This is a genomic window from Micromonospora sp. NBC_00389, from assembly GCF_036059255.1.
Classification (GTDB): Bacteria; Actinomycetota; Actinomycetes; order Mycobacteriales; family Micromonosporaceae; genus Micromonospora.
In genome coordinates, this window is the sequence record NZ_CP107947.1 from 1 (window position 1) to 57092 (window position 57092).

51 protein-coding genes, 2 tRNA genes and 3 rRNA genes (1 of these 56 running past the window's edge) are annotated in these 57092 nt (G+C 70.6%); 17 read left to right on the top strand and 39 right to left on the bottom strand.

The features are described from left to right. Positions 1 to 4: 4 nt before the first annotated feature. From rrf to OG470_RS00015, 3 genes are all read right to left on the bottom strand, one after another. A 5S ribosomal RNA gene (gene rrf / locus OG470_RS00005) occupies positions 5 to 121 on the bottom strand. Positions 122 to 205: 84 nt separating this feature from the next. After that, positions 206 to 3316: ribosomal RNA gene (locus OG470_RS00010) — 23S ribosomal RNA — on the bottom strand. Positions 3317 to 3696: 380 nt separating this feature from the next. Then, positions 3697 to 5213 (bottom strand): 16S ribosomal RNA (locus OG470_RS00015). Together the 16S, 23S and 5S rRNA genes form the textbook arrangement of a ribosomal RNA operon. 632 nt (positions 5214 to 5845) lie before the next feature. Here OG470_RS00015 and OG470_RS00020 point away from each other — a divergent pair. Beyond that, positions 5846 to 6070: a hypothetical protein gene (locus tag OG470_RS00020; protein ID WP_328419478.1), complete on the top strand. Its 225-nt coding sequence runs from the start codon at positions 5846 to 5848 to the stop codon at positions 6068 to 6070. Positions 6071 to 6074: 4 nt separating this feature from the next. On the opposite strand, the gene OG470_RS00025 is transcribed toward OG470_RS00020, so the two are convergent. After that, on the bottom strand, positions 6075 to 6872 hold the full coding sequence (locus OG470_RS00025; RefSeq protein ID WP_328419480.1) for a carbon-nitrogen hydrolase family protein: 798 nt from the start codon (positions 6870 to 6872) through the stop codon (positions 6075 to 6077). Positions 6873 to 6911: 39 nt separating this feature from the next. Next, the gene (locus tag OG470_RS00030; protein WP_328419482.1) at positions 6912 to 7745 is read right to left on the bottom strand and encodes a DMT family transporter; all 834 of its coding nucleotides are present in this window, start codon (positions 7743 to 7745) and stop codon (positions 6912 to 6914) included. Positions 7746 to 7786: 41 nt separating this feature from the next. Here OG470_RS00030 and OG470_RS00035 point away from each other — a divergent pair, with 41 nt between their 5' ends. After that, complete coding sequence (locus OG470_RS00035; protein WP_328419484.1) at positions 7787 to 8413, top strand: helix-turn-helix domain-containing protein; 627 nt, start codon at positions 7787 to 7789, stop codon at positions 8411 to 8413. 25 nt (positions 8414 to 8438) lie between these two features. Here the strand turns inward: OG470_RS00035 and clpX are convergent, their stop codons facing one another. The 5 genes from clpX to OG470_RS00060 all read right to left on the bottom strand — a co-directional run bounded on the left by clpX (position 8439) and on the right by OG470_RS00060 (position 13022). Further along, on the bottom strand, positions 8439 to 9734 hold the full coding sequence (clpX, locus tag OG470_RS00040) for an ATP-dependent Clp protease ATP-binding subunit ClpX (RefSeq protein ID WP_139588132.1): 1296 nt from the start codon (positions 9732 to 9734) through the stop codon (positions 8439 to 8441). 211 nt (positions 9735 to 9945) lie between these two features. Further along, positions 9946 to 10608, bottom strand: a complete 663-nt coding sequence (locus OG470_RS00045) for an ATP-dependent Clp protease proteolytic subunit (protein ID WP_130339200.1) — start codon at positions 10606 to 10608, stop codon at positions 9946 to 9948. 10 nt (positions 10609 to 10618) lie between these two features. After that, entirely contained in the window at positions 10619 to 11260 is a 642-nt protein-coding gene (locus OG470_RS00050) for an ATP-dependent Clp protease proteolytic subunit (protein ID WP_328419489.1), read from the bottom strand. 194 nt (positions 11261 to 11454) lie between these two features. Then, complete coding sequence (tig, locus tag OG470_RS00055; protein ID WP_328419491.1) at positions 11455 to 12801, bottom strand: trigger factor; 1347 nt, start codon at positions 12799 to 12801, stop codon at positions 11455 to 11457. A gap of 147 nt (positions 12802 to 12948) precedes the next feature. Further along, positions 12949 to 13022, bottom strand: a tRNA-Pro gene (locus tag OG470_RS00060). Positions 13023 to 13308: 286 nt separating this feature from the next. On the opposite strand from OG470_RS00060, the gene OG470_RS00065 reads away from it, so the two are divergent. Beyond that, positions 13309 to 13382, top strand: a tRNA-Gly gene (locus OG470_RS00065). Between the two features lie 91 nt (positions 13383 to 13473). On the opposite strand, the gene OG470_RS00070 is transcribed toward OG470_RS00065, so the two are convergent. Then, positions 13474 to 13644 carry a hypothetical protein gene (locus OG470_RS00070; RefSeq protein WP_328419493.1) on the bottom strand — a complete coding sequence of 57 codons (171 nt, stop codon included), beginning with the start codon at positions 13642 to 13644 and terminating at the stop codon, positions 13474 to 13476. A gap of 104 nt (positions 13645 to 13748) precedes the next feature. Between OG470_RS00070 and OG470_RS00075 the strand changes: the two genes are divergently transcribed. Then, on the top strand, positions 13749 to 14966 hold the full coding sequence (locus OG470_RS00075; protein WP_328419494.1) for a low temperature requirement protein A: 1218 nt from the start codon (positions 13749 to 13751) through the stop codon (positions 14964 to 14966). A 229-nt stretch (positions 14967 to 15195) separates the two neighbouring features. Here the strand turns inward: OG470_RS00075 and OG470_RS00080 are convergent, their stop codons facing one another. Beyond that, positions 15196 to 15564 (bottom strand): hypothetical protein, encoded by a 369-nt coding sequence (locus tag OG470_RS00080; RefSeq protein ID WP_328419496.1) that lies wholly within the window; start codon positions 15562 to 15564, stop codon positions 15196 to 15198. Positions 15565 to 15744: 180 nt separating this feature from the next. Here OG470_RS00080 and OG470_RS00085 point away from each other — a divergent pair, with 180 nt between their 5' ends. Then, entirely contained in the window at positions 15745 to 17895 is a 2151-nt protein-coding gene (locus tag OG470_RS00085) for a M14 family zinc carboxypeptidase (RefSeq protein WP_328419498.1), read from the top strand. Positions 17896 to 18127: 232 nt separating this feature from the next. Here the strand turns inward: OG470_RS00085 and OG470_RS00090 are convergent, their stop codons facing one another. After that, positions 18128 to 18673: a hypothetical protein gene (locus OG470_RS00090; protein ID WP_328419500.1), complete on the bottom strand. Its 546-nt coding sequence runs from the start codon at positions 18671 to 18673 to the stop codon at positions 18128 to 18130. Positions 18674 to 18808: 135 nt separating this feature from the next. Between OG470_RS00090 and OG470_RS00095 the strand changes: the two genes are divergently transcribed. Beyond that, a complete protein-coding gene (locus OG470_RS00095; RefSeq protein ID WP_328419502.1) occupies positions 18809 to 19150 on the top strand; it encodes a hypothetical protein in 342 nt (113 codons plus the stop codon). Positions 19151 to 19166: 16 nt separating this feature from the next. Here the strand turns inward: OG470_RS00095 and OG470_RS00100 are convergent, their stop codons facing one another. The 4 genes from OG470_RS00100 to OG470_RS00115 form a co-directional block, all read right to left on the bottom strand. Continuing rightward, positions 19167 to 19634, bottom strand: coding sequence for a ribose-5-phosphate isomerase (locus OG470_RS00100; protein ID WP_328419504.1), 468 nt, complete (start codon positions 19632 to 19634; stop codon positions 19167 to 19169). Between the two features lie 88 nt (positions 19635 to 19722). Further along, on the bottom strand, positions 19723 to 20922 hold the full coding sequence (locus tag OG470_RS00105; protein ID WP_328419506.1) for a DUF1015 family protein: 1200 nt from the start codon (positions 20920 to 20922) through the stop codon (positions 19723 to 19725). A 91-nt stretch (positions 20923 to 21013) separates the two neighbouring features. Continuing rightward, on the bottom strand, positions 21014 to 21703 hold the full coding sequence (locus tag OG470_RS00110) for a hypothetical protein (protein WP_328419508.1): 690 nt from the start codon (positions 21701 to 21703) through the stop codon (positions 21014 to 21016). A 191-nt stretch (positions 21704 to 21894) separates the two neighbouring features. Beyond that, the gene (locus OG470_RS00115) at positions 21895 to 22521 is read right to left on the bottom strand and encodes a mycothiol-dependent nitroreductase Rv2466c family protein (RefSeq protein ID WP_328419510.1); all 627 of its coding nucleotides are present in this window, start codon (positions 22519 to 22521) and stop codon (positions 21895 to 21897) included. 221 nt (positions 22522 to 22742) lie between these two features. On the opposite strand from OG470_RS00115, the gene pepN reads away from it, so the two are divergent. Together pepN and OG470_RS00125 are read left to right on the top strand one after the other, a co-directional pair. After that, positions 22743 to 25292: an aminopeptidase N gene (pepN, locus tag OG470_RS00120; RefSeq protein WP_328419512.1), complete on the top strand. Its 2550-nt coding sequence runs from the start codon at positions 22743 to 22745 to the stop codon at positions 25290 to 25292. An 80-nt stretch (positions 25293 to 25372) separates the two neighbouring features. Further along, entirely contained in the window at positions 25373 to 25939 is a 567-nt protein-coding gene (locus tag OG470_RS00125) for a Uma2 family endonuclease (protein ID WP_328419514.1), read from the top strand. Between the two features lie 66 nt (positions 25940 to 26005). On the opposite strand, the gene OG470_RS00130 is transcribed toward OG470_RS00125, so the two are convergent. The 14 genes from OG470_RS00130 to OG470_RS00195 all read right to left on the bottom strand — a co-directional run bounded on the left by OG470_RS00130 (position 26006) and on the right by OG470_RS00195 (position 39108). Beyond that, on the bottom strand, positions 26006 to 26413 hold the full coding sequence (locus tag OG470_RS00130) for a DUF5130 family protein (protein ID WP_328419516.1): 408 nt from the start codon (positions 26411 to 26413) through the stop codon (positions 26006 to 26008). After that, positions 26400 to 26720, bottom strand: a complete 321-nt coding sequence (gene ctaJ, locus OG470_RS00135; RefSeq protein WP_442931025.1) for an aa3-type cytochrome oxidase subunit CtaJ — start codon at positions 26718 to 26720, stop codon at positions 26400 to 26402. The genes OG470_RS00130 and ctaJ overlap by 14 nt, the downstream gene beginning before the upstream one ends. Positions 26721 to 26768: 48 nt before the next feature. Beyond that, positions 26769 to 28232, bottom strand: coding sequence for an amidase (locus tag OG470_RS00140; RefSeq protein WP_328419518.1), 1464 nt, complete (start codon positions 28230 to 28232; stop codon positions 26769 to 26771). Positions 28233 to 28304: 72 nt separating this feature from the next. Next, positions 28305 to 29306, bottom strand: coding sequence for an amidohydrolase family protein (locus OG470_RS00145; RefSeq protein WP_328419520.1), 1002 nt, complete (start codon positions 29304 to 29306; stop codon positions 28305 to 28307). After that, a complete protein-coding gene (locus OG470_RS00150) occupies positions 29306 to 29830 on the bottom strand; it encodes a 3-hydroxyanthranilate 3,4-dioxygenase (protein ID WP_328419522.1) in 525 nt (174 codons plus the stop codon). Before OG470_RS00150 ends, OG470_RS00145 begins: the two co-directional genes overlap by 1 nt. Then, positions 29827 to 30255 (bottom strand): RidA family protein, encoded by a 429-nt coding sequence (locus OG470_RS00155; protein ID WP_328419525.1) that lies wholly within the window; start codon positions 30253 to 30255, stop codon positions 29827 to 29829. Before OG470_RS00155 ends, OG470_RS00150 begins: the two co-directional genes overlap by 4 nt. Continuing rightward, positions 30252 to 31025: a 2-keto-4-pentenoate hydratase gene (locus OG470_RS00160; RefSeq protein ID WP_328419527.1), complete on the bottom strand. Its 774-nt coding sequence runs from the start codon at positions 31023 to 31025 to the stop codon at positions 30252 to 30254. Before OG470_RS00160 ends, OG470_RS00155 begins: the two co-directional genes overlap by 4 nt. A gap of 114 nt (positions 31026 to 31139) precedes the next feature. Then, complete coding sequence (dmpG, locus tag OG470_RS00165; protein WP_328419529.1) at positions 31140 to 32213, bottom strand: 4-hydroxy-2-oxovalerate aldolase; 1074 nt, start codon at positions 32211 to 32213, stop codon at positions 31140 to 31142. Continuing rightward, positions 32210 to 33139 (bottom strand): acetaldehyde dehydrogenase (acetylating), encoded by a 930-nt coding sequence (locus OG470_RS00170; protein ID WP_328419531.1) that lies wholly within the window; start codon positions 33137 to 33139, stop codon positions 32210 to 32212. Before OG470_RS00170 ends, dmpG begins: the two co-directional genes overlap by 4 nt. Before the next feature lie 76 nt (positions 33140 to 33215). After that, the gene (locus OG470_RS00175; protein ID WP_328419533.1) at positions 33216 to 34013 is read right to left on the bottom strand and encodes a 2-keto-4-pentenoate hydratase; all 798 of its coding nucleotides are present in this window, start codon (positions 34011 to 34013) and stop codon (positions 33216 to 33218) included. A gap of 22 nt (positions 34014 to 34035) precedes the next feature. Then, positions 34036 to 35517, bottom strand: coding sequence for a 2-hydroxymuconic semialdehyde dehydrogenase (locus OG470_RS00180; protein ID WP_328426031.1), 1482 nt, complete (start codon positions 35515 to 35517; stop codon positions 34036 to 34038). 23 nt (positions 35518 to 35540) lie between these two features. Further along, a complete protein-coding gene (locus OG470_RS00185) occupies positions 35541 to 36878 on the bottom strand; it encodes an FAD-dependent oxidoreductase (protein ID WP_328419535.1) in 1338 nt (445 codons plus the stop codon). Further along, entirely contained in the window at positions 36875 to 38185 is a 1311-nt protein-coding gene (gene kynU / locus OG470_RS00190) for a kynureninase (RefSeq protein WP_328419537.1), read from the bottom strand. Before kynU ends, OG470_RS00185 begins: the two co-directional genes overlap by 4 nt. A 20-nt stretch (positions 38186 to 38205) precedes the next feature. Then, entirely contained in the window at positions 38206 to 39108 is a 903-nt protein-coding gene (locus tag OG470_RS00195; RefSeq protein WP_328426033.1) for a tryptophan 2,3-dioxygenase, read from the bottom strand. A 146-nt stretch (positions 39109 to 39254) separates the two neighbouring features. Between OG470_RS00195 and OG470_RS00200 the strand changes: the two genes are divergently transcribed. The 3 genes from OG470_RS00200 (at position 39255) to OG470_RS00210 (ending at position 41194) form a co-directional block, all read left to right on the top strand. Then, complete coding sequence (locus OG470_RS00200; protein ID WP_328419539.1) at positions 39255 to 39719, top strand: Lrp/AsnC family transcriptional regulator; 465 nt, start codon at positions 39255 to 39257, stop codon at positions 39717 to 39719. Between the two features lie 104 nt (positions 39720 to 39823). Beyond that, positions 39824 to 40345 carry a hypothetical protein gene (locus OG470_RS00205; RefSeq protein ID WP_328419541.1) on the top strand — a complete coding sequence of 174 codons (522 nt, stop codon included), beginning with the start codon at positions 39824 to 39826 and terminating at the stop codon, positions 40343 to 40345. A gap of 12 nt (positions 40346 to 40357) precedes the next feature. Next, a complete protein-coding gene (locus OG470_RS00210; protein ID WP_328419543.1) occupies positions 40358 to 41194 on the top strand; it encodes a class F sortase in 837 nt (278 codons plus the stop codon). 23 nt (positions 41195 to 41217) lie between these two features. On the opposite strand, the gene OG470_RS00215 is transcribed toward OG470_RS00210, so the two are convergent. Beyond that, complete coding sequence (locus OG470_RS00215) at positions 41218 to 41754, bottom strand: HNH endonuclease (RefSeq protein ID WP_074313833.1); 537 nt, start codon at positions 41752 to 41754, stop codon at positions 41218 to 41220. Between the two features lie 303 nt (positions 41755 to 42057). Here OG470_RS00215 and OG470_RS00220 point away from each other — a divergent pair, with 303 nt between their 5' ends. The 3 genes from OG470_RS00220 (at position 42058) to OG470_RS00230 (ending at position 45211) form a co-directional block, all read left to right on the top strand. Further along, positions 42058 to 43080: a mechanosensitive ion channel family protein gene (locus OG470_RS00220; protein WP_328426035.1), complete on the top strand. Its 1023-nt coding sequence runs from the start codon at positions 42058 to 42060 to the stop codon at positions 43078 to 43080. 236 nt (positions 43081 to 43316) lie between these two features. Further along, positions 43317 to 44690 carry an MFS transporter gene (locus OG470_RS00225; RefSeq protein WP_328419545.1) on the top strand — a complete coding sequence of 458 codons (1374 nt, stop codon included), beginning with the start codon at positions 43317 to 43319 and terminating at the stop codon, positions 44688 to 44690. Between the two features lie 104 nt (positions 44691 to 44794). Then, a complete protein-coding gene (locus OG470_RS00230) occupies positions 44795 to 45211 on the top strand; it encodes a globin (protein ID WP_328419547.1) in 417 nt (138 codons plus the stop codon). A gap of 43 nt (positions 45212 to 45254) precedes the next feature. Here OG470_RS00230 and OG470_RS00235 read toward each other — a convergent pair whose 3' ends face one another. From OG470_RS00235 to ettA, 4 genes are all read right to left on the bottom strand, one after another. Then, on the bottom strand, positions 45255 to 45839 hold the full coding sequence (locus OG470_RS00235) for a YbjN domain-containing protein (RefSeq protein WP_109817147.1): 585 nt from the start codon (positions 45837 to 45839) through the stop codon (positions 45255 to 45257). Between the two features lie 131 nt (positions 45840 to 45970). Then, positions 45971 to 46690 carry a hypothetical protein gene (locus OG470_RS00240; protein WP_328419551.1) on the bottom strand — a complete coding sequence of 240 codons (720 nt, stop codon included), beginning with the start codon at positions 46688 to 46690 and terminating at the stop codon, positions 45971 to 45973. 10 nt (positions 46691 to 46700) lie between these two features. Beyond that, the gene (locus tag OG470_RS00245; protein ID WP_328419553.1) at positions 46701 to 47147 is read right to left on the bottom strand and encodes an acyl-CoA thioesterase; all 447 of its coding nucleotides are present in this window, start codon (positions 47145 to 47147) and stop codon (positions 46701 to 46703) included. 13 nt (positions 47148 to 47160) lie between these two features. Beyond that, entirely contained in the window at positions 47161 to 48837 is a 1677-nt protein-coding gene (gene ettA, locus OG470_RS00250; RefSeq protein WP_328419555.1) for an energy-dependent translational throttle protein EttA, read from the bottom strand. A gap of 317 nt (positions 48838 to 49154) precedes the next feature. Here ettA and OG470_RS00255 point away from each other — a divergent pair, with 317 nt between their 5' ends. Together OG470_RS00255 and otsB are read left to right on the top strand one after the other, a co-directional pair. After that, a complete protein-coding gene (locus OG470_RS00255) occupies positions 49155 to 50555 on the top strand; it encodes an alpha,alpha-trehalose-phosphate synthase (UDP-forming) (RefSeq protein ID WP_328419557.1) in 1401 nt (466 codons plus the stop codon). A gap of 41 nt (positions 50556 to 50596) precedes the next feature. After that, positions 50597 to 53158 carry a trehalose-phosphatase gene (gene otsB / locus OG470_RS00260; RefSeq protein WP_328426037.1) on the top strand — a complete coding sequence of 854 codons (2562 nt, stop codon included), beginning with the start codon at positions 50597 to 50599 and terminating at the stop codon, positions 53156 to 53158. 47 nt (positions 53159 to 53205) lie between these two features. Here otsB and cobA read toward each other — a convergent pair whose 3' ends face one another. Genes cobA through cobC form a run of 3 tightly spaced genes read right to left on the bottom strand, consistent with a single transcriptional unit; the run spans position 53206 to position 56682 of the window. Then, positions 53206 to 54438 (bottom strand): uroporphyrinogen-III C-methyltransferase, encoded by a 1233-nt coding sequence (gene cobA / locus OG470_RS00265; protein WP_328419559.1) that lies wholly within the window; start codon positions 54436 to 54438, stop codon positions 53206 to 53208. Between the two features lie 46 nt (positions 54439 to 54484). Beyond that, the gene (gene cobT / locus OG470_RS00270; RefSeq protein WP_328426039.1) at positions 54485 to 55579 is read right to left on the bottom strand and encodes a nicotinate-nucleotide--dimethylbenzimidazole phosphoribosyltransferase; all 1095 of its coding nucleotides are present in this window, start codon (positions 55577 to 55579) and stop codon (positions 54485 to 54487) included. After that, positions 55579 to 56682, bottom strand: coding sequence for an Rv2231c family pyridoxal phosphate-dependent protein CobC (gene cobC, locus OG470_RS00275; protein ID WP_328419561.1), 1104 nt, complete (start codon positions 56680 to 56682; stop codon positions 55579 to 55581). Before cobC ends, cobT begins: the two co-directional genes overlap by 1 nt. 121 nt (positions 56683 to 56803) lie before the next feature. On the opposite strand from cobC, the gene OG470_RS00280 reads away from it, so the two are divergent. Further along, positions 56804 to 57092: the 5' end (the start) of a transglycosylase domain-containing protein gene (locus OG470_RS00280; protein ID WP_328419563.1), read on the top strand. 1844 nt of this gene lie beyond the right edge of the window; only the first 289 of its 2133 coding nucleotides appear in the window; the start codon lies at positions 56804 to 56806; its stop codon lies off the right edge, out of view.

Below are 57092 nucleotides of genomic sequence, written 5' to 3' on the forward strand. Positions count from 1 at the left end.
GATTGTCCGGCGGTGTCCTACTCTCCCACACCCTCACGAGTGCAGTACCATCGGCGCTGGAGGGCTTAGCTTCCGGGTTCGGAATGTGACCGGGCGTTTCCCCTCCGCCATGACCGCCGTAACTCTATCGACATGTCAAACAACACCACACATGTGGTCTGTTGTTCGTTTATCGAGAGTTGCACAGTGGACGCGTAGCAGCTTAGTAGTCAAGTCCTCGGCCTATTAGTACCGGTCAACTGAACCCGTTACCGGGCTTACATTTCCGGCCTATCAACCCAGTCGTCTAGCTGGGGGCCTTACCCCCACAAAGTGGGGTGGGATACCTCATCTTGAAGCAGGCTTCCCGCTTAGATGCTTTCAGCGGTTATCCCTTCCGAACGTAGCTAACCAGCCGTGCCCTTGGCAGGACAACTGGCACACCAGAGGTTCGTCCGTCCCGGTCCTCTCGTACTAGGGACAGCCCTTCTCAAGTATCCTACGCGCACGGCGGATAGGGACCGAACTGTCTCACGACGTTCTAAACCCAGCTCGCGTACCGCTTTAATGGGCGAACAGCCCAACCCTTGGGACCTGCTACAGCCCCAGGATGCGACGAGCCGACATCGAGGTGCCAAACCATCCCGTCGATATGGACTCTTGGGGAAGATCAGCCTGTTATCCCCGGGGTACCTTTTATCCGTTGAGCGACACCGCTTCCACTCGCAAGTGCCGGATCACTAGTCCCGACTTTCGTCCCTGCTCGACCTGTCAGTCTCACAGTCAAGCTCCCTTGTGTACTTGCACTCAACACCTGATTGCCAACCAGGATGAGGGAACCTTTGGGCGCCTCCGTTACCTTTTAGGAGGCAACCGCCCCAGTTAAACTACCCACCAGACACTGTCCCTGAACCGGATAACGGTCCGAAGTTAGATACCCAAATCAACCAGAGTGGTATTTCAAGATTGCCTCCACCCATACTGGCGTATAGGTTTCACCGGCTCCCACCTATCCTACACAAGCTAATTCGAGTACCAATGTCAAGCTATAGTAAAGGTCCCGGGGTCTTTCCGTCCTGCCGCGCGTAACGAGCATCTTTACTCGTACTGCAATTTCGCCGGGCCTGTGGTTGAGACAGTGGGGAAGTCGTTACGCCATTCGTGCAGGTCGGAACTTACCCGACAAGGAATTTCGCTACCTTAGGATGGTTATAGTTACCACCGCCGTTTACTGGCGCTTAAGTTCTCCGCTTCGCCCCGAAGAGCTAACAGGTCCCCTTAACGTTCCAGCACCGGGCAGGCGTCAGTCCATATACATCGAATTACTTCTTCGCATGGACCTGTGTTTTTAGTAAACAGTCGCTTCCCCCTGCTCTCTGCGGCCATACAACGCTCCACCCGCGTGGGGCTTCACGTCTCCGGCCCCCCTTCTCCCTAAGTTACGGGGGCAATTTGCCGAGTTCCTTAACCACAGTTCGCCCGATCGCCTCGGTATTCTCTACCTGACCACCTGTGTCGGTTTGGGGTACGGGCCGCTAAGAACTCGCTAGAGGCTTTTCTCGGCAGCATAGGATCACTGACTTCACCTGAATCGGCTCGGCATCACGTCTCAGCCCTAATGTGTTGCGGATTTGCCTACAACACGGCCTACACGCTTACCCCGGCACAACCACCGGCCGGGCTCAGCTACCTTCCTGCGTCACCCCATCGCTTGACTACTACCCGTCAGGTTCCCACGCTCACCAACCTTGACCCGAAGGTCGCAGCCGGTTTGGGTGGTTAGCACAACGAGGTTCATCAGGGACGCTCTTTCGCGGGTACGGGAATATCAACCCGTTGTCCATCGACTACGCCTCTCGGCCTCGCCTTAGGTCCCGACTCACCCAGGGCGGATTAGCCTGGCCCTGGAACCCTTGGTCATCCGGCGGAAGGGTTTCTCACCCTTCTTTCGCTACTCATGCCTGCATTCTCACTCGTGCCGCGTCCACAACTGGGTCACCCCGCTGCTTCACTCGCGGCACGACGCTCCCCTACCCATCCACACACCTGCACAAGGAATCAAGTCCAAGCGAGGTTAAAATGTGAATGCCACAGCTTCGGCGGTGTGCTTGAGCCCCGCTACATTGTCGGCGCGGAACCACTTGACCAGTGAGCTATTACGCACTCTTTAAAGGGTGGCTGCTTCTAAGCCAACCTCCTGGTTGTCTATGCGACCCCACATCCTTTTCCACTTAGCACACGCTTAGGGGCCTTAGCTGGTGATCTGGGCTGTTTCCCTCTCGACTACGAAGCTTATCCCCCGCAGTCTCACTGCCGCGCTCTCACTTACCGGCATTCGGAGTTTGGCTGATTTCGGTAAGCTTGTGGGCCCCCTAGACCATCCAGTGCTCTACCTCCGGCAAGAAACACGCGACGCTGCACCTAAATGCATTTCGGGGAGAACCAGCTATCACGGAGTTTGATTGGCCTTTCACCCCTAACCACAGGTCATCCCCCAACTTTTCAACGTTGGTGGGTTCGGCCCTCCACGCGGTCTTACCCGCGCTTCAGCCTGCCCATGGCTAGATCACTCCGCTTCGGGTCTAGGACACGCGACTGAATCGCCCTATTCAGACTCGCTTTCGCTACGGCTCCCCCTCACGGGTTAACCTCGCCACATGCCACTAACTCGCAGGCTCATTCTTCAAAAGGCACGCCGTCACCCCGCAAGGCTCCGACGGATTGTAGGCGAACGGTTTCAGGTACTATTTCACTCCCCTCCCGGGGTACTTTTCACCATTCCCTCACGGTACTTGTCCGCTATCGGTCACCAGGAAGTATTTAGGCTTACCAGGTGGTCCTGGCAGATTCACGGCAGATTTCAGGGGTCCGCCGCTACTCGGGAACACCCACAGAAGGTCAGCAACTTTCACCTACCGGACTTTCACCGTCTACGGTCAGCCATTCCAGACTGTTCGACTAGCCACTGACTTTGTAACTTCTCGAACAAGTGTCAGCTTGTTCAGCAGGGTCCCACAACCCCAACCACGCAACCCCTGACAGGTATCACACGCAGCCGGTTTAGCCTCGATCCGCTTTCGCTCGCCACTACTCACGGAATCACTAAATTGTTTTCTCTTCCTACGGGTACTGAGATGTTTCACTTCCCCGCGTTCCCTCCACACACCCTATGTGTTCAGGTGTGGGTGACTGGACATGACTCCAGCCAGGTTTCCCCATTCGGACACCCTGGGATCACAGCTTGGTTGACAGCTCCCCCAGGCCTATCGCGGCCTCCCACGTCCTTCATCGGCTCCTGGTGCCAAGGCATTCACCGTTCGCCCTTGACAACTTGACCACAAAGATGCTCGCGTCCACTGTGCAATTCTCAACAAACGACCAACCCACAACCCTTTAGCCCCACACCAAACCCGGCGATCCGCCGACGGTATATGGAGCCAGGCCATGCCTGGCAGACTCCCGAAGCACACAGCTCCGGACCAGTCTCTGAAACAACAACCAATGGTTGTTCTTTCAGGACCCAACAGGGTGCTCTGCATTCTTCTCCAGCCGCACCAGCACAATCCGTTCCCACCACCCCCGAAAAGGTGGCTGTACTAGGTTGTTCCGGCCGTTGCCAGAGGAAAACTCGCCAGTGTCTCCGCCATCTGAGCACCCCGACCCGACATACGCGGGCCGCGGGCTCCTTGCACCCTTTCAGGTGAAGGTGCTCCTTAGAAAGGAGGTGATCCAGCCGCACCTTCCGGTACGGCTACCTTGTTACGACTTCGTCCCAATCGCCAGCCCCACCTTCGACAGCTCCCTCCCACAAGGGGTTGGGCCACCGGCTTCGGGTGTTGCCGACTTTCGTGACGTGACGGGCGGTGTGTACAAGGCCCGGGAACGTATTCACCGCAGCGTTGCTGATCTGCGATTACTAGCGACTCCGACTTCACGGGGTCGAGTTGCAGACCCCGATCCGAACTGAGACCGGCTTTTTGGGATTCGCTCCACCTCACGGTATCGCAGCCCATTGTACCGGCCATTGTAGCATGCGTGAAGCCCTGGACATAAGGGGCATGATGACTTGACGTCATCCCCACCTTCCTCCGAGTTGACCCCGGCAGTCTTCGATGAGTCCCCGCCATAACGCGCTGGCAACATCGAACGAGGGTTGCGCTCGTTGCGGGACTTAACCCAACATCTCACGACACGAGCTGACGACAGCCATGCACCACCTGTGACCGCCCCCGAAGGACCTCACATCTCTGCGAGTTTTGCGGCCATGTCAAACCCAGGTAAGGTTCTTCGCGTTGCATCGAATTAATCCGCATGCTCCGCCGCTTGTGCGGGCCCCCGTCAATTCCTTTGAGTTTTAGCCTTGCGGCCGTACTCCCCAGGCGGGGCGCTTAATGCGTTAGCTGCGGCACAGGGAACCGGAGAGGCCCCCCACACCTAGCGCCCAACGTTTACAGCGTGGACTACCAGGGTATCTAATCCTGTTCGCTCCCCACGCTTTCGCTCCTCAGCGTCAGTATCGGCCCAGAGACCCGCCTTCGCCACCGGTGTTCCTCCTGATATCTGCGCATTTCACCGCTACACCAGGAATTCCAGTCTCCCCTACCGAACTCTAGCCTGCCCGTATCGACCGCAGGCTTGGGGTTGAGCCCCAAGTTTTCACGGTCGACGCGACAAGCCGCCTACGAGCTCTTTACGCCCAATAAATCCGGACAACGCTCGCACCCTACGTCTTACCGCGGCTGCTGGCACGTAGTTGGCCGGTGCTTCTTCTGCAGGTACCGTCACTCTCGCTTCGTCCCTGCTGAAAGAGGTTTACAACCCGAAGGCCGTCATCCCTCACGCGGCGTCGCTGCATCAGGCTTCCGCCCATTGTGCAATATTCCCCACTGCTGCCTCCCGTAGGAGTCTGGGCCGTGTCTCAGTCCCAGTGTGGCCGGTCGCCCTCTCAGGCCGGCTACCCGTCGTCGCCTTGGTAGGCCATTACCCCACCAACAAGCTGATAGGCCGCGAGCCCATCCCAAGCCGAAAAACTTTCCACCCAACCTCATGCGAGGCCAAGTCATATTCGGTATTAGCCCCCGTTTCCGAGGGTTATCCCAAAGCCTGGGGCAGGTTGCTCACGTGTTACTCACCCGTTCGCCGCTCGAGTACCCCGAAGGGCCTTTCCGCTCGACTTGCATGTGTTAAGCACGCCGCCAGCGTTCGTCCTGAGCCAGGATCAAACTCTCCAACAAAAACTTGTCGAACAGCATCCTGACAACAAACAATGTTGCCAAAGGAATCCCAACCAGCAATCCAAAAGGATCACCAGTCCGGGGTATAAATCATAATTGGCACTGGCTTTTCAAGCACCCTGTTGAGTTCTCAAAGAACAACCACACACCGACCAGAAGCCCCACTCAGTGGAACCCCGTTTCGGGGCAACCGCTCAAACCTACTTGGTCGAATTTTCATTGTCAACCTCATGTTCGAGGCGATCAATGTGATTCGTCCGGACCCACGATGACGCACGCCGTACCCGGCGGTCGTTACTGTCGTGGGAAGCCGCAGACCGGCCGATCGCCACTTCATGGCTCTCCGCCCGGCTCCTGCCGGCTTCAGTACTCTACCCGGTCGGCTTCGCGTTCGCAACCCCGTTTCCGGAGTGTTCCGCACCGCCCGATCCTCAGTCTCGCTCGGCGTTCCCGCCACGAGCCTGGTGCCTGGTCTCGGCCGGTTTGTCCGGCCTCCCCCGTGCAGAGAGAAAGTTACGCGGACGGCCCCGAGAAGGCAAATCAGGATTCATCACTGGTTCGGGTCACGAGGGCGCTGCGATGTCCCACGCAGCCGGGGACGCGGGGCGCGTCGGCGTGCCAGAGTGTCAGGCATGGATGAGTCCGGGCTCGGCGCCACGGTGTTCGCCGAGGAGGCGCTGCTGGGCCTCCTCCTGCCGTTCTGGCAGTTGGTGATCGGCGCGGTAGTGCTGGTCGTGCTGGTGCTCTCGGTGGGGCGGTTGGCGCGGCGGGGTCGGTCCCGGATGAGCACCGCCCTGCTGGTCACCGCCGCGGCCATCGCCGGTTTGGCGACGATCGGCGTCCTGCTGGAGGGCTGAAGGCTCAGAGCCGGCGGTTGGCCAGGCTGGGCAGCTCGGCACGAATCGCGGCGAGCCGGTCGAGGTCCAGGTCGACGACAGACACCCCCGGGCCGTCCGGCAACTGGGTGAGGACCGTCCCCCACGGGTCGACCACCATGCTGCGCCCGAAGCAGGTGCGGCCGGGCTCGTGGTCGCCGGTCTGGCCAGCGGCCGCCACAAAGCACTGGTTCTCGATCGCCCGAGCCCGCAGCAGGACCTCCCAGTGGTCCAGCCCGGTGTGGAGCATGAACGCCGCCGGGACCACCAACAACTGGGCGCCCCCCTCGGTGGCGAGTCGCCGGTACAGCTCCGGGAAGCGCAGGTCGTAACAGATCGACAGGCCGACCCGGAGGCCCTCGACGTCGACCACCACGGGCTGGACACCAGCAGCGACGCTCGCCGACTCCAGGTATGAGACCCGGCCGGGAATCTCCACGTCGTACAGGTGGATCTTGCGATAGCTCGCGGCGAGACTGCCGGACCGGTCGAAGACCAGCGAGGTGTTCCAGGTGTGCTCCGGGTCCGGGCCGGCCTCGTGGAACGACCCGGCCACCAGCCAGATGCCGAGTCGCCGGGCGATCCCGGCGAAGAAGCTGCCCACCTCGCCGTCCACCGGCTCCGGCTCGGGCAACCCGGCGGCGGGGCCGAGGTAGTCGACGTACTCCGGCAGGACGGCGAGGTCCGCGCCGCCGGCGGCGGCGCGTTCCAGCAGGGCCTCCGCGGCGGCCAGGTTGGCCTTGCGGTCTTCCCGGGCGTTCAGCTGGCAGACGGCGACGCGCATGGGCCCAGAGTACGGCCGGAAGAGCCGGCGCCGACAGCTTCAGATGCTGGCCAGCACCAGAGCCCCGGCGGCGAAGCCGAGGCCGGCGACCTGGATCGGGCGCAACCGCTCTCGGTCGACGGCGAGCGCGAGCAGCACGGTACTGGCCGGGTAGAGTGCGGTGATCGCCGCGACGATGCTCAGGTGGCCACGGGCGGCGGCGGCGAGGAAGAGCGCGTTGGCAGCGCTGTCGAGCAGGCCGGCGACTGCCGCCCAGCCCAGCACCCGCCGTCCGAGCCGGAGCCGCACGCCGGTCCCGACGGCGAGCGCGAGACCGAACGCGATCGAGCTGGCCCGCACCGCCGCCACCGGCCACATGCCGGCGCCCTCATCGGCCTGGCCGAGCAGCGTGAAGAAGACGCCGAAGAGTGCGCCGGCGGCGAGGGACAACCCCACCAGCCGCGCCGGGACGGACCGCCGGCTACCACCGTCTCCCAGGCTCACCAGTGCGATCGCCAGCACGGCAAGGCCCGCCCCGGTGAGTGCCGCTGCGCCGGGGAAGGTCGCGGTGAACAGGCCGGCGATGATCGGCACCACGGCGGCGGTGATCGCGGTGACCGGCGCCACCACGGCCATCATCCCGCCGGCGAGCGCCCGGTAGAGCAGGATGACCCCGGCCGCGCCGGCCACCCCGGCGAGCAGCCCCCAGGCGATGTCCCCGACGGTCGGGGTGCCGGGCACCACCAGCACCAGGACGACCAGCAGCGGGACGCTCAGCAGCTGGGAGATCACGGTCACGGCGATCGGGTCCGCGCGGCGGGACGCCTTCCCACCGGAGAAGTCGGCGGTGCCGAACGCGACTGCGGACACTGCGGCAAGGACAATGGGGAGCATAGAGTGTTCGTATCACAATAGTGACCGTGAGGGATAGTTTAATGACCGAGACCGGAACCGGCCGGGTGGGCGCGGTCACCGCCGCGGTGGCCCAGCAGGTACGCGAGCTACGCGCCGCCCGGGGCTGGTCCTTCGACGAGTTGGCCGGCCGGTCCGGGGTGAGCAAGGGCATGCTCGTGCAGATCGAGAGCGCACGCACGAACCCGAGCGTCGGCACACTGTGCCGGGTCGCCGACGCGTTCGGCGTCAACATCGCCCGACTGCTGGAGCCCGCCGAGGAACGGACCGTGAAGATCACCTCGGCCGCCGAGGCGCCGGTGCTCTGGCAGGGCGAGCACGGCGGCACGGGCCACCTGCTGAGCGGGCTGGGCGAGCCGGATCTGGTCGAGCTCTGGGACTGGCGGATGGAGGCTGGGGAGGCGCACCGCTCCCCCGACCACCCGCGCGGCACCCGGGAGGTGCTGCACGTGCTGACCGGCGCGGTGGTCGTCCGGGTCGACGGGCAGGACCACCCCGTCCGGGCCGGCGAGACCATCGAGTTTCACGCCGACCGGGAGCACGGCTACCGCAACGACGCCAACGTACCGGCACGGCTGATGATGGTGACGGTCACCCCGTCGGGCGAATGGGATCGACGAACCCGTTCGCGCCGGCCGCGTCAGGACTGAACGGGCCGGCGCGACGCGAGAACGATCAGGCCGACTTCTCCTCGCGGTCCCGCCGGGCCCGACGGCCGGTGAACTCGCGCGGCACGATGGTCGGGTTGACGTTCTCCAGGACCACCTCGCGGGTGATCAGCACCCGAGCGGCGTCGGGGTTGCTCGGCACCTCGAACATCGCAGAGAGCAGAACCTCCTCGATGATGGCCCGGAGGCCACGGGCACCGGTGCCCCGCAACATGGCCTGGTCGGCGATGGCCTCCAGCGCCGGCTCGTCGAACTCCAGCTCGACGCCGTCCAACTCGAAGAGGCGCTGGTACTGCCGGACCAGGGCGTTGCGCGGCTCGGTGAGGATCCGTACGAGAGCGCTGCGATCCAGGCTGCGCACGTTGGTGATCACCGGCAGCCGGCCGACGAACTCGGGGATCAGCCCGAACTTGAGCATGTCCTCCGGCATGACCTGGCTGAAGATGTCATCGGTCGACCGGTCGGAGACCGACCGGAGCCGGGCACCGAAGCCGGTGCCGCCCTGCCCGGTGCGGGACTCGATGATCTGATCCAGCCCCGCGAAGGCACCACCGCAGATGAACAGCACGTTGGTGGTGTCGATCTGGATGAACTCCTGGTGCGGGTGCTTGCGACCGCCCTGCGGCGGCACGTTGGCCACCGTGCCTTCGAGCATCTTGAGCAGGGCCTGCTGCACGCCCTCGCCGGAGACGTCCCGCGTGATCGACGGATTCTCCGACTTGCGGGCGATCTTGTCGACCTCGTCGATGTAGATGATGCCGGTCTCGGCGCGCTTGATGTCGTAGTCGGCGGCCTGGATCAGCTTGAGGAGGATGTTCTCCACATCCTCGCCGACGTAACCCGCCTCGGTCAGCGCGGTGGCATCGGCGATGGCGAACGGGACGTTCAACATCCGGGCCAGCGTCTGCGCCAGGTGGGTCTTGCCACACCCGGTCGGGCCGAGCAGCAGGATGTTGGACTTGGCCAGCTCGACGGCGTCGCTGCCGGAGCCCGGCGCGCCGGCCGCCTCGGCCTGGATCCGCTTGTAGTGGTTGTAGACCGCGACGGCGAGCGCCTTCTTGGCCTGATCCTGCCCGACGACGTAGTTGTCGAGGAACTGGCAGATCTCCATCGGCTTGGGAAGCTCTTCCCACTTCACCTCGCCGGACTCGGCCAACTCCTCTTCGATGATCTCGTTGCAGAGATCGATGCACTCGTCGCAGATGTAGACCCCAGGGCCCGCGATGAGCTTCTTCACCTGCTTCTGCGACTTGCCGCAGAAGGAGCATTTCAGTAGGTCGCCGCCGTCACCGATCCGTGCCACCTACGTTCTCCCTGCACTCATCGGCCGGAGACCCGGCCCTGACCTGCGGACGCTGCGCGCCGTCCCGCTCCGTTCACCCCCGCCGGCCCAACCGGCGAAGCGGTACGGACCCGACGTTACCCGCTGGCGGGGCATTCTCCGACCCCCAAAACGGGTGTGTCAGAGGTCGGCCGGGAACCGATGCCCCGGCCAACCTCTGACCCGGTGCTGCTCAGCTGGCGGCGTTGGCTGCCAGCAGGCCCTTCTTGCGGCTGGTCAGGATCGTGTCGACCAACCCGTACTCCTTGGACTCCTCGGCCGTCATGATCTTGTCACGGTCGATGTCCTTGCGAACCTGCTCGATCGGCCGGTTGCAGTGCCGAGAGAGCATGTCCTCCAGCTGCGTACGCATCCGGAGGATCTCCCGAGCCTGGATCTCGATGTCCGAGCCCTGCCCGTAGCCGCCCTCGGTGGCCGGCTGGTGGATGATGATCCGCGAGTTCGGAAGAGCCATCCGCTTACCCGGCGTGCCGGCCGACAGCAGCACCGCTGCCGCGCTGGCGGCCTGCCCGAGGCAGACCGTCTGGATGTCCGGGCGGACGTACTGCATGGTGTCGTAGATCGCCGTCATCGCGGTGAACGAGCCACCCGGCGAGTTGATGTACATGATGATGTCGCGGTCCGGGTCGGTGCCCTCGAGCGTCAGCAGCTGGGCCATCACGTCGTTGGCCGACGCGTCGTCCACCTGGACGCCGAGGAAGATGATCCGGTCCTCGAAGAGCTTGTTGTACGGGTTCGACTCCTTGACCCCGTACGACGTGCGCTCGACGAACGACGGCAGCACGTAACGGTTGTGCACGGCCGCGAACTGGGGCGGCAAGCTCAGATCGGTCATCGTCAGCTCCTCAGCTCAGGGTCCCGGCGCCATCCGGAACCTGAGCGGCCCCGATGATCACCTTGTCGATGAAGCCGTAGTCCATGGCCTCCTGGGCGGTGAACCAACGGTCCCGGTCCGAGTCCGCCTCGATCTGCCCCTGGCTCTGGCCGGTGTGGTGTGCGACCCGCTCCTGGAACATCCGCTTCGTGTAGAGCATCTGCTCCGCCTGGATGGCGATGTCGGACGCCGTGCCGCCCAGACCACCGGACGGCTGGTGCATCATGATCCGGGCGTGCGGCAGGGCGTACCGCTTGCCCTTGGTGCCCGCGCAGAGCAGCAGCTGGCCCATCGAGGCCGCCATGCCCATCGCCACGGTCGACACGTCGTTGTCGATGAACTGCATGGTGTCGTAGATCGCCATGCCGGAGTAGACCGAGCCACCCGGCGAGTTGATCCACAGATTGATGTCGCGGTCCGGGTCCTCCGCGGCGAGCAGCAGCAGCTGCGCGCAGATGCGGTTGGCGACCTGGTCGGTCACCTCGCTGCCCAGGAAGATGATGCGCTCCTTGAGCAACCGGTTGTAGACCGAGTCGTCGAGGTTGCCAATGGTGTCGCCACCTCGGGCATCAATCGCCCGGAGCGGCTTCGCTGGGATGTGCATGTCGGTCATGGCAGCCCTTCGCTCTCCGTACCGTCTTTCCCGACACTAACCGCTGTGCGGGGCGGCAGAGTCCCGGTCGGGGCACTGTTCGCTCTCAGCGCAGCTGTGTCGGGCGTACCCGCGGCGCGGGCTTCCGGGCGTACCCGGAAAAGGATTTGGCCGCCGTCCACCGCACAGCGGCGGACGGCGGCCGCACCCGACGATCAGTGCTCGTGGTTGTGCTCCGCCTCGTTGGCCGCACGCAGCGCGTCAAGGGTGACCTCGTTGCCGGCCGAGTCCTTGATCTTGATCCGCTCCATGACTGCCGCGAGCGCCTTGCCCCGCCGCACGTCACCGAAGACCGCGGCAGCCGCCCCGGAGCGCATGAGCTGGTCGTAGTACTGCTGCGGGGCCATCCCGGCGCGCTGCGCCCGGTGCACGATCTCGTGGCCGAACTCGTCGTCGGAGACCTGCACGTCCTCGGCGTCGGCCAGGGTGTCCAGCAGAAGCTGCACCTTGACGCCCTCGGTCGCCGCCTCGGTCAGCTCGGCGTCGATCTGCTCCTCGGTCTTCTCCTCGGCGGCGAGGTACTCCTCCATCGAGGCGCCGATCCGCTCCAGCTGATCGATCATGGCCTGCTTGCGGCTGGCCACCTCCTCGCGGATGACACCCTCCGGCGCCGGCACCTCGGCGGCCTCGACCAGCTCCGCCAGGGCCTTGTCCCGAGCCGCGTAGATCTGCTCGACCTGCTTGCCCTGGGTGACCCGCGCCCGCAGGTCGCCGCGCAGCTCCTCGATCGTGTCGAACTCGCTCGCCATCTGGGCGAACTCGTCGTTCAGCTCCGGCAGCTCCTTCTCCTTGACCGTGCGCACGGTCACCGCCACCTCGGCGTCCCGGCCGGCGAAGTCGCCGCCGACCAGCTGCGTGGTGAAGGTGGTGCTGTCACCGGCGGCGAGACCGACCGCGGCCTCGTCGAGGCCCGGCAGGAGCTGCTTGCTGCCCACCTCGTGGGAGATGTTGCTCGCCTGGCCGCCCGGCACGTCCTCGCCGTCGACGGTGGCGTTCAGGTCGATCTGGACGAAGTCGCCCTCGGCGGCGGCGCGCTCGACGGTCTTGAGGGTGGCGAACCGCTCACGCAGGTTCTTCACCTGCTCGTCGATCTCGCTCTCGTCGATCTGCAGCTCGTCGACGGTCACCTCGATGGTCGTGGCGTCGGGGAGGGTGATCTCCGGTCGGACGTCCACCTCGGCGGTGAAGTTCAGCGAGTCACCGTCGTTGAACTCGGTGATCTCGACCTCGGGACGCCCCAGCGTCTTGAGGTCGTGCTCGCGTACCGCGGCGAGGATGTTCTCCGGGATGGCGTCCTGGACCGCCTCGTTGAGGACGGTGCCCCGGCCCACCCGCTGGTCGATCACCGCGGTCGGCACCTTGCCCCGGCGGAAGCCCGGGACCTGGACCTGCGAACCGATCTCCCGGTACGCCTTCTTGAGGCTCGGCTCGAGCTCGACGAACGGCACCTCGATGGCGAGCCGCACGCGCGTCGGGCTCAGAGTCTCGACGGTGCTCTTCACAGGCGTACTCCTTGACGGATCTCAGTTGAGTGTGGGCGTGGATTCAGCCCATCGAGTGTAGGTGAGCCGGCCTGACGCTCCGGCATCGCCCGGGGACCGCACGGAAAACTCGGGCGGCACCCGGGGCTGCCCGGCCGCGGACGACAGTCGGGGTGGCGGGATTTGAACCCACGGCCCCTCGCTCCCAAAGCGAGTGCGCTACCAAGCTGCGCCACACCCCGTGGCGACGTGCAGTCTATGCCGTCGCCGCTCCCGGGACGTGCCGGGGCCGCCCCCACCCGGACACAATCCCCCGAAAGCCGCGGGCGGCGGGCAAGATCCACACAACTTCGGGGAAAGTGTGGCCTCCCGGCGCGCGGAGACCACTACATCCCTGAAGTTGTGTGGATCTTGGGCGCATCGCGACGCGGCACAGGGCGACGCGGTGGCGCAGGGCGGTGGCGTGGCTGCGCGGTCGGCAGGGGCATTGGGTACGCTGTCGGCGCATCCCGTTCCGGTGGGATGCACGCGGGCGTAGCTCAATGGCAGAGCTTCAGTCTTCCAAACTGACGGTGCGGGTTCGATTCCCGTCGCCCGCTCCATCGACAAAGGCCCAGGTCGACCGCATGATCGCGGCACCTGGGCCTTTCGCTTCTCCCCCACTCTGGATCCTGCGTGCCATCCGCGTTCCATTCACGGTCGGCGTCGGCCATTTCCGGTGGTGCGGCGGTCCATCGCCTGGACGATCTCGCGACCACGCTCGCTGGTGGCGTGCTGGCTGCGGCGAGGGTGTCCGGTGTGGCGCAGGTCGTGGAAGTGGAAGCCGGCCAGGCCCAGCGAGGCGACTGTTCTGGTCCACTTCACCGCCCGAGCGAAGGTGCCGGAACGCCGCGGCGCCCCCCTTCGCCGCCGATCGATGAAACAGCGAAACCGGTGCGCGCAACGCGACGTCCCGCAACCATGGGCGGATGGGGCGTCCATCGGAGCCGGCGCAGACCGGGGACATCCTGCGCGGCGAGGAGGACGCCCAGCAGGCCAGCTTCCTGGAGCTGTTCTTCGACCTGGTGTTGGTCTTCGCCCTGGTCGGGGTCGTAGGCCGGATGGTGCCGGAACTTCTCTCCGACAGCGCTGGCATGCGCTGGCTGGCGCTGTTGGACCTCGTCGTTCTGGGCCTGCCGCTGCTCTGGCTGTGGACGACCACCGCGTACGTCACGAGCCGGTTCGACTACCGCAACCGCTGGATTCAACTGCTGGTCCTGGTCAGCGCGTTCGGCCTGCTGATCATGGCGACGTCCCTGTACGAGTTCGAGCAACGCGGCGCCGCCTTCGCCGTTGTGTACGTGTTGCTGCACATCGGACGCCCCTTGCTGCTCCGGCCGTTGTTGCGGGAGCACAAGGAGGTACGGGCGCTCTACACCCGTCTGGCCATCTGGGCCAGCGTCTCCGGCGTGATCTGGCTCGCCGGGGCGGCGATGCGCGGAAACCACCGGATCGCCCTGTGGTTGATCGCCATCACCGTGGACATGGTCGTGGCGCGGTTCAGATGGCCGGTGCCCGGCATGGGCCGACCACCGAGCAGCGCGTGGGCGATGGCCAGCAGCCGATACCTCCCCGAGCGCTACCAGCAACTGTTGCTGATCGCGCTCGGCGAGACGGTGCTGGCCATAGGCCTCGCCTACGCCAATCACCCCACCACGCTCGCCGCAAAGGCGGCCCTGGTGATCACGTTCCTGTCGTCCGTGCTGATGTGGCGGATCTACTTCTATCGCGCTGGCCAGGTGCTGGCCGAGGCCGTCGAGATGTCGTCGAACCGAGCAGTTGCCGGCGGTATCGTCGGCGTGGCCCATGTGCTCATGGTGCTCGGCATCACCGCCACTGCGGCTGGCTCGGAAATCGTGCTGGCGCACCCCCAGGGGCCCTCCGCGCCGGCCTGGCTCGCGGTCATCCTCGGCGGGCCGGCGCTCTTCCTGTTCGGCCGCAGTCGGCTGGAACGGGTCGTCTTCAACCGGCTCGCCGTGCGCCGGCTCGTCGGCATCGCCGCTCTGGCTCTGCTGGCGCCGCCGCTGTTCTTCGGCCCGCCGCTGCTGGCCGCCATCGCCGCTGCCGTCGTGCTGCTCGGGGTCGCCGTCGCGGACGCTCGACGCGCCGCCGGCAGTCCACCGGAGGCCCCGTCCCCGTCCGCCTAGTGGCGACGGCCGTATCCAGTCCGCAAGAGGTCCACAGACGATGGGGAAGCGTTGGGGGATGTCGGAAGGATTTCCGCTGCTAAACCCCCATGCGCCCAGGTCGGCGGCATGGGCAGTTTGATCTCATGATTCTCCGGTCACCGTGCCATCCACGTACCAGTGGCCGGTACCTGGGCCGGTCGGCTGCTCCCCGCTTCGGTCCTGCGTGCGCCGCTGCCGGTGCGGTCAGTCATGACGGCAGGACGATCGCCGCGAGGATGCCGGCCACGACCAGTGCGGGGACGGCGGACAGGCTGCCTGTCAGCAACGCGGAGCGCCTCCGGCTACGGGTGACCAGGAGCCAGAGCGCCACCAGACTGATCAGCAGGGCGAGGAACAGCGCTGGCGTGGCCGTGTAGAGCCCGAACATCAGCATCCCCGACCGGTCGGAGTCGCAGCCCTCGTGACAGTCCGCCGGGACGTCCCCGGACAGCAGGCTCAGATACACGCCGAACGACACGACGAGTGCGCCGTACCAGCCGAGCATCACCAGGAGCGAAGCCCTCGGGTCGGTCCGGGGTGGACCAGCAACGTCCGGACGTGCCGCCGACAGGGTCATGCGGCGAATTGTTCACCACTCGCAGCGATCGGGTCGGCCTGGACAGGGCGGCACAGCCCGGCCCGCTCCGAGAGCACTCGCGTCCGCCCGATCTCGGCCACCCGACTGAGGTGTCTTGACAGGTGTCGATCTATGCACTGGTGTAAGGACCAGTGACATCGACGTCCGTCAGGAGGGCACATGATCGTCCGACGACGGTGGACAGCTGCCGCCACCACAGCGATCCTGATCAGCGCGGTACTGTCCCACCCCGGTCCGGGCACCGCGGCACCCGCCGCCTCACCCGCACCGGTCACCCTGACCAGCACCGAGACCGCCCTGGTCCGGGTGCAACTGCGCGATCAGGCGCAGCTCGACCGGCTGGTCGCCGCCGGTGCCGACCTGGCCAACCGGCCTCGGGCCCGGGACGGGCGGATCCTCGCCGACCTGGTGCTCAACGGCGCCCAACTCGCCGACCTGACCGCGCAGGGCGCGACGGCCGTGCAGATCGTGCAGCGCGCCGGGGACGGCAGCCGGCACCACGCCGACAGCGTCCGCGCGGCACAGGCCCGCACCGCCGCAGGGCTGAGCGCTGCGGCACCCGGCCAGCGGACCACCGCCGCCGCGACGGCTGTCGACACCCTCCAGGTGCAGCAGGCGTACTGGTGGACCACGGGTGGGCAGACGTTCCTGCAGGCCCAGGTGGCCACCACCGCCACCGACGACCCGGACGTGGAGATCACCGTCAGCTGGCGGACGGCCGATGGCGCCACCGGAACGTTCCCGCTGTTCCGGTTCGAGGACTCCGGCGAGTACCAGTACCACTACGCGCTCCCCCAACCGGTGCCGAACCGGCCGGTCCAGCTCAGCGCCACCTCCAGCCTCGGCGGGGTCAGCCGGGTGGTCACCCCGGCGCTCTGGCCGAACGCCACCCCGCCGCCGCTGCCGGCCGGCTACCAGAAGGACTTCATCGACGCGTACCTGACGCCGGTGGACATCCAGGCGCGGATCAAGCGGTTAGCCCGCCAGTACCGGGACCTGGTGGACGTGATCGACCTGCCGAACCGGACCCAGGGGTACGGGCGCAACGCCGTCGCGTACCTGGGCGACCCGGCGGTGGCCGCCGTGGTGGTCGAGTCGGTCCGCTTCGGCGACCAGAGCATGAACGGCGTGCAGGTGCGGACGGTCGACCCGGGCCGGCGCAACCGCCCGCTGACCGTCGGCTACCGCGACCGGGTTCTCACGGTCTCGCTGGCCACCGACACCGCCGGCAAGACGGTGAGCACCACCGACGAGGTCGCGGCGGCGATCAACGCCCGCCAACCGAACCGTTTCCGGGCCTCCGTCGAGGACGGCTCGGCCGGGCTGCCGATGCCGGTCGCCGGCCTCGCCCGGCTCGACGACGGCCTCCAGGGCACCGAGGTGCCGGCGCGGCCGTGGACGGTGCAGGCGCTGCGCCTCGGCGTGCACCGGGACGGTTCCCGGGTCGGGGTGCTGGCGTACTCCCAGGAACACGCCCGGGAGTGGGCCACGCCGCTGGTGACGCTGGAGTTTGCCGAACGGATGCTGGCCAACGCCCGCACCGACCCGGCCACCCGTGAGCTGCTGGAGCAGGTCGACGTCTTCGTCATCCCGACGGTCAACCCGGACGGCGCGAACTACTCGTTCAACGACTTCAACTTCCAGCGCAAGAACCTGGTCAACCACTGCGCCGGGGCGGCCCGCGACCCGAAGAACCGCAACTCGTGGGGCGTCGACATCAACCGCAACTACACCGTCGGGTCGTACTTCGACGGCTACGTGGGTGCCAGCGCCAACTGCCTCTCCGGCAACTACGCGGGCACCGCCGAGCTGTCCGAACCGGAGAGCCGCAACGTGGTCGCGCTCGCCCAGGCCCACCCGAACATCAAGTTCGCGATGAACGTGCACTCGTACGGCGGGTACTTCATGTGGCCGCCGGGGGCGTACCGGGCGGACGGACGGATCACCCTGCCCCGGCCGTCGATCGACGAGTCGACGCTGTTCCTGAACAGCGCCCGGCGGATCGTCGGCGCCATCGCCCAGGAGCGCGGCACCGTCACCTGGCCGTCGCAGACCGGCCCGGTCGCCGACGTGCTCTACTCCGCCGCCGGGAACTCCGCCGACCAGCTCTACTACGAGCTGGGCATCTTCGCCTGGGACTTCGAGGTCGGCAACGACCGGTGGAACCCGGCCACCGGCGAGTGGGAGGGCGTCGGCTTCCAGCCGCCGTTCGACGAGGCGCACGGCGAGTCCCAGGAGTACGCGGGCGGGCTGGTGGAGCTGGTCCGGGTGGCCCGCGACTACGCCGCCGCCCAGGCTGCCGAGGGCTGATCTGCCGGCGGTGCCGCGTCCGGCCCTCGGACGCGGCACTGCCGGACCGGCCGTACGCAGCAGCAGCAGCAGCCCGAACGGGGTACCAGTCGGACCGGCCGGCCACGGATGAACCGTGGCCGGCCGGGTAAGCAGCGGCCCTGCCTGGTGGGGAGACGACCGGTGTCGCGGCGTGCTGCGACCGGGCGCACGGGCGGGCGGCGCTGGCCGGCCCGCCCGGGCGTACCCCGGGTCAGTTCGAGGAGATCCAGTTCCAGGCCGAGACGACCCACTCGGTCTGCTGGAGCCAGGCCACCCCGAGGCCGACGAGGAAGACCGCGGTCGCCAGGTGCGCGCCCCGCGCGCTGCGCCGGACCCGTCCCATCTGCCGCTCCAGCACCATCCGGCCGACCAGCCGGGACAGCGCGAACAGGCCGACCGCCACCAGCAGGCTCAGCACCAGCACCAGCAGCGGACCGCTCAGGTCGCCCTGACCGGAGAGCGCCCAAATCCCCCAGCACACGAACGCGAAGAGCCCCGCCGCCGCGCTCCACTCGCCGCCGCGACGCAACTGCGCCAGGCGCCAGCTCAGCGGCCGGCGGGGCGCCGGTTCGCCTGGCCAGCCGGTGCCGGTCGGCTCCTGCTCGACCACCGGGAACGGCTCGGTCCGCGGGCTGCGCGGCTGACCGACCGGGGCCACGCCCCGGCGGAACCCGTCTCGCTGCGTCGGCACCCCGACGCCGGCCTGCGGCGGCACCTCCACGGTCCGTTCCGCCCACGGCTGCGTCTGGTCTGCCATCTCGTCTCCCCCTGACCGGCGGCACACCACCGCCCGGTTCCGAGGGTAGCCAGCCGGCAAATCGGTCGCCGAGCCCGTCCGCGCACGCCCGGCACGACCGTGCCGAATCCCACCCCAAGCGAGTACGGTCGGCTGATGGGTGATCCGGACCGACGACGACGGCGCCTGCGCCACCACCCCGACTCTGAACCGGCCGGACGGGGCACCGACGGCCCGACGGTCAGCACGGCTGGGGTGCACGACGGCGCGGAGCCACCGACCCGCCGCCGGGGCCCGGCCGGCGACGAACGCGACGGCGAGCGAGGGCTGCGCGGGCTGGTCGGATCCGGCTCGTCGCAGGTGGGGCTGAGCGCCGCGCTGCGGGCCCGGGACGCGGCCCGGCCCACCGATGACGACCTGGCCGAGGCGGAGGCCCGGGTGGTGGTCGTCCGACGCAACTGGGTGCCCCGCGAGGAGCTACCCCGCCCGCCGCGCTGAGCGCCCGCTGGCCGGGTCAGGGCAGGTCGGGCAGCTGCCGGGTCAGCTCGTACTCGGCCACCTGGGCGATCCGGCGGGCGTGCCGCTCGTTGCCGGAGAACGGGGTGCTCAGGAACGCCTCGACGATGGCGGTCGCCTCGTCCAGGGTGTGCTGGCGGGCGCCGACCGCGACCACGTTCGCGTCGTTGTGCTGGCGGGCCAACTGGGCGGTCTCGACGCTCCAGGCCAGTGCGGCGCGGACCCCGGCGACCTTGTTCGCGGCGATCTGCTCACCGTTGCCGGACCCACCGATGACCACTCCGAGGCCGGTCTCGTCGGCCACCACCCGGTCGCCGGTGTGCAGGCAGAACGCGGGGTAGTCGTCGTCCGGGTCGTAGCCGTGCGGGCCGACGTCGACCACGTCGTACCCCTGCTTGGCCAGGTAGTTGGCCAGGTGCACCTTCAACTCGAAGCCGGCGTGATCGGAGCCCAGGTAGACGCGCATACCGGGCAGTCTGTCAGGCCGCCGTCGGGGACGCCGCAGGGGCGGCGTCCCCTGGCCGGGTTCGTCACACGGTCGTGCGGACGGTCACTCAGCGGGGCAGCTCGGCGACCACCAGGCCGCCGCGCGCCTTCGGGGTGAACCAGGTGCTCTTGCGCGGCATCTTCTCCCGCGCCAGATTCACCGCGACGAAGTCCGCCACGGTCACCGGCGCGATCAGAATGGCCAGCTCGGCCCGGCCGGCGTCGACCTCCCCGGTGAGCCAGCTCGCCGGGTAGTCACCGCCGACATAGGTGATCCGCTTGTCGCCCGGGTCCAGCCCCAGCGCGTCGCGCAGCAGCAGCCGCTCGACCAGGGCGTGGTCCAGGTTCTCCAGGCGGTCGCCGACGGTGGCGGGCAGGCGCACCGCGTACCCCTGGCCGGGGAGCTGGAGGTGGACGGTGCCGCCGGCCGCCGGAACCTCGACCCGGCCGTCGATCGGCTCGACCTCGGCGCCCGCCGCGCGCAGCCGGTCCAGCAGTTCCTCCGGCGTGGTGGTCAACTCGCTGACCAGCCGGTTGTACGGCTGGATGGCCACCGACGCGGGGGTGGTGACCACGGACAGGAAGCGCGGTAGCCCACCGGTCTGGGCGGCCAGGCTGCGGTGGTTGCCGTCGGCGACGACCAGCTCCCCGCCGCCGGCGAGGGCGGTGAGCGCGTCCTGCTCCGGGCCGGGGCCGAGCAGCCAGATGGCGTGCGTGCGCCCCGCCTGGTCGGTGTCCGTGGCGGCAGGCGCGCCGGACGCGTCGGTCGCCGCCGCGAGCGCGGCGTGCAGTTGGTCGCCGCACCCGGTCTGCAGCAGGAGTACGGGCGAGAGCAGGTGGCCCAGCGCGTCGGCCAGCGCCACCCGCTCACGCACCTTGGCGATGAAGACGTCCTCGTTGCGGATGACCAGGCCCGGCTCGTCGGCCCGGGTGGAGATCTGGTCGGTGTCCACCATCGCGAACAGCCCGTACGCGGGATCCTCGCCTGGTGCGCTGATCCGGTAGAGCACCACCACCTGCTCGGCGGGGGTGTAGCTGCCGTCGGCCTTGGCCTCGGCGAAGCGGGCCACCGCGTCCGGCAGCGCGTCGAGGAAGGACTTCCCCTGGCTCTCCGGCGCCCGGTGCGGCATCTCGATGCTGAGGGCACTGTGCGGGTTCGCCTCGATGATCGCGGTGATCTCCGCGTCGTCGGCGAACTCGTCGTAGTTCTGCGCGCCGGTGCCGCCAGTGGTGATCCAGGCCCGGGCGATCGGGTGTACGACCGTCATGCCCGCTGACGCTACCGGCGACGGCGTCGCCTCCGGACGGGGACCCGCACGGCGTCCACCAGATGAAAGTGCCGCAGCCTGGGCGGAGCGGTCAGCCGGCGCGGCCCGAGGTGCCGTTGTGCCGGCGGTGTCGACCGGCTGCGGCGGGTCCGCCGTTGCCCCGCCGGCCGGTCCCGGCAGGACCGGTGGTGGCGTTGCGGCGGGGCGCTGCGGGCGGCCCGGGCACGGGACGGGGCTCGGGCGGCGGCGCCGGGACGGGCCGTGGGCTCAGCGGCGGCGTCGGCACCGGCCGCGGGTTGGCGGGCGCCGGCGGGGGCGGCGCGGGCTCGGCGGGTGCGGCCGCCGACGGCACGGCCGGAGCCGGAGCGGTCGCCGACGGTACGGCCGGAGCCGGAGCAGACGGTACGGCCGGCACGGACGCCGGGAGCGACGCCGGAAGGTCGGCCGGGGCGCTGCCCGGGGGCGGCGCCGGACGGTGGGTCGGCGCGAGGCCGGCGGGTGGCGTCGGCAGTTCGGCCGGCACGGGGCCGCCGGTCGACGTCAGCGGCGTGGCCGGACCGGCGGTGGCCGGCGGCCCGGGCGGCGTCAGGCGGGACGTGACCGGGACCCGCGCCACGCCGACCACGATGGGAGGCGCGAGCAGATCCACCAGGTGGGCGGGCAGGTCGGGGCGGACCGACGGCCAGCGGGAGTCGTCGACCGACCAGTAGGCCGCGCCGGGAGTCTCGATCACCCCCTGCCGGGTCAGCTGATCGTCACCGGACGCACGGTGCTTGGCCATCGGGATTGCCTCCACGAACTGCGGGTGCGGCCCGGTGGGCCGCTGCGGCGGACACCGAGGGAAACGATGCCGCCCGCCCACCGGTGACGCAGCGACCGCCACCGACCCGAGACACACCCGGACGCCGAACGCGACGTGCCCCCGCCCGGGCAGCCGACGGTGACCGGAACGGGGGCGCGTGGTGTCGTGGATCAGTCGAAGATCGGGCCCTGCTCGCGGGTGCGCTTGAGCTCGTAGAAGCCCGGGGTGCCGGAGACCAGCAGCACGCCGTCCCAGAGCCGGCCGGCCGCCTCGCCCTTCGGCGCTGGCGTGATCACCGGACCGAAGAACGCGACCTGACCGCCGTCCGGGCCGGGCGCGTGGACGACCGGGGTGCCGACGTCCTGACCGACCGGGCGCATGCCGGCCTCGTGGCTGGCCCGCAGCGCCTCGTCGTACTCGGTGCTGTCGGCGGCCTCGGCCAGCGCCGGGTCCAGGCCGGCGTCCGTCAACGCGGCGACGTAGAGCTCCGGGCCGCGCTCCTCCTTGCCGAGGTGGATCCGGGTGCCGAGCGCCGTGTAGAGCGCGCGCAGGACATCGGTGCCGTACCGCTGCTCGGCGGCGATGCAGACCCGCACCGGGCCCCAGGCGGTGCTCAGGAAATCCTTGTATTCCTTGGGCAGGTCGTCCCGGCCGTCGTTGAGCACGGCCAGGCTCATCACGTGGAAGCGGATGTCCACATCACGGACCTGCTCGACCTCGAGCAGCCAACGGGACGTGATCCACGCCCACGGGCAGGCCGGGTCGAACCACATGTCGGCGGTGACACGATCGGTCACGGTGAGGTCCCTTCATGATGGGTGGCGCCGGCAATCCGGCGTCTCTCCGAATCTTCACCCCGGGTCGCGTCGAGCGGCACCCGAATCAGAGCGTGACCTCGGCCACCGCCAAATGCCCGTACATGGAAGACTCGGATCCGGACCGGCCGCCACGAGCGGTCGGCAAACGGGCGCCGCCGGGCGTACGGCGAGATGTGGGATGGAGACGAACAGTGCCGGGAGTGCGCAACCTGACGCAGGTCGAGGCGACCGAGCGGGCACGCCTGCTCGACGTGACCGGGTACGACATCAGTCTGGACCTGTCGACCGCCGTGCTGGCGGCCGACGGCCGCACGTTCCGGTCGACGACCGAGGTCCGGTTCCGCTGCACCGAGCCGGGTGCGAGCACGTTCATCGAGGTGGCCGCCGACTCGGTGCGCTCCGCCACGCTGAACGGCGCTCCCGTCGACCTGTCGGACTGGTCGGCCGAGAAGGGCCTGACCCTGTCCGGGCTGGACAGCGAGAACGTCCTCGTGGTCGACGCCGACTTCGGCTATTCCAACAGCGGGCAGGGGCTGCACCGCACGGTCGACCCGGTGGACGGCGAGACCTACCTCTACAGCCAGTTCGAGACGTCCGACGCGCAGCGGGTGTTCGCCTGCTTCGACCAGCCCGACCTGAAGAGCGTCTACACCTGGCACGCCACCGTGCCGGCGCACTGGCGGGCGGTGTCCAACATGCCGGTGCAGCGCGAGGAGTCGGCGGGTGAGGGGCTGAAGACCGTCCACTTCGCCGAGGCGCCCCGGATGAGCACCTACATCACGGCGCTCTGCGCCGGGCCGTACCACGAGGTGCGCGACACCCACGACGGCATCGACCTGGGCGCGTTCTGCCGGGCGTCGATGGCGCAGTACCTCGACACCGACGACCTGTTCCTGATCACCAAGCAGGGCTTCGACTTCTTCCACGAGAAGTTCGGGGTGCGCTACCCGCTGCCGAAGTACGACCAGCTCTGGGTGCCCGACTTCAACGCCGGCGCGATGGAGAACTTCGGCTGCGTGACGCACGCCGAGTCGCACTACCTCTACCGCTCGCAGGTCACCGACTTCGAGTACGAGCAGCGGGCCAACACGATCCTGCACGAGATGGCCCACATGTGGTTCGGTGACCTGGTCACCATGCGCTGGTGGAACGACCTGTGGCTGAACGAGTCGTTCGCCGAGTGGGCCAGCCACTGGTGCAACACCAACGCCACCCGGTTCACCGAGGCCTGGACGACGTTCCTGTCCATCCGGAAGAACTGGGGCTACCGGCAGGACCAGCTCTCCTCCACCCACCCGGTCTACACCGACATGCCGGACATGGAAGCCGTCGAGGTCAACTTCGACGGCATCACCTACGCCAAGGGCGCGAGCGTGCTCAAGCAGCTCGTCGCGTACGTCGGCGAGGAGCCGTTCGTCGCCGGGCTGCGGGCGTACTTCGGCAAGCACGCCTGGGGCAACGCCACCTTCGACGACCTGCTCACCGAGCTGGAGGCGGCCTCCGGCCGGGAGCTGCGCAAGTTCGCCTCGCAGTGGTTGGAGACGGCGCAGGTCAACACGCTGCGGCCGGAGGTGACCATCGGCGCGGACGGCACGTACCAGCAGGTGGTGGTTCGGCAGGAGGCGCCCGCGGCGTTCCCGACGCTGCGGACGCACCGGATCGGCGTGGGCCTGTACGACCTGACCGACGGACGGCTGGTGCGCCGCGAGCGGTACGAGGTGGACGTGGCCGGCGAGCGGACCGACCTCGCCGAGCTGCGCGGCGTCCCGGCGGCCGACGTGCTGCTGCTCAACGACGACGACCTGAGCTACACCAAGCTGCGCCTCGACGACCGGTCGATGGCCACCGTGGTGCAGCACATCGGTGGCTTCGAGTCGTCGCTGGCCCGGGCGCTCTGCTGGACCGCGGCGTGGGACATGACCCGCGACGCCGAGCTGGCGGCCCGCGACTACGTGGCGCTGGCGCTCGCCGGCCTGCCCGCGGAGACCGACATCAACCTGGTCACCGCCACCCTGCGGCAGGCCACCACCGCGCTCACCCTCTACACCGACCCGGCGTGGGCGCCGACCGGCTGGGCCAACCTGGCCCGTACGGCCCGCGACACACTCGCCGCCGCCGAGCCGGGCAGCGGGTTCCAGCTCGCCTGGGCCCGGGCCTACACCTCGGCGGCCCGCTCGGACGAGGACCTGGCCACCCTGCGCGGGTGGCTGGACGGCTCCGGTGTGCCGGCCGGGTTGACCGTGGACACCGAGCTGCGCTGGGCGGTGCTCGGCGCGCTGGTGGCCAACGGTGCGGCCAACCCGGCCGACATTGAGGCGGAGCTGGCCAGCGACCGCACCGCCAGCGGCGAGCGGGAGGCCGCGTACGTACACGCACTGGTGCCGACGGAGGAGAACAAGGCCGCCGTCTGGGCACTGCTGACCGGCCCGGACGCGCTGCCCAACTGGCGGCACCGGGCGCTGCTGCAGGGCTTCGCCCACCCGGTGCAGGTCGACCTGATCGCCCCGTACCGGGAGCGGTACTTCGCGGCGGTCGGCCAGGTGTGGGCCACCCGGGACAGCGAGCCGGCGCAGGAGTTCGCCCAGCTGGCGTACCCGGCCTACCTGGTGGAGGACGACACGGTGGCGGCCACCGACACGTGGCTGGCCGGTGACGGCAATCCCGCCCCGCTGCGCCGGCTGGTCGCCGAGGGCCAGGACGGCGTGGTGCGTGCGCTCAAGGCCCGCGCGAAGGACGCCCAGAGCGCCTGATCAGCGGTATCCGGCCCGGGGCCGGCGTGGGCATCAGCCCCCGCCGGCCCCGGGCCTTATCGTGTCGGGAGGAGGTGGACGTGCTGGCACAGCCGACGTACGAGTGGCACCCACCGGAGCGGGGCTGGCTTGAGCAGGATCTGCTCGACCTACCCGCCGACGGGAACCGCTACGAGATCATCGACGGGAGCCTGCACGCGACCCCACCTGCCGGATACGGGCACCACGAGCTGGCGGACGACATCCGCATGGCGGTGCGGCAGACCACTCCGCCGGGCTGGCGGGTCATCCGTGAGATCGGGATACGAGTACCCGGTGGCAACCTGATTCCGGACATCACCGTGCTGAAGCCCGGCGCTCCCCCGAGCCGCATGTGGGCCGAGCCGACGGAAATCGCGCTCGTCGTCGAGGTGGAGTCGCCAAACAGCCGGCGGCATGACCGCTTCACCAAGCCCGCGCTGTACGCCGAGGCCAGCATCCGGTCCTACTGGCGTGTGGAGCGGGGCGACTTCGGCCCGGTGGTGTATCGGTACCAGCTCGGCAAGGGTGAGCACTACGAGCTGTTGGGCACGGTGGGGCCGGATGATCCGGTGAACGTGGACGAGCCCTGGCCGATGTTGCTGGACCCGAGCGCCTGGCCGCGCTGAACCAGCCCCAGACAGACCGAACCCCGGCCCGCAGACGCGGACCGGGGTTCGTCGTATGAGTGGTGCTCAGCCCTTGCCGGCGTGGCTGGCGAGCTGGTCGAGGCCGTTGATGATGCCGCCGGCCAGGTCACCTCCGCTGAACGCGCCAACCATGGAGAGCGCGGCCAGCTTGGCGTACGTGTCGGGGATGCGCTTGCGGGCGTGCCGCCCGGTGACGATCTCCAGCTGGCGCTGGTTGGGCGACACCGCGATCAGCACCGACCTGTCGGGGTCGGCGAGCTGGCGGTGCAGCCGCTGGGCGTGCTCCCGGATCGGCTCGTCGAGGCCGCCGACGAAGATCGAGAAGACCAGGCCGGTGCCCTGGTCGGCCAGGCGCAACGCCTCGTCGATGCGCAGCAGCTGGCGGGTCGAGAACGGCCCGTCCAGCACCTCGGGCGGCGTGTCCGTCCCGGTCTGCTTCTCACCAACGGTCACTTGCGCCTCCGGTTCCACCGGCCGGCGCCTCGACGCTGGCCTGCTCAAGCTTGTGGCTGGTCAGCGCCGGCGCCTGCGCGCCAGCGGTCAGCGCGGTGCCGGCCGAGTCGGCCAGCTGCTCCGGGCGGCCCAGGAACCAGACCGGAGTGAAGTCGAAGGACCGGCCCGGCCGGTAGCGCTTGGCACCGCCACCACCGCCGGTGGCACCGCCACGGCTACTGGCGTACGCCAGACCGGCGATCACCAGTATCGCGGCCGCCGGGATGCCGACGAAGACCAGCAACGTCTCGGTAACAGACAATCCCAACGCCCCCAGGCGGAAGAAGGACCTCGGACAACCGGGCCGGATGGACGATCATGACGCCGACCGCCGGACACCGTCGCCATTCACGTTAGCGGAGTCGACGGCCCGCCAGATTGCGGGGTGCCGATCCCATCCGTCACTGGAGTTCTCCAGTTGCGCAGCGGTCGCGATGAGCCGCGCGTCGTCGCCGTACCGGCCGGTGAGCAGCACCCCGACGGGCAGGCCGTCGGCGGTGACGCCCAGCGGCAGGGAGACCGAGGGTTCGCCGGTGACGTTGAAGATGGCGCAGTAGGGCGAGAAGCGGCGTTGCCGGTCGAAATCGGCCGCCGGGTCACCGTCGGCGGTGAACCAGCCGACGGGTGCCTGCGGGGCGGCCAGGGTGGGACAGAGGAGCAGATCGCAGCCGGCGGTGCGGCGGGCGCCGAGGCGGACCTGCGCCTGCAACTCGCCGAGGGTGGCGGCCAGGGCGCCGGCGGACACCTCGGCGCCCCGGGCCCGCAGCAGCCGGGTCAGCGGCAGCAGCTCCGCCTCGCGCTGTGGCGGCACCGGGGCGAGCGCCAGCACGTACCAGATGACTTCGAACAGCGGCCACGCCTCCGGCCCGAGCGGCGGCGGCACCTCGACCACCTCGTGGCCGGCGGCGGTGAGCAGCGCGGCGGCCCGGTCCACGGCGGCCACGCAGTCGGGGTGCACCGGCTCGTCGGCGAGCATCGGGGTGGTGAACCGCCCGATCCGCAGCCGGTTGGGCGCGGCCTGGCGGGCGACGGCCAGGTAACCGCCGGACGGTGTGGGCGGCGGCAGGTAGGGCTCGCCGGGCACCGGCACGGCCATGACGTCGAGCAGCGCGGCGACGTCGGTGACGGTCCGCCCGAGCGGCCCACTGGTGGGCAGGCCGAACGCACCGGAGCCGAGTGGCCCGCCGGAGACCAGGCCGCGGCTGGGCTTGTAGCCGACCAGGCCGCAGAGCGACGCCGGAATGCGCAGCGAGCCGCCGCCGTCGGAGCCCTGGGCGACCGGGACCAGCCCGGCCGCCACCGCGGCCGCCGCGCCGCCGCTGGACCCGCCAGCGGTGTACGCGAGCTGCCACGGATTGCGGGCCGGTGGCGCGACCAGGCCCTCGGAGTAGAGCGAGCAGCCCAGCTCGGAGGTGGTTGTCTTGCCGAGGCTGACCAGACCGGCGGCCTTGATGAACCGGACCACGTCGGCGTCGACCGGCGGGACGAAGTCGAGGAAGGCGGCCGAGCCGAAGGTGGTGCGTACCCCGGCGGTGAGGGTGAGGTCCTTGATCGCGGTCGGTACGCCGTGCAGCGGGCCACGCCCCTCGGCGGGCGCGGCGTCGGCGGCGCCCGCGGCCTCCCGGGCCAACTCCGGAGTGACCGTGACGAACGCGCCCACGGTGTCGCCGATCGCCGCCACCCGATGCAGGTAATGCTCGACCAGGTCCGCGCTGGACAGTTCGCCGCGGGCTATCGCGGCGGCCTGCTCCAACGCGGTCAGGTCGTGCATTTCGGTCATCCCGTCATCCTGCCGGCCGCCGGCCCTCGGTGCACCCGTCACGCGCCGACGATCGGAGACGGACCGGAGCGGTCAGCCGTAGAGGAACCGCCGAGCGTTCGCGGAGAGGAGTTTGTCGCGCTGGTCGGGGGTGAGGAAGTCCGCCGCGTGGACCACCGCGCCGGCCGGCCGCTCACCCAGGGGGTACGGGTAGTCGCTGCCGACCAGCACCCGGTCCTCCCCCATGGTGTCGACCAGCAGTCGCAGCGCGGGCGGCGCGAAGACCACCGAGTCGACGTGGAACCGGTCGAGGTAGCTGCTGGGCGGGCCGGCGGACGCGCCCCGTACCAGGTCACCACGGCGGCGCCAGGCGTTGTCCGCGCGGCCGAGCCAGAACGGGAAGCTGCCGCCCCCGTGCGCGAAGCAGATCCGCAGCGTCTCCGGCACCCGGTCGAAGACGCCGCCCAGGATCATCGCCAGCACCGACAGGTGCGTCTCGGCGGGCATCCCGGTGAGCCAGCGGGCCATCCACCGGTCCAGCCGCGGGCCGCCCGGCATGTCCCACGGGTGAACGAAGACCGGCGCACCCACCTCGGCGCAGTGCTGGAGGAAGGTGACCACGCTGGCGTCGTCGAGGTCCCGGTCGCCGACGTGGTTGCCGATCTCCACGCCGACGTGTCCGGCGGCCAGGCAGCGGTCCAACTCGGCGCAGGCGGCGTCCGGGTCCTGCAAGGGCACCTGACAGAACGGCACCAGCCGGTCGCCGCCGGCGGCGGTGACCTCCAGGGTCAGGTCGTTGAAGATCCGGGCGACCCGCACCGCCTGGTCGGCGGGGCGGTCGTAGCTGAAGAAGACTGGGGTGGGCGAGACCACCTGCACGGCCACGCCGTCGGCGTCCATGTCGGCCAGTCGCGTCGGGGCGTCCCAGCACTCGGCGCCGACCGGGCGGAACTCGGTCTCCCCCACCATGATCATCGCGGCCCGCTCGGAGTCGACCCGCAGCCAGGGCCAGCCGGACCCGCCGCACGCGGCGCCGAGGTCCGGCCATCCCTTCGGTACGACGTGCGTGTGCACGTCGACGACACCTGGAGGCATCAGCCCTTGCCCGGGTGCAGGGTCCCGCAGTTGGCGCAGGTACGCGCTGCCTCATCGGCGTAGAACGCCTGGAACACCGGCGGCAGGTCGGCGGCGATGTCCCGGACCTGCAACTCCACCTCGTGCACCCCGTGCCCACACTCCGGGCAGTACCACTGGAACGTCTCCAGGGTGCCCTCCTCGCGGACCCGCTCGACCACGACACCGATCGAGCCGACCTCAGGCCGCTGCGGCGAGTGCGGGGTGTTGCGCGGCAGCATCCACATCTGACCCTCGCGCACGTGCACCGTACGCGGCCCCTCCCGGGTGATCAGGTTGATGTGCATGTTGCCCTTGACCTGGTAGAAGAACTCCTCGTACGGGTCCACGTGGAAGTCGGTGCGCTGGTTGGGCCCGCCCACCACCATCACGATGAAGTCGTCCCCGCCGGGGAACATCTCCTTGTTGCCAACCGGGGGCTTCAGCAGGTGCTGGTTCTCCGCGATCCATCCCGGAAAACTGAACGGCTCGGCAATCTCACTCACGACTGACCTCCCGAGGGAAGAAGGGCAACGGCCTGGATCTCGATGAGCAGGTGCGGGTGCGGCAGCTGGTGCACCGCCACCGTCGTACGGGTCGGCCCGGACGCGTCGAAGAACTCCGCCCACACCTCGTTGTAACCACCGAAGTCATTCATGTTGACCAGGTACGACGTCACCTGGACGAGGTCGGTCAGGTCGGCGCCGACCGAGCGCAGCAGGTCCCGGATGTTCTCGATGACCGCCCGCGTCTGCACCCGGACGTCCAGGTCGGTCGTGCCGAGTTCGTCGACCGACACACCCGCGAAGCTGTTGTCCGGCCGCCGCGACGACGTACCCGAGACGAAGACGAACCCGCCCGCGACCTTGACGTGCGGAAACGCCCCCCGCGGGACGGCCTTCCCCGCCACCACGCTCGCACCGCCGCTCATGCCGACGCCTTCAGCGACGCCGTGCCCAGCTTCTCCACCACGGCACGGATATGAGCCCCCGGACGCAGTGGAACGGCGGCCGTGGCGGCACCAGCGAGAAACACCCACCCGGACTGCAGCCGCACCCCGTGCCGGCCGGCCAGCCGGATGCCCTCGTCCAGCGCCCGGCGCGGGTCGCCGAGGATCGCCGCCGTCGAACCGACCTGAACCACCCGCCCGTCCACCTCCAGCAGCACGCCGAGGTTGTCCAGGCCGGCCGGGACCGGCGACCACGGCCCCACCACGAACGCGGCTGCCGAGGTGTTGTCGGCGATCACGTCCGGCAACGAGAAGCGGAAGTCGGCGTACCGGGAGTCGATCAGCTCGATGGCCGGGGCGACCGCGCGGACCGCCGTGGCGAAGTCGCCGATCGGCTCGCCCGGTTCGGGCAGCCGGTCCAGCAGGAACGCCACCTCCGGCTCGACCCGGGGGTGGATGTACGCGGACGGGTCGACGGCGCCGCCGTCGGGCACCCGCATCGCGTCGGTGAGCCGCCCCCAGATCACCTCGTCCACGCCGACCTGGGCCATCTTCGCCTTGCTGGTCAGGCCCATCTTCACCCCGACCAGCCGCTCGCCACGGTCCAGCCGGCGCTGCACCAACGCCGCCTGCACCCCGTACGCGGTCGGCACGTCCAGCCCCACCTCGGCGGCGAGCTGTCCGATGGCGGTGGCGGTGTCCGCCGCCACGCCCAGCTTCGCCGCAACGCCCGCGGTGTCCACCCCGATCACAGTGCCACCTTCATTCGCGACTGCGGGGCTCGCAAACCCGGCTCACTCCTCACGCTCACGGTGCCACCTTCATTCGCGACTGCGGGGCTCGCAAACCCGGCTCACTCCTCACGCTCACGGTGCCACCTTCTGCTCGCGCTGACCCGCCAGGTCCAGCGCCACGTCCACGATCATGTCCTCCTGGCCGCCGACCATCCGGCGCCGGCCCAGCTCGACCAGGATCGACCGGACGTCGACGCCGTACTTCGCCGAGGCCCGCTCGGCATGCCGCAGGAAACTCGAGTAGACCCCCGCGTACCCCAGGGAGAGCGTCTCCCGATCCACCTGGACCGGCCGGTCCTGCAACGGGCGGACCAGGTCGTCGGCGGCGTCCATCAGCGCGAACACGTCGCAGCCGTGCCGCCAGCCGTGCAGCTCGGCGACCGCGACGAAGACCTCCAGTGGCGCGTTGCCGGCCCCGGCGCCCATCCCGGCCAGCGAGGCGTCCACCCGCACGGTCCGGCCGTGCGGGGCGTCCGGGCCGACCGGGGCTGACCCGGTGACCCGGCCGTGCTCGACGGCCAGCACGCTGTTGGCCACGCCGAGCGACAGGTTGTGGTGGGCGTGGATGCCGATCTGCGTCTCCGGCGCCAGCACCTGCCGGTACGCGTCGACCCGCTGCGCCACGTCCGACATCAGCAGCCGGCCGCCGGAGTCGGTGACGTAGACGCAGTGCGCCCCGTACGACTCCATCAGCTTGGCCTGCCCGGCGAGCCCGGCCGGGTCGTTCATGTGCGACATCATCAGGAAGCCGGCCACGTCCATGCCGTTCTCCCGGGCCCAGGAGATGTGCTGGGCGGAGATGTCCGCCTCCGTGCAGTGGGTGGCGATCCGGACGCTGGTCACCCCGAGCGCCTTCGCCGCCCTCAGGTCGGCGATGGTGCCGATGCCCGGCAGCAGCAGGGTGGTCAGCTTCGCCGAGGTCAGCACCTCGGCGGCTGCGGAGATCCACTCGGCGTCGCTGGCCGCGCCGTGGCCGTAGTTGACGCTGGAACCGGCCAGCCCGTCGCCGTGCGCCACCTCGATAGCGGCCACCCCGGCGGCGTCCAGCGCGGCGGCGATGGTGCGCACCTGCTCGACCGTGTACCGGTGAGCGATGGCGTGCATGCCGTCGCGCAACGTCACGTCCTGGATGTACAGATCCGTCATCGGGCGATCACCTCGCGCAGAGCGACCAGCCGCTCCGCGGTGCGCAGCGCGGCGGAGGTCATGATGTCCAGGTTCCCGGCGTACGCCGGCAGGTAGTGCCCGGCACCGGAGACCTCCAGGAAGACCGACACCTGCAACGCCGTGAGCTGCCGCCCGAGCGTCGGCAGGTACGCCTCGACCCGGTCGAACTGCACGTCCTGCTTGAGCCGGTAGCCGGGGACGTACTCCTGCACCGTCGCCACCATGTCCGCGACCGAGGCGGCGATGGCGGCGGTGTCGGCGTCGGCGTCCGGGCAGAGGCAGTAGACGGTGTCGCGCATCAGCAGCGGTGGGTCCGCCGGGTTCAGCACGATGATCGCCTTGCCCCGTTCGGCGCCGCCCACCACCTCGATGGCCCGGGCCGTGGTCTCGGTGAACTCGTCGATGTTGGCCCGAGTGCCCGGACCGGCCGAGCGGGACGCGATCGACGCGACGACCTCCCCGTACGCCACCGGGGTGACCCGGCGCACCGCGGCGACGATCGGCACGGTCGCCTGCCCACCACAGGTCACCATGTTCACGTTCGGCTCGTGCAGGTGCTCGTCCAGGTTGACCGGCGGCACCACGTACGGGCCGAGCGCGGCCGGGGTCAGGTCGACGACGGTGCGGCCGTGCGCGCGCAGCACCTCGTCGTGGCGCCGGTGCGCACCCGCCGAGGTGGCGTCGAAGACCAACTCGACGTCGGCGAACTCGGGCATCGCGACCAGCCCGTCCACGCCGTCGGCGGTGGTGGCCACGCCGAGCCGGCGGGCCCGGGCCAGGCCGTCGGAGGCCGGGTCGATGCCGGCCATCGCCACCATCCGCAGCTCGCTACTGAGCCGCAACACCTTGATCATCAGGTCGGTGCCGATGTTGCCGGAACCGAGCACCGCCACCCCGACGCTCATGCCGGCACTCCGCTTCGCTCCGTGCCGCCATGAGGCACCACGACCCTGCGCCGATGATTCGCTCGCTGACGCTCGCTCATGAGGATCCCTCCGTGGAGAAGCAGGTCCGCACCGAGCCGAGGCCGGAGATCCGCGCCTCGTAGGCGGCGCCCGGGGTGACCGGCACCATCGGGCCGAGCGCCCCGGAGAGCACCACGTCCCCGGCGCGCAGCGGGTCACCGGCGCGGGCCAGCGTTTCGGCCAGCCACTGCAGGGCGTGCAGCGGGTTGCCCAGACAGGCTGCGCCCGCGCCCACCGACACCGGTTCCCCGGCGTGTTCCAGCACCATCCCGCACAGCCGCAGGTCGACGTCGGCGAGCCGGCGTGGCGACGTGCCGAGCACGAAGAGCCCGCTGGAGGCGTTGTCGGCGACGGTGTCCACGATGGAGATGTCCCACGCCGCGATCCGCGAGTCGACGATCTCGATGGCGGGCAGCACATGATCCACAGCGCGGATCAGGTCGACCGTGGTGAGCTGCGGGTCCGGCAGGGCCTTGGCGAGCACGAACGCGATCTCCGCCTCGACCCGCGGCTGGAGCAGCCGGTCGATGGGCACCTCGACCCCGTCGCCGACCGCCATCGCGTCGGTCAACATGCCGAAGTCCGGCTGGAACACCCCGAAGGTCTCCTGCACCGCCCGCGAGGTCAGCCCGATCTTTGCACCGACCCGGCGCTCGCCGCGGCCCTGCCAGGCCCGCGCCTGGTGCTGCTGCACGCGGTACGCGGACTCGACGTCCCCCTCCGGCAGCAGCCGGCCGCGCAGTGGCGGGCACGGCTTGCCGGTGCTGCGGGCCTCGGCCAACTCCCGGTTAGCGGCCTCGATGTCAGCTTTCATGCCCGCTCCTCGCTGCGGCGGCTCACGACAGGTCCACGCACACGTTGGTGAGTTCGGAGTAGAAGTTCAGTGAGTGCACGCCACCCTCGCGGCCGATGCCGGACGCCTTCACCCCGCCGAACGGGGTGCGCAGGTCACGCAGGAACCAGGTGTTGACCCAGACGATGCCGGCGTCCAGCCGTACTCCGGCCCGGTGCGCGCGGCCCACGTCCCGGGTCCACACCGTCGCCGCCAGGCCGTACTCGGTGCCGTTCGCCAGGGCGTACGCCTCGTCCTCGGTGTCGAACGGGGCGACGTGCACCACCGGGCCGAAGATCTCCTCGCGGTTGGTGCGGGTGTCCGGGCCGAGCCCGGTGAGCACCGTCGGCTGCACGTACGACCCGCCGTCGCGGGCGTCACCGAAAGTGGGCGTGCCGCCGCCGGTGAGCACCTCGGCGCCCTCGGCGCGGGCCAGCTCGTAGGCGCCGAGCACCTTCGCCCGGTGTTGGTGGGAGATCAGCGGCATGGTCGCCGTGGCCTCGTCGGCCGGCCAGCCGTACGCCAGCTCGCCGGCCCGCTTCGCCAGCCGGGCGGTGAACTCCTCGAAGACCGGGCGCTGCACGTAGAGGCGTTCGGTGCAGAGGCACACCTGCCCGCCGTTGGTGAAGCTGGAGCGCACCGAGCCGGCCACCGCGGCGTCCAGGTCGGCGTCGGCGAAGACCAGGCCGGCGTTCTTGCCGCCCAGCTCGAAGCTCACCGCCTTCACCCCGCCTGCGGCGGCCCGCATGATCGCGCCGCCGGTGGCCGACTCGCCGGTGAAGGTGATCGCGTCCACCCCGGGGTGGCGGGTGAGGAACTCACCGGCCGAGTCGGGCCCGAACCCGTGCACCAGGTTGAACACCCCGGCCGGTACGCCGGCGGCGGCCATCACCTCGGCGAGCAGTGTCGCCGAGGCGGGCGTCTCCTCGCTGGGCTTGACCACCACGGCGTTGCCGCACGCCAACGCCGGGGCCACCTTCCAGGTGAGCAGCAGCAGCGGCAGGTTCCACGGCACGATGACCGCGACCACGCCGACCGGCTTGCGGACCGCATAGTTGAGCGCCCGGCCGCCGGTCGGGGTGACCGTGGTGAACGACTCGGTGGGCGCGGTGGCCACGATCTCCGCAAACGCCCGGAAGTTCGCCGCGCCGCGGGGGATGTCCAATGTGCGGGCCTGGGCGATGGACTTGCCGGTGTCGGCGACCTCGGCGGTGACCAGGTCGTCGAAGCGGCGTTCCAACTCGTCGGCGACCCGGCGCAGCACCTCGGCGCGCTCCCGTTCGCCCATCCGGCCCCACGGCCCGCGCAGCGCTGCCCGGGCGGCGGCCACCGCGTCGTCCACCGTGGACTTCGAGGCCTCGACCACCTCGAAGACCGGCTCGCCGGTCACCGGGCTGGCCTTGGTGAAGGTGGGCCCGCCGTCGACGAACTCGCCGGCGATGAAGTTGCGCAACCGCCCCGGCCCGGCCGGCGCATGGCCGGCCATCAGCCGCGGGTCCCAGTTGCCGGTCATGCGCGCCTCCCTCGGCTGAGCGCGGCGCCGATCGCGCCGACCAGCAGCAGCGCGGCGCCGCCGGCGAACGCGCCGAGCACCCGGTGCTGTCGGCGGACCCGGCGGCGAACCTCGGCGTACGGTGTGGTGGAGAAGGACACCAACTCGTACTGGGAAACGTACCGGCCGGGCAGGGCCCGTTCCAGTGCGTGCTCCACCCGGCGGCCGAGCTGGAAGACCGGGGAGGCGACCTTGTCCCGCATCTCCACGAAGTTGGTCAGCGCCATCCTCGCGATGGCCTCGGCGTTCTCCTGCCGCCGCCGCTGGAACAGCGGCAACGCCGCCAACCAGTCGTCGGCGCACTCGTCCAGACAGCGGTCCAGCTCCACCACGTCCTCGAAGGCACAGTTGGCGCCCTGGCCGTAGAAGGGCACGATGGCGTGCGCCGCGTCGCCGAGCAGGCCGACCGTCCCGTTGACCTGCCAGGGGGTGCAGCGGACCGTGCCGAGCACGCCCACCGGGTTGTGCTGGTAGTCGTCCACCAGGTTCGCCGCCAGCGGGACCACGTCCGGGTAGTGCTGGACGAAGTGCCGCTCGATGGCCGCCGGGCTGTCCAGCGAGGCGAAGCTCCCGGCACCCTGGTTGGGCCAGAACAGAGTGCAGGTGAAGGAGCGGTCCGGGTTCGGCAGCGCGATCATCATCGAGGTGCCGCGCGGCCAGATGTGCAGCGCGTCCGGGTCCAGCGCGAAGTCCCCGCCCAGCGGCGGGATCGTCAGCTCCTTGTAGCCGTAGTCGAGGAAGTCCACGCTCTCGCGCAGCAGCCCGTGTGCCAGCAACTGGCCACGCACGGCGGAACCGGCGCCGTCGGCGCCCAGCACCACCGACGCCTTGGCACTGACCGGACCCTGCGGGGTGTCGAAGCTCAGGCCGCCGTCGGTCGGGTCGAGCCCGACCAGCCGGTGGTCGAAGACGATCCGTACCCCGGGCAGCGCGGCTGCCGCGTCCAGGAGGGCGTTGTTCAGTGCGCCCCGGCTGATCGAGTTGATCGCCCGGTCGCCGGCCGCGCTGTACGACTGGAACTGCGGCTCCCCGTCGACCGGGTGGATCATCCGGCCGCGCATCGGCAGCGCGTCGGCCATCACCTGCTCGGCCAGGCCGATCCGGCGCAGGGCGTCCAGGCCGCGCTCGGAGAGCGCCAGGTTGATCGAGCGGCCCCGCTCGGCCGTGCCGGCGCGCGGGTCGGGCCGGCGCTCGTAGAGGGCCACCGGGTAACCGCGCCTGGCCAGGAAGCAGGCGGCCAGGCAGCCGGCCAACCCGGCACCGATGATCGCGATCTCGTCGCGCCGGGCGGTCATCGGGACACCTGCCCTACCGTCGCGGCGAGCGCGGCGGCGGCTCGCCAACAGTCGTGGTACGTGGAGTAGAGCGGCACCGGGGCGAACCGGACGACGTCCGGTTCGCGGGCGTCGGCGATCACGCCGTGTTCGTGCCGCAGCCGCTTGGTCAGCTCGGCGGCGTTGCCGGCGCCGATCCGCACCGAGAGCTGACAGCCCCGCCGGGCCGGGTCGCGCGGGGTGACCACGCGCAGCGGGCGATCGGCGGTGACCTCGTCGAGCAGCCGCTCCAGCCAGCCGGTGAGCCGCAGGCTGCGCGCGCGCAGCGCCGGCATGCCGACCGCGTCGAACAGCTCCAGCGAGGTACGCACCGGGCCCATCGCGAAGATCGGCGGGTTGGAGATCTGCCAGGCCTCCACTGTGGCCGGTGGCCGGGACACCGGCGTCATCTCGAACCGGGTGGCCGCCGCGGTGCTCCACCAGCCCTCGAAGCGGGGCAGGTCGGGGTCGCCGAGGTGCCGCTCGTGCACGAAGACGCCGGCCAGCGCGCCCGGCCCGGAGTTCAGGTACTTGTAGGAGCACCAGGCGGCGAAGTCGACGTCCCAGTCGTGCAGGGCCAGCGGCACGTTGCCGACCGCGTGCGCCAGGTCCCAGCCGACCACGGCACCGGCCGCGCGGCCGGCGGCGGTGATCGCCGGGATGTCGAGCAGCTCGCCGGTGAGGTAGTTGACCCCGCCGAGCAGCACCAACGCCACCCGGTCGCCCTCGGCGGCCAGGTAGCCGGTCACGTCCTCGGTGCGCAGGGCATCCTCGCCGGGACGCGGACGCAACCGGACCACGGTGTCGTCCGGGTCCAGGCCGTGGAACCGGGCCTGGCTGCGCACCGCGTAGCTGTCCGAGGGGAACGCGGAATCCTCGATGACGATGCGGGTGCGGGCGCCGGCCGGGCGGTAGAAGCTGACCATCAGCAGGTGCAGGTTGACCGTGAGGGAGTTCATCACGACGGTCTCCGCGGGCCGGGCGCCGACCAGTCGGGCGGCCGGCGCCGTCAACAACTCGTGGTACGGCAGCCAGGCGCGCTCCGCCTCCAGGTGCCCCTCGACGCCGAGCCGCTGCCAGGAGTCCAGGTCCGCGAGGAGTTCGTCGCGGGTGGCCCGGGGTTGCAGGCCGAGCGAGTTGCCGGCGAGGTACGCCGACTCGGGGTGGCTGCCGCCGTCCGCTGGCGGGACGTGGAACAGGTGCCGGTGGCCCGGATCGGCCTCGTCGAGGCGGCGGGCCTGCGCTTCGCCAGCGGCGAGGCCCAGAGGCTCGGTTTCAGGGGTGTGCACAGGGGTGTCTCGCTCTCCGGTCACATCGCGGTGCGGGCCGACCACAGCTCCGGGAAGACCACCCGGGCCATGCTGCGCTGCAACCACGCCAGTCCGGCGGAACCGCCGCTGCCGACCTTGGCGCCCATTGTCCGCTGCACCGCCTTGACGTGGTTCCACCGCCAGTCGCCGAACTCCTCGGCGACCCCGCTCAGCGCCTCGCCGAGCAGCCGCAGGTGGTTGTCCGGCCCGGTGTCGGCGTAGATCCGTACCCAGGCCGCCTCGACCGATGGCTGCGGGTCGTGCTCGACCGCCACGTCCCGGTTCAGCAGGTCGGCGGGGAGGTCGAAGCCGCGCCGGGCGAGCAGCGCGAGCACGTCGTCCCAGAGGCTCGGGGCGGCCAGCGCCGCGGTCAGCGCGGCGTGCACCTCGGTCTGCCGGCGGAACGGCCGGATCAGCGCCGGGTCGCGCAGCCCGAGCAGGAATTCCAGGTGCCGGTACATCGCCGACTGGAAGCCGGAGCCCTCGCCGAGCAGGTTGCGGAACCGGTTGAAGTCGGCCGGGGTCATCCAGCGCAGGCCCTGCCAGGCGGCATTGAGGCCCTCCAGGTGCAGCGCGGCGCGGCGCAGCGGGGCCAGCGCGTCCCAGACCCGGTCGTCGCGCAGCAGCCGCTGGGTCTCCCGCAGCTCGTGGCAGGTCAGCCCGAAGTACAGCTCCATGATCTGGCTGACCATCAGGAAGGACATCTCGCCCGGGTCGCTGCTGAGCGGATGCTGCAACTGGTGCAGGGCGCTGGCCTGCACGTACGCGTCGTAGGGCACCAGCTCGGCGAACTCCAACGTCGGCTCGCCGCCGTTGCGTGCGGCGCGGGCGGCCCGCTGCCGTGGGGTCACCGGTCGCACCGTGGCGGCGCGGTTCGGCGCCCGCCGCTCCGTCTGATCCACCATTCGTCTCCCTCCCCCGGACTGGTCGACGTCATGATCTCGCGGTCGGATGGCCTGCGGAATGCCGGATCAACGGCGCTTCCCGCGCTCAGCCGGCAAGCCAAAGGCATCTGGGCGAATCCGGTTCACGAAAGTAAGGTCTGAGCGTGGACGACATGGACTGGGCGCTGCTGCGCGAGTTGCAGGCTGACGCCCGCCTGTCCTTCAGCGAGTTGTCCCGGCGGGTCCACCTCTCGCCACCCGCCGTGGCCGAGCGGGTCCGTCGGCTCGAGGAGGCCGGGGTGATCACCGGCTACCACGCCCAGGTCGACCTGACCCGGGCCGGCCGCACCGTGGTCGCGCTCATCCGGATGTCCTGCTACGGCGCGCGGTGCATCCTGCACGACCCGGCGGTGGCCGGTTGGCCGGAGATCCTGGAGATCCACCGGATCACCGGGGACGCGTGCAGCATGCTCAAGGTGGCGGCCGGCTCGATCGGCGAGTTCGAGGCGGTCATCGACCGGCTCGCCCCGTACGGCCAGCCGTCGAGCACGATGGTCCTGTCCTCCCCGCTGGGCTGGCAGCCGATCACGCCGCTCCCCTCCGGCAGCACCACGCCCCGCCGCCGCTGACCGACCCCACCCTGCCCGCCTGCGGGTTTGCCCCCCGGCCAGCGGGAAAACAGCGCTTGTGCCCAGGGGAGGGTTCCGGCGGTTGTCGCCGGTAGGGGGAAATCATGCAGGGTCTTCGCACGATCAACCGCGCACTCTCGGCCGCCCTGACACTGATGGGGCTGGTCGGGGCATTCGTCCTGTTGTCGGTCTCACCGGCGAGTGCCGGTGAGAACACCTTCGTCGAGGTGACGCCCAGCAGCGTCCAGGCCGGAGGCCGGGTCCAGGTCCGGGCGAGCTGCGACAACGACAACAATCGCCAGGCCACCGTGCAGTCCGACGCGTTCGGGCAACTGATGCTCAGACCGGACAGGGGTTTCCTGACCGGGTCGGTCACCATCCCGGGCGACAAGCAGCCCGGCGAGTACCCGGTCGACCTGCGCTGCGATAACGGTCAGACGGCCACGACCACTCTGACCGTGCTGAACATGGCCTCGCCCAGCAAGGGGCCGGCGACCGGGGGCGGCGGCACCGCTGGCGGCCGGGGCACCGGATCGCTGCTGGTGCTCGGCGGCGTGGCGCTGGTGGCCACCGCCGTCGCGCTCGGCATGGCCGGCGGCCGGCGGCGTACCGGGGCGGGCTCCTGAGCAGGACACGCCATGACCCGATCCTCCGCGCGTGCGCGGCCGGACCGCGGTGCCCGGGCCCGGTCCGGGGCGGCGCTGCGCGCCTCCGGCCGGCTGGTCGCCCGGGCCTCCGGCCGGCTGCGCAGGGTCGCCGGGCAGGCCGTGTCGGCCAGCGTCGCCACCACCGATCCGGCCGCCCGCCCGTTGCCGCCGAGCCGCCCGGCCGGCTCGCCGCTGCTCCGACGTCGGTTCACTACCAACCCGGGAGTGCCGGTACTGGCCGTCGCCGCGCTGATGGTGTTGATCGTGGCGATGCTCGGCATCGAGCAGGTGACCGGGGTCAGCCTGTTGCCGGACCGGATCACCGCCGGCCTGCGGCCTCCGCCGAAGAAGTTCCCGGTGCTGCCGGCCAGCCGCCCGGTGGGTCTCGCCATCCACACGCTGGAGCTGCAGGCTCCGGTGCACGGCGTGGGCATCGCACCGGACGGCACCATCGCCGTCCCGGACGCGGCCCGCGCCCAGGAGGCCGGCTGGTACGACCAGGGACCCACGCCCGGGCAGTACGGCCCGGCGGTGATCGTCGGACACGTGGACACCACCAGCGGACCGGCCGTCTTCCACAAGCTGCGGGACCTGCGTTCCGGCGATCAGATCGAGGTCACCCGCTCCGACCGGAGCGTGGCGGTCTTCGAGGTGGACTCGGTGGAGCGGTTCGACAAGGCACAACTGCCGGTGGACGAGGTGTACGGCGACTTCAGCCGCCCGAGCCTGCGGCTGATCACCTGCGGCGGCCGATGGGTCGGGGGCGAGACCGGCTACTCGGACAACGTGGTGGTCTTTGCCTCGCTGGTGAAGGCTCGTTCTGCTTGAGGTTGGGGTCTGCGGGACCAGGATCAGGCGGCCGCTTCGGGCTCACGCAGGTCGAGCCAGTCGGCCCAGCGCGGATCGGGGGCGCGGTGCCCGAGCACCCGCCAGGCGGTGCCCTTCGGTGCGGCCGGCAGCGCGTGCAGCCGCCAGCCCAGCTCGGCCGGGGTCTTGTCACCCTTGGTGTGGTTGCACCGGGCGCACGCGGCGACCACGTTCTCCCAGGCGTGTCGGCCACCCCGGCTGCGCGGAAAGACGTGGTCGATGGTCTCGGCCGGGCCTCGGCAGTAGGCGCACCGCCACCCGTCCCGGGCGAAGATCGCCCGCCGGGACAGCCCGACGTGGGTGCGGTAGGGCACCCGGACGAAGCGGGTCAACCGGACCACCGACGGCACCGGGAGGGCGTCCCGGGCGCTGTGCAGGATGCCGTCACCGTCGGCGACGCAGACAGCCTTTGCGGAGAGGACGAGGATGGCGGCTCGGCGCACCGACACGACACACAGCGGCTCGTAGGTGGCGTTGAGGACCAGCGCGCCGGAGCCCACCGTGGGTCGTATGTCAGGCATCGCGCTCACCCTCCCGGTTCAGCGGCTGCTGCGGTACCGCCGCCGACCGGGGCCGGGCACGACGGCCCACACGGTCGACGCCGGTCCGATCACCGACGTCCGTTGCGCCAATAGTCCCTGATCGGACCCCGGATTGCACGTACTAATCCGGGGTCCGACATGAAGCTCTTTCCCGCACCTGTCACGATGGCCGGTTCGCCCCGGTCCGACCCCGCCCTCGGTGGCAGGTCACCCGGCCGGTGGGTCGGCGACGGGCTCGCCGGCTCGTTGCGGTACGAAGACAGGGTGAGTGCCGCCAGCCTGATGCCCCTTGCCCTGTCCACCGCCGCCCCGCCGGACTGTCAGGGAAGTACCTCCTGCGAATGGCTGTACGACATGACCAAATCGGCCTGGTTCGCCGAGGGCAGCTACTGGATCCTGCTCAAGCCACTGCGGGTGCTGCTGATCGTGGCGCTGGCGATGGTCGCCCGCTGGGCGCTGCACCGGACGATCAACCGGCTGGTCCGGACCACCACCAACGGTGCGGTGCCGACGATGCTGCGGCCGCTGCGCGAGCGGGTGCCCACCGCCGCGGTCGACCCGACGGAGTTCGTGCCGGAGCGCCGTCGGCAGCGGGCCGAGGCGATCGGTTCGGTGCTGCGCAGCCTCACCACCGCGTTCGTCTTCGGCATCGCGCTGCTGATGATCCTGCGCGAGTTCAGTTTCGACCTGGCCCCGCTGCTCGCCAGCGCCGGGATCGCCGGCGTCGCGCTGGGCTTCGGCGCGCAGAGCCTGGTCAAGGACCTGATAGCTGGGCTGTTCATGCTGATCGAGGACCAGTACGGCGTCGGCGACAACGTCGACCTCGGCGAGGCGACCGGTGTGGTGGAGTCGGTCGGGCTACGCGTCACCACCGTGCGAGACGGGCGGGGCGTGCTCTGGTACATCCGCAACGGCGAGATCGTCCGGGTGGGCAACAAGAGCCAGGGCTGGGCACTGGTCGTGGTGGACCTGCCGATCGGCTTCAGCGGCACCGAGGAGGCCACGGCCGTGCTGCGGACCGCAGCAGCCTCGATGGCGGTGGACCCGGAGCTGTCGCCGGAGATCGTGGAGGCGCCGGAGGTGCTGGGCGTCGAGCAGATGACGGTGGAGGGGGCGGTGATCCGGACGGTGGTCAAGACGACCGCCGACGGGCAGTTCGCGGTGGGCCGGGAGTTGCGCCGGCGGCTGGCGGAGGCACTGGAGAACTCGGGGATCACCGCCCAGATCGCCGCCTCCCGCAGCTATCCCGGCGTCCCGCTCCGGCCACTGGCCGACGGCGAGACAGGTCAGGGCGGCCCCACCTGACCCGGACGACGCTGTCCGGCCATCGAGGGGTCGCGAGCCGCCCGGCCCCTCAGGTATCGTCCGTTCGTTCAGTCGGGGATGCGACGAACGAACCGTTCGCCCTAGCTAGTTGTCAGACGATCGGGCAGAATCCGGAGCACGCGTTCCCGCCGGAGCGTGATCCACATCCTCGCTGATCCGTAGATCTGACGAGTGTTTCCGGCCCCGGCTGTCACGAGCGGCCGTCCCGGGAGCCGATGGAGGCGACGGTGCCCGACGAGCGACCTTCCGCGGAAGGCCCGGCGACATTCCGCGAGGTGTTCGCCCAACGCGAGTTCCGGGCCGTCTTCGCGGCCGGCGCGCTCTCCTGGGTCGGCGACTATGTCGCGAAGGCCGCGGTCACCCTGCTCGTCTACCAGCAGACCAAGTCCGTCGCACTGTCCGCCGCCGCCTTCGCCGTCAGCTACCTGCCCTGGCTGCTCGGCGGCCCCGTGCTCGCCGCACTGGCCGAGCGGTACCCGTACCGACGGGTGATGGTGGCGTGTGACGTGATCCGGACGGCGCTGATGCTGCTCATCGCCCTCCCGGACCTGCCGGTCCAGGCCGTCCTGGTGCTCATCTTCGCCGCCACGCTGGCCAACCCGCCGAGCCAGGCGGCCAAATCCGCGCTGATGCCACAGATCCTTGCCGGGGACCGGCTGGTGGTCGGGTTGTCGCTGAACAGCAGCGTGGGGCAGGCCGCCCAGGTCGTCGGCTACCTGCTCGGCGCCGCCGTGGCCGCGATCGACCCGGCCCTCGCGCTGCTGATCAACGCGGTCACCTTCGCCGTCTCGGCGCTGCTGGTCCGTCTCGGCGTCCGCGACCGGGCCCCGATGATGACCACCGCGCAGCGCAGCCACCTGCTCCGGGAGACCGGCCAGGGGTTCCAGATCGTCTTCGGCACCCCGGTGCTGCGGGCCATCGCGGTGCTGGTGTTCAGCGCGATGCTCTTCTCGATCGTCCCGGAGGGGTTGGCCGCCGGCTGGGCCAACCGGGACGACAACGGCGACCTGGACGCCGGCCTGGCGCAGGCAGTGATCATGATGGCCAACCCGCTCGGGTTCATCCTCGGCGGGCTGCTGGTGAGCCGACTGTTTGGCCCGGCCCGTCGGTTGGCCCTGATGCGACCGCTGGCGGTGTTCGCCCCGCTGGCGCTGGTGCCGGCGCTGTTCGACCCACCGCCGATCGTGGTGGCGCTGCTCGCCGCTCTCTGCGGGTTCGCGGTCGCCGGCATGCTGCCGATGGCCAACGGGCTGTTCGTCCAGGCGCTGCCCGGCGAGTTCCGGGCCCGCGCCTTCGGTGTGATGGCCACCGGCGTGCAGGTCATCCAGGGCATGGCGGTGCTCGTCACCGGCCTGCTCGCCGAGCGGTTCTCCATTCCGCTGGTGGTCGGCGTGTGGAGCGCGGCCGGCGTGGTGCTGATGGTGGTGGCGTCGCTGCGGTGGCCGGACCAGCAGACGGTGGACGGCGCCATCGCGGCGGCCTCCGCGGCCAACGCCGGGTCGCCGGCCAACCCGACGCCCGGCGCCACCCCGGCAGGGCCCCCCGAGCCGCGGGCCGGTGACGACCGCCGTCGGCACGCGGTCAGCTGAGCTGATCCGACACGAGCGGCCCTGACACGAGCGCGCGCCCGGCGTGACCCGACGCACGGCGTCCGGGTCGGGCCGGCACTGAGCACGCCTGGCAGGATGGAACGGTGACTCCCGCAGGTGACTCCGACCGTCCTGGTGCGTCGACGACCCTCTTCGAGGCGGTCGGCGGCGAGCCCACCTTCCGCAAGCTGGTGGACGAGTTCTACGCCGGCGTCGCCACCGATCCCCTGCTGCGGCCGATGTACCCGGACGACCTGGCCCCGGCGGCGGACCGGATGACGCTGTTCCTGATGCAGTACTGGGGCGGGCCGAACACGTACTCCGCCCAGCGCGGGCACCCGCGGCTGCGGATGCGGCACGCCCCGTTCCGGATCGGCGTGGCCGAGCGGGACGCCTGGCTGCGACACATGCGCCGCGCCGTGGACCGGCTCGACCTGGAGCCGGAGGTCGCCAGCACGCTCTGGGACTACCTGGAGCGGGCGGCGCACTTCATGATCAACGCCACGGAGGACCCGGCCTGACCGCGCCTGACGGCCCGGCCCGGGCACCCGGGTCGCGGCAGGGTCAGAGCAGCGCGCCCTCGTCGTGCAGCCAGTCCACGAAGCTGGTGGCCACTGCGGCGCCGCAGTCGAGCATCTCGACCAGCAGCGCGTCGTGGGTGCCGGCGCCGAGCGGCACCTGAAGCTCGGCGTAGATCGGTAGCTGCCCGCGCTCGGTCGGGTCGCCGATGTACGCCTTGCAGAACCGACGGGTGTGGTTCCACTCGTTGACCACCCGGTACGCCCGGTCGGCCCAGTCCGGCGGCACTGTGGCGTGCGGACGTGCCCGCATCACCAGGATCTCGTCCTCCGGCCCCTCCAGGGTGACCAGCACGGCGTGCCGCTCCCACATGGCCAGCAGGTTGCCGTCACCGTCGGCCAGATATCGCACGTCGAGCAGGTCGAGTGCGTCACAGACCCGGCGCAGGCTCACCGGCTCGATGGTGGCCGGCATCTCGGTCAGCACGGGCCGCTCGTTGGACGGGCAGTCGTCCCCCGGCTGGCGAGGGTTGGGCGGTCCGACCCGGACCGCGCTCTCCACTGTGATCCCGCTTCGGGTTTCCGGATCGCCGCCGTCGGCGGGACCGGGGCGCCATGACCACCACGGCATCGCTCGCGCACCTCACTCCCCAGCGGATCCAGTCGCCTACGGTGCGTTGGATCCGAGGATGGACGGTACCCGGACAGCCGGGTTGAAGCACCCCCCCAACGACCGCCCCAGACTAGAAGAATGAGTAGGGGTCATCCGTTCGGACGAGTAGCCAGGGGCGTCACGGCGAGATCGGTGGCCTTCTGCAACCAGGCCGCTCCGTATGGTCCCACCAGGCCAACCCAACGGCCGGCCACCCGCACCTGGACGGCAGCCTCGGCAGGGGCACCGGCCGGGCCGTCAACCGGCCCGAGGAAGCCCATCCGGACCAGCCCCTGAACCAGTCGCTGCGGCACCTCCACCGGCGGGCCGGGCGGACCGTCCGGACTGACCAGCACGGCCACGTGGTCGAGCAGCGCGTCGCGCAGCATCCGCTGACCCACCGCGCGGCCGGCCACGCCGTGCTCGCTCGCCGTACGCAGGGTGCCCGCCGCCGCGTCCGCGATCCGCCGCAGCTCGGCGGCGGGCAGCGCCTCCACCGGCCGGCTGCGGGCCCGCGGCAGCGGCCACCGCCACTGCGCGTCCCGACGCGCCGGCAACGCCGCGCCGCCGCGCTCCAGCTCCGCCAGCAGCTCCGCGGCGGCCACCGTGACGTCCTCGGGGGTGCCGTCGGCCGGGCCGCCCGCGACCGTCCGGACCACCAGCACCTGCCACGGCAGCCGGGCCCAGAGGGCGACCCGACCGGCGGCGCCGGCCGGCCGCAGCCGAACCGGCGCGCCCGGATCCAGCCGGACCAGCCGGGCCAGGAAGGCGCCCGCGTCGGCCACCCCGGTGACGCCGTGTCCGGCCGCCGTCGCCGTCACCCCGTCCACCCCGGCCGAGTCACGCCGCGCCGCCCTGCGGAGCGTAGGTGAGCAGGAAATCCCGCTCCTCCGCGGTGATCCGCCGGGGCACCTGGCGGGTCAGGTCGAACGGCACCAGCACCGAGCGGGCCCGGCTGGCCAGCACCTCACCGTCGTACAACTCGTAGGCGACGGTGAACCGGGAGGCCCGGATCTCCTCCACCCACAGCTCGATCCGGACGGTGGGCGCGGCCTCTGCGGTGGCCCGGCCCAGCGCGTAGTCGACCGGGCGCAGGTAGTCCACCTCGTGCCGGCGGATCACCACCCCGTCGGCGAACGAGCCGACCCCCCAGGCCCGGCCGCCAGCGAACATCAACGCCACCCGCGCCTCCTCGTACAGGGTGAGGAAGCGCGAGTTGTTGACGTGGCCGTACGCGTCCAGGTCGGACCAGCGCAGTGTGCAGTGGTAGACGAACCGGTCAGACACCTTGTCGGCCCGGTCAGTCGCGGGTCAGCTTGCGGTAGGTCACCCGGTGCGGCCGGGCGGCCTCCGCGCCGAGGCGGTCGATCTTGTTCTTCTCGTACGCCTCGAAGTTGCCCTCGAACCAGAACCACTTGGCCGGGTCCTGGTCGTCGCCCTCCCACGCCAGGATGTGCGTGGACACCCGGTCCAGGAACATCCGGTCGTGCGAGATGACCACGGCGCAGCCGGGGAACTCCAGCAGCGCGTTCTCCAGGCTGGAGAGGGTCTCCACGTCCAGGTCGTTGGTCGGCTCGTCGAGCAGGATGACGTTGCCGCCGATCTTCAGCGTCAGCGCCAGGTTGAGCCGGTTGCGCTCGCCGCCGGAGAGCACCTTGGTCGGCTTCTGCTGGTCCGGCCCCTTGAAGCCGAACGCGGCGATGTAGGCCCGGGACGGCATCTCGACCTTGCCCACCATCAGGTAGTCCAGACCGTCGGAGACGACCTCCCAGACGGTCTTGTCGCCGTCGAGGCCCTGGCGGTTCTGGTCGACGTACGACAGGGAGACGGTTTCGCCGACCCGGACCGAGCCGTCGGTCGGCTGCTCCAGCCCGACGATGGTCTTGAACAGCGTGGTCTTGCCGACGCCGTTGGGGCCGATGATGCCGACGATGCCGTTACGCGGCAGCGAGAACGACAGGTTGTCGATCAACAGCCGGTCGCCGAAGCCCTTGCTCAGGCTCTGCGCCTCGATCACTGTGCTGCCCAGGCGCGGGCCCGGCGGGATCTGGATCTCCTCGAAGTCCAGCTTGCGGGTCTTCTCCGCCTCGGTGGCCATCTCGTCGTACCGGTCCAGGCGGGCCTTGGACTTGGTCTGCCGGGCCTTGGCGTTGGAGCGGACCCACTCCAGCTCCTCGGTGAGGCGCTTCTTCATCTTGGCGTCGCGGCGGCCCTCGACGGCCAGCCGGGCGGCCTTCTTCTCCAGGTAGGTGGAGTAGTTGCCCTCGTAGCCGATCGCCCGGCCGCGGTCCAGCTCCAGGATCCAGCCGGCCACCTTGTCCAGGAAGTACCGGTCGTGCGTGATCGCCATGACGGTGCCGGCGTACTTGGCCAGGTGCTGCTCCAGCCAGGAGACGCTCTCCGCGTCGAGGTGGTTCGTCGGCTCGTCGAGCAGCAGAAGGTCGGGCGCCTCCAGCAGCAGCTTGCAGAGCGCGACCCGGCGACGCTCACCGCCGGAGAGCTGGGTCACGTCGGCGTCCGGCGGCGGGCAGCGCAGCGCGTCCATGGCCAGTTCGAGCTTGGAGTCGATGTCCCACGCGTCGGCGTGGTCCAGCTCCTCCTGGAGCTTGCCCATCTCCTCCATCAGCTCGTCGGAGTAGTCGGTGGCCATCTGCTCGGCGATCTTGTTGAACCGCTCCAGCTTGGCCTTGGTCTCGGCGACCGCCTCCTCGACGTTGCCGAGCACGGTCTTGGCGTCGTTGAGCGGGGGCTCCTGGGCGAGCATGCCGACGGTGTAGCCGGGCATCAGCCGGGCCTCGCCGTTGCTCGGCCTGTCCAGCCCTGCCATGATCTTGAGGAGGCTGGACTTACCGGCGCCGTTCGGGCCGACCACACCGATCTTGGCCCCCGGCAGGAAGCTCAGCGTCACATTGTCGAGCACGACCTTGTCGCCGTGCGCCTTGCGCGCCTTTTCCAGGACGTAGATGTACTGGGCCACGGTGCGGGCTACCTCCGTCGGTTGCTGTCGCATGATGGGCGGCGCGGCGCGGGCTGCGACCTCCGCCCGCGGCACCGGCCGGGGGCCGGCCGCGCGCACGCCATCGTCAATCCTGACAGGTTCGGCCCGCTTCGCCCACATCACCCCGCCCCAGGAGTACGTCGTGCCGTCGGAGGACCCATGTTGTTGACAAGATCACCATCCAGATTCAGCCCCTGCGGGGCGGGTAGGGAACTCAGGCACGGGGCACCAGACGCCGCAGCTACGCTCAGTACGCTCATCGCGGTGGACCCGTCAGTACCCGGAGGTGGCCGATCGTGACCGTCCGTAGCTCCTTTGTCGTAGTGGCGAACCGCCTGCCGGTCGACGAGGTGAGCACCCCCGAAGGGCGGCAGTGGCGACGCAGCCCCGGCGGGCTGGTCACCGCGCTGCATCCCGTGCTCGCCGAACACCAGGGGACCTGGGTCGGCTGGGCCGGCGGGACCGGCGCCGCCCCCGAGCCGTTCGACCTTGAGGGGATCCGACTGCACCCGGTGCCGCTGAGCGCCGAGGAGCTGGAGCGGTACTACGAGGGCCAGTCCAACGCGACGATCTGGCCGCTCTATCACGACGCGGTGGAGACGCCGGCCTACAAGCGTCGCTGGCGGGAGGCGTACCGCCTGGTCAACGCGCGGTTCGCGGAGGCCGCCGCGGACGTGGCGGCCGAGGGCGCGACGGTCTGGGTGCAGGACTACCAGCTCCAGTTGGTCCCGGCGATGCTCCGGGAGCTGCGGCCGGACCTGCGGATCGGCTTCTTCCTGCACATCCCGTTCCCGCCGATCGAGCTGTTCATGCAGATGCCGTTCCGTACCGAGATCCTGCGCGGCCTGCTCGGCGCCGACCTGGTCGGCTTCCAGCAGCGGCTGGCCGCGCAGAACTTCGTCCGGCTGGCCCGGCACCTGCTCGGGCTGCGCTACGAGGGGCAGATGATCCAGGTCGACGGGCGGCAGGTGAAGGCGGGCGCCTTCCCCATCTCGATCGACACCCAGGAGATGGAGCGGATGGCCGCCGACCCGGCGATCCAGGCCCGGGCGAAGCAGATCCGCGCCGAACTGGGCGATCCGAAGACGATAATCCTGGGCGTGGACCGGCTGGATTACACCAAGGGCATCGAATTGCGCCTCAAGGCCTTCCGCGAGCTACTGGCTGACGGAAAGTTGACAGTTCCGGACGCGGTTATGGTGCAGGTGGCCACGCCAAGCCGGGAGCGCGTCGAGCACTACCAGGCACTTCGGGTCAAGGTGGAGCGCGAAGTTGGTCGGATTAATGGGGAATTCGGCAGGGTCGGCGTGCCTGCGGTGCACTATCTGCATCAGTCGTACAGTCGCAGTGAACTGGCCGCGATGTACGTCGCTGCCGACGTGATGATGGTGACCCCGCTGCGAGACGGAATGAATCTGGTGGCCAAGGAGTACGTCGCATCGCGCGCCGACCAGGGTGGCGCGCTCGTGCTCAGTGAATTCGCCGGCGCCGCCACCGAGCTGCGCCAGGCCTTTTTGTGTAACCCGCACGACCCGGACGCGGTCAAGGACGCCCTGCTCCGGGCCGTGCACGTGGAGAAAACCGAGGCGCGCCGCCGGATGCGGACAATGCAACGTCACCTGCGCACCCACGACGTGGGGCACTGGGCCAAGTCTTTCCTCTCCGAGCTTGGAGTCTCCGAGGCGGAGGCCGCGTGAACACGTCCGTCAACGACGGAGCGGCGATCGCCACCGGGGTGATGGACCCCGAGCTGCGCTCCGCCATCGGCCGGATCGCCCGGGTCCCCCAGCTCCTGATCGCCTGCGACTACGACGGCACACTGGCGCCGATCGTGGAGGACCCGAGCACGGCCGTACCGCTGCCCGAGTCGGTGGCCGCGGTCCGCGCGCTCGCCGCGCTGCCGCAGACCACCGTGGCGGTGGTCTCCGGCCGGGCGCTGCGCGACCTGGCCGCGCTCTCCCGGCTGCCCAGCGAGGTGCACCTCGTCGGCAGCCACGGCTCCGAGTTCGACATCGGCTTCGTCGAGCGGCTCTCCCCCGAGCTGGTCGCGGTGCGCACCCGGGTGCGGGACGCGCTGCGCGAGATCGCCGCCGAACACCCCGGCATCCGGTTGGAACGCAAGCCGGCCAGCGTCGCGGTGCACACCCGTGGGGTCGACCCGCAGATCGCCGCCGCGGCCATCGAGGCGGTCCGCAACGGCCCGGCCACCTGGGACGGCGTCACGGTCACCCAGGGCAAGGAGGTTTTCGAACTCTCCGTGGTGGCCACCCACAAGGGCACCGCGGTCGACCAGTTGCGGACCCAGCTCTCGGCCAGCGCGGTGCTCTTCATCGGCGACGACGTGACCGACGAGAACGCGTTCGGCAACCTGCACGGGCCGGACCTCGGCATCAAGATCGGTCCCGGGGACACCCAGGCCGACTACCGGGTGGCCGATCCGCTCGAGGCGGCCCGCGCACTCGGGCTGCTGCTGGAGACCCGGCGGCACTGGCTCTTCGGTGAGCGGGCGGTGCCGATCGAGCGGCACTCGATGCTGTCCAACGGCCGCACCGTCGCGCTGCTCACCCCCGAGGCCAAGGTCAGCTGGCTCTGCCACCCCAAGCCGGATTCGGCGGCGATCTTCGCCGACCTGGTTGGCGGCAGCCCGGCCGGTCACTTCAGCGTCGCACCGGAACGCGGGGGCATCCCGCTGGGCCAGCGCTACCGCTCCGGCACGATGACCGTGGAGACCCGGTGGTCCGGCCTCACCGTCACCGACTGGCTGGACAAGCCGGCCCGGGAGACCACCCCGGACGGCCCGGCGGTGGTCACCGGCGACTCGACCCTGATCCGGGTGCTCACCGGCAGTGGCCGGGCCCGGCTGGAGTTCGCGCCACGACCCGAGTTCGGTCAGGTCGCCGTGCAGATGCAGCCGCTCGGCGACGGCCTCCTGGTGCTCGGCTCCAACGAGCCGGTCGCGCTCTATTCCCCCGGCGTGGAGTGGCAGGTCAGCAACGACGGCGGCTACCAGACCGCCAAGGCGGTCGTCGACCTCTCCGCCGCCGGCGGGCAGGTCCTGCTGGAGCTGCGCTTCGGCACGCACAGCCTGGAGCACCACCGGGTGCCGATCCACGACCGGCAGGCCGCGGCCGAGCAGCCGTGGAAGGACTGGGTCGCCTCGCTGAAGCTGCCGTCCACCTCCCGCGACCTGGTCACCCGCAGCGCGCTCACCCTGCGCGGGCTCTGCCACGAGGCCACCGGCTCGATCCTGGCCGCGGCCACCACCTCGCTCCCGGAGGAGCTGGGCGGCGTCCGCAACTGGGACTACCGCTACTGCTGGCTCCGCGACGCCGCACTGACCGCCCGCGCGCTGGTCGACCTGGGTTCCCTCGAAGAGGCCGAGGGCTTTCTGCGCTGGGTGGACGGCTGCATCGAGCGCACCGGCGGGCATCCGGAGCGGCTGCACCCGCTCTACACCATCGACGGCTACGAGCTGGGCGCCGAGGCGGTCATCGACACCCTGCCCGGGTACGCCGGCTCCCGGCCGGTCCGGGTCGGCAACCTCGCCAACCACCAGCTCCAGCTGGACGTCTTCGGCCCGATCGCCGACCTGATCGCGGCCGTCGCCGACGCCCGCGGCTCGGTCCGCGACGACGAGTGGCGGGTACTGGACAACATGGTCGAGGCGGTTCGCCGCCGTTGGCACGAGCCCGACCACGGCATCTGGGAGGCCCGGCTGCCACCCCGGCACCACATCTTCTCCAAGGTGATGTGCTGGATGACCGTCGACCGGGCCCTGCACGTGATGCGCCAGCACGGCGGCGAGGACCGCCCCCAGTGGGTGGAGCTGCGCGACCGGATCGGCGCCAACGTGCTGGAGCACGGCTGGCACGAGGAGGTCGAGGCGTACAGCGTCGCGTACGGCGACGAGGACATGGACGCCTCGTCGCTCTGGATCGGGCTCTCGGGCCTGCTTCCGGGCGATGACCCGCGCTTCCTGTCCACCGTGCTCCGGATCGAGGCGGACCTGCGCAGCGGCCCGGTCGTCTACCGCTACCACTGGGACGACGGCCTGCCCGGCCGCGAGGGCGGCTTCCACATCTGCACGGCGTGGCTGATCGAGGCGTACCTGCGCACCGGCCGCCGCACCGACGCCGAGGAGCTGTTCGCGCAGATGGTGCTCACCGCCGGCCCGACCGGCCTGCTCCCCGAGCAGTACGACCCGCTCGCCGAGCGTGGGCTGGGCAACCACCCGCAGGCGTACAGCCACCTCGGTCTGATCCGCTGTGCCCTGCTGCTGGACAACATGCTCAAGCAGTGATCTGACACCCGCAGCGGGCCGGAGACGTCGTCTCCGGCCCGCTGTCGTCAGACGTCCAGCGCGTGCACCACGTCGCCCACCACGACGACCGCGGGCGGGCGCAGATCGGCCGCCAGCACGTCGGCGGCCACCGCGCCGAGGGTGGACCGCAGCGCCCGCTGGGCACCCGTGGTGGCTTCCTGGACGACGGCGGCCGGTGTCTGCGGCGACCGGCCGTGCGCGATCAGGGTCGCCGTGATGGCGCCGAGGTTCTTCAACCCCATCAGGATCACCAGGGTGCCGCGCAGCCCGGCGAGCGCCTCCCAGCGCACCAGCGAGGCCGGCGAGTCGGGCGCTAGGTGCCCGGAGACCACGGTGAACTCGTGCGCCACCGCCCGGTGGGTGACCGGGATGCCGGCCGCGGCCGGGGCGGCGATCGAGCTGGTGACCCCGGGGACCACGGTCACCGGAACACCGGCCGCCGTGCAGGCCAGCAGTTCCTCGCCGCCCCGGCCGAAGACGTACGGGTCACCGCCCTTGAGCCGGACCACCAGCGCGCCGGCCAGGGCCCGGTCCACCAGGATCCGGTTGATCTCCTCCTGGGCGCGGGACGGGCCGTAGGGGATCTTCGAGGCGTCCACCAGCTCCACGTCGGGGCGCAGCTCGTCCAGGAGCAGCCCGGGCACCAGCCGGTCGGCGACCACCACATCCGCCTCGGTGAGCAGCCGCCAGCCCCGCACGGTGATCAGCTCCGGGTCACCCGGCCCCGCCCCGACCAGAGCCACCCGCCCGCCGACTGCCGCAGCAAGAGACCCTTGCTCCACCGCAGGCGTCGACAGGGCGCCCTTGCTCGCTCCGAGGAGGTCGCGGATGGCGTCGCGGACGGTCATCGCGCGGCGCGGGTCGCCGCCGCCGAGCACCGCGACGGTGACCGGCCCGTGCCGGGTCACCGCTGGCGTCCAGGCCGTGGCGGCGGTGCGGTCGTCGGCCCGGACGCAGAAGATCCGCCGCTCGGCGGCGGCAACGCTCACCGACTCCGCCGCGATCGGGTCGTCGATCGCCACCTGGACCAGCCACGCCCCGTCCAGGTCGTCGGGCGCGAACCGGCGCGGCAGCCAGCGCAGCCGGCCCGCGTCCGCCCGCGCGCGCAGCGCCGGGGTCAGCTCCGGTGCCACCAGCAGCACGTCCGCACCGGCGTCCAGCAACGCCGGCACCCGTCGGGTGGCGACCGCACCACCGCCCACCACGACCACCCGCCGCCCGTCCAGCCGCAGGCCGAGAGGGTACGGGTTGGTGCTCACGTCGCAGCCGCGCTGTCGCGCCGGATGGCTCGCCCGCTGCGCTCGCTCACTTCTCAGCCACGCCAGCCGAGTCGAAGGTGGCCACCTCGTGCAGCACCCGGACCGCGCCGGTGACCACCGGCAGCGCCAGCAGCGCGCCGGTGCCCTCACCGAGGCGCAGGCCCAGGTCGATCAGCGGGTCGAGGCCGAGGTGGCGTAGCGCCACCGTCGCGCCCGGCTCGGTCGAGCGGTGGCCGGCGACCATGGCGCCGACCGCGTCCGGGGCGAACGCCGCGGCGGCGAGTGCGGCGGAGACCGCGATCACGCCGTCCAGCAGCACCGGCGTGCGGCGGGCCGCGGCGCCCAGGATCAGCCCGGCCAGCGCGGCGTGCTCCAGCCCGCCAACGGCGGCCAGCACGCCCAGCGGGTCGGCCGGGTCGGGGGCGTGCCGGGCCAGCGCGGCCCGCACCACCGCCACCTTGCGGGCGTACGTCGGGTCGTCGACCCCGGTGCCCCGGCCGGTGGCGTCGAGCGGGTCGGCACCGGTGAACGCGGCGATCAGCGTGGCGGCCGGGGTGGTGTTGCCGATGCCCATGTCCCCGGTGAGCAGGATGCCGGCCCCGGCGTCGATCAGCTCGTCGGCGATCCGGATGCCGGTCTGCACCGCCGCCCGCGCCTCGTCCCGGGTGAGCGCGGCGGTCACCGCGAGGTCCCGGGTGCCCCGGCGCACGGTCGCGCTGACGAACCGGGGCACGGACGGGTCGAGGATGGCCGGGCCGGACGCCTCAGCGGCGGGCTGGGCGGGTAGCGGGGTGGCCACGCCGACGTCGACCACGGTGACCGAGGCACCGGCCTGCCGGGCGAACGCGTTGACCACGGCCCCACCGGCCAGGAAGTTGCCGATCATCTGCCCGGTGACCTCCTGCGGCCACGGGGTCACCCCCTGAGCGTGCACTCCGTGGTCACCGGCGAAGATCGCCACCGCGGCCGGCTCGGGCACCGGCGGCGGGCAGGCCGCGGCGAGGCCGGCGAGGCGTACCGACAGGTCCTCCAGCGCGCCCAGCGACCCCGCCGGCTTGGTCAGCCGGCCGTGCAGCTCGCGGGCGTCGGCCATGGCCGACTCGTCCAGCGGCCGGATCGCCGCGATCGTGGTCTCCAGCATCATGCCTCCATGGTCTCGCGCAGCACCGCGACAAACGCGTCGGTGGTGGATCGGTCGCGCACGGCCACCCGCAGCCAGTCTGGGCCGAGGCCGGGGAAGGTGTCGCCCCGGCGTACCGCCCAACCCCGATCGCGCAGAGCCTCCCGGACCCGGGTCGCGCCCGGCAAATGCAGCAGCACGAACGCGCTGGCCGGGCGGCCGGCGACGCGTACCCCGGGCAGGTCGGCCAGGCGGGCGACCAGGTGGTCGCGGTCGGCGGCGAGCTCGGCGGCGATCACGCGTTCGGCCTGGACCGCGACGGGGGTGGCGCAGGCCGACGCGGCGGCCAGCGCGGGGGTGGAGACGGCCCAGAGCGGCTGGACGGCGGCCAGCCGGGACAGCAGGTCCGGCGCGCCGAGCAGGTAGCCGATCCGCAGGCCGGCCAGGCCCCAGGTCTTGGTGAGGCTGCGCAGCACGAGCAGCCCGGGCAGATCACGCCGCTCGGCCAGCGACTCCGGCTCGCCGGGCCGCCCGGGGACGGCGGTGGTGTCGGCGAACGCCTCGTCGACCACCAGTACCCGGCCCGGGCGGGCCAGCGCGGCCAGGGTCCGCGCCGGGTGCAGCACCGAGGTGGGGTTCGTCGGGTTGCCGATCATCACCAGGTCGGAATCGGCGGGCACCCGGTCCGGGTCGAGCCGGAAGTCCTCGGCGGGGTCCAGCAGCACCCGCTCGACCGGGTGGCCGGCGGCCCGCAGCGCCGCCTCCGGCTCGGTGAACTGGGGGTGCACCACCACCGGCCGGCGGATGCCGCGCAGCGCCTGGGCGATCAGCACGAAGCCCTCGGCGGCGCCGGCGGTGAGCAGTACCTCGTCCGGGTGACGCCGGTGCCGGGCGGCGACCGCGGCACGGGCCGACGCCGGGTCCGGATAGCGGGCCAGGTCGGTGAGGGTGGCGGCGATCGGACCGGCCAGCCAGTCCGGCAGCGGTGCCCGGCGGACGTTGACGGCGAGGTCGACCAGACCGGCGCTCGCCTCCGCGTCGCCGTGGTGCGCCAGGTCCGGCTCGGGGGCAGCCCCGACCCCGGCCCCGGCGGCCGGTGCCAGCACGCTCGGCTGATCACACATGTCCGCGATCCTGCCGGGAAGGCGGCCGGTGGGACAGCCGATCTCGACGTAAGCCGCATCACCACCCGACGGTTTATGAGTTCTTCTCATGTTCGAATCGGAAATGTCATAACTTGGCCATGTGAGCAACCGACCCCTTGCTGCCGCTGGTCGACTCGTTCCTCTACTCCGCGCCGGGCTGATCGCCGGCATCGTGATCGCCGCCGCCGCGTACCCGCTAGTCGCCCTCACCGGGCTCGGCGCGAAGGCCACCGCGCACGCCGTGGAGCACAAGACCAAGCTGCTGACCACCGCCCTGCCCGCCGAGACCTCGTACCTCTACGCCCCGGACGGCAAGACCGTGCTGACCATGTTCTACGAGGAGTACCGGCAGTACACCAAGCTGTCGGACATGTCGCCGAACATCCAGC

Bases quoted from the DNA above. Each gene is read 5' to 3' on its own strand.
- OG470_RS00210 (WP_328419543.1), top strand. From the start codon at position 40,358: ATGACCCGATCCTCCGCGCGTGCGCGGCCGGACCGCGGTGCCCGGGCC.
- OG470_RS00020 (WP_328419478.1), top strand. From the start codon at position 5,846: ATGGATGAGTCCGGGCTCGGCGCCACGGTGTTCGCCGAGGAGGCGCTG.
- OG470_RS00145 (WP_328419520.1), bottom strand. From the start codon at position 29,306: ATGCCTCCAGGTGTCGTCGACGTGCACACGCACGTCGTACCGAAGGGA.
- dmpG (WP_328419529.1), bottom strand. From the start codon at position 32,213: ATGACGGATCTGTACATCCAGGACGTGACGTTGCGCGACGGCATGCAC.
- OG470_RS00045 (WP_130339200.1), bottom strand. From the start codon at position 10,608: ATGACCGATCTGAGCTTGCCGCCCCAGTTCGCGGCCGTGCACAACCGT.
- OG470_RS00180 (WP_328426031.1), bottom strand. From the start codon at position 35,517: ATGGCCGGCCATGCGCCGGCCGGGCCGGGGCGGTTGCGCAACTTCATC.
- cobC (WP_328419561.1), bottom strand. From the start codon at position 56,682: ATGTGTGATCAGCCGAGCGTGCTGGCACCGGCCGCCGGGGCCGGGGTC.
- cobT (WP_328426039.1), bottom strand. From the start codon at position 55,579: ATGCTGGAGACCACGATCGCGGCGATCCGGCCGCTGGACGAGTCGGCC.
- OG470_RS00215 (WP_074313833.1), bottom strand. From the start codon at position 41,754: ATGCCTGACATACGACCCACGGTGGGCTCCGGCGCGCTGGTCCTCAAC.
- OG470_RS00030 (WP_328419482.1), bottom strand. From the start codon at position 7,745: ATGCTCCCCATTGTCCTTGCCGCAGTGTCCGCAGTCGCGTTCGGCACC.
- OG470_RS00225 (WP_328419545.1), top strand. From the start codon at position 43,317: ATGGAGGCGACGGTGCCCGACGAGCGACCTTCCGCGGAAGGCCCGGCG.
- OG470_RS00155 (WP_328419525.1), bottom strand. From the start codon at position 30,255: ATGAGCGGCGGTGCGAGCGTGGTGGCGGGGAAGGCCGTCCCGCGGGGG.
- OG470_RS00025 (WP_328419480.1), bottom strand. From the start codon at position 6,872: ATGCGCGTCGCCGTCTGCCAGCTGAACGCCCGGGAAGACCGCAAGGCC.
- OG470_RS00080 (WP_328419496.1), bottom strand. From the start codon at position 15,564: ATGACCCTGTCGGCGGCACGTCCGGACGTTGCTGGTCCACCCCGGACC.
- OG470_RS00035 (WP_328419484.1), top strand. From the start codon at position 7,787: ATGACCGAGACCGGAACCGGCCGGGTGGGCGCGGTCACCGCCGCGGTG.
- OG470_RS00110 (WP_328419508.1), bottom strand. From the start codon at position 21,703: ATGGCCAAGCACCGTGCGTCCGGTGACGATCAGCTGACCCGGCAGGGG.
- OG470_RS00205 (WP_328419541.1), top strand. From the start codon at position 39,824: ATGCAGGGTCTTCGCACGATCAACCGCGCACTCTCGGCCGCCCTGACA.
- otsB (WP_328426037.1), top strand. From the start codon at position 50,597: ATGGACCCCGAGCTGCGCTCCGCCATCGGCCGGATCGCCCGGGTCCCC.
- OG470_RS00095 (WP_328419502.1), top strand. From the start codon at position 18,809: ATGGGTGATCCGGACCGACGACGACGGCGCCTGCGCCACCACCCCGAC.
- OG470_RS00050 (WP_328419489.1), bottom strand. From the start codon at position 11,260: ATGACCGACATGCACATCCCAGCGAAGCCGCTCCGGGCGATTGATGCC.
- OG470_RS00185 (WP_328419535.1), bottom strand. From the start codon at position 36,878: ATGACCGCCCGGCGCGACGAGATCGCGATCATCGGTGCCGGGTTGGCC.
- OG470_RS00090 (WP_328419500.1), bottom strand. From the start codon at position 18,673: ATGGCAGACCAGACGCAGCCGTGGGCGGAACGGACCGTGGAGGTGCCG.
- OG470_RS00075 (WP_328419494.1), top strand. From the start codon at position 13,749: ATGGGGCGTCCATCGGAGCCGGCGCAGACCGGGGACATCCTGCGCGGC.
- OG470_RS00175 (WP_328419533.1), bottom strand. From the start codon at position 34,013: ATGAAAGCTGACATCGAGGCCGCTAACCGGGAGTTGGCCGAGGCCCGC.
- OG470_RS00220 (WP_328426035.1), top strand. From the start codon at position 42,058: ATGCCCCTTGCCCTGTCCACCGCCGCCCCGCCGGACTGTCAGGGAAGT.
- OG470_RS00140 (WP_328419518.1), bottom strand. From the start codon at position 28,232: ATGACCGAAATGCACGACCTGACCGCGTTGGAGCAGGCCGCCGCGATA.
- OG470_RS00100 (WP_328419504.1), bottom strand. From the start codon at position 19,634: ATGCGCGTCTACCTGGGCTCCGATCACGCCGGCTTCGAGTTGAAGGTG.
- OG470_RS00235 (WP_109817147.1), bottom strand. From the start codon at position 45,839: ATGCCGTGGTGGTCATGGCGCCCCGGTCCCGCCGACGGCGGCGATCCG.
- OG470_RS00085 (WP_328419498.1), top strand. From the start codon at position 15,745: ATGATCGTCCGACGACGGTGGACAGCTGCCGCCACCACAGCGATCCTG.
- OG470_RS00105 (WP_328419506.1), bottom strand. From the start codon at position 20,922: ATGACGGTCGTACACCCGATCGCCCGGGCCTGGATCACCACTGGCGGC.
- OG470_RS00170 (WP_328419531.1), bottom strand. From the start codon at position 33,139: ATGAGCGTCGGGGTGGCGGTGCTCGGTTCCGGCAACATCGGCACCGAC.